Here is a 40,638-nt window from a genome sequence, read left to right as displayed (position 1 = left end):
TTATGGTTATTTCCCTGTTTGTTCTGATTGTGATGCCTGGGCCGGGTTTTACCCTGCTCGCGAGTTCAGACAATTTTCAGATACCATAACTGTAGGCGTTCGCCCTGCAAACATCATTGCTTTTAAGACAACTTAAATCTAACCTTCGTCTTTCTCCCTTCATTTCCCTTCGTCATACTTCGTCAGGCTCAGTATGACGCCTTTCACGTTTCAACTTTCACCTTTCACGATTCACGATTCACGCTTCACCCTTCACCCATCACCCTTCACCCATCACCCTTCACCCATCACCCTTCACCCTTCACCCGTCACCCTTCACGTTTCACTTTTATCCGTATTCCCCCCGGCGCATAGTGAAAGAGCCGTAGAATTGTCTGCATTTGTATTTTTAAACGCACCATTGCGAAAGCCTCGTAAAATGGCCCTATCGGATGAACAGAATGTGTATTCCGTATTTTTTCCGGCGCATAGCGAAGGAGCCTTAGAATTGTCAACGAATGCAGCGTAAGCCCGTCAGGACAGACGGGCTAAGGCAATCGAGGCAGGATGCCGAGTTTGCCTGTTAGCATAATGAGTTGCTACAATTCAAGGCTCTGAAGCATAGCGCCTAGCATTTTCTTTTCTCTCTTTTCTTTGTGGCGATGACAAAGAAAAGAGAATAGAGTTTTGAAAACTTTTCCCAAAAGTTTTTTAATTTGCATTCTTTTCCTAAAAGAATTTTATTTTATAGAATTATTGTGGTGGCGGCGGAGGGGGAGGGGGCCTGAAACCTCCGCGTTCCCTCAAGTGTATTTTGTTGAACCTTTCTTTTTGAGCCGGAGTCAAAACCAGATCAACTTCCTGCTGGATTTTTTTATTCAGGGCATCAAATTCCTGTCTGGTACGCTCCATATTCTCTTCCATTTCAGGTTTATATTTTTTAAAGATTTCATTTATTTGTTGCTGTTGTTGTTGCGACAGCCCCAGGTCCCGTGCCATTTTTTTGCGCAGGAAATCCTCGCCGCCATGGTGACGAGGCGGAGGCCCGCCTGGTCTGCCCTGGAAATGTTCCGGTGGAAAAAAATAAAAACTGTTCCGGCCTGAAACCAAACCTATAGCCAGTATCAAACAGGAATACAAAGCCAGATAGATATAAAATTTTTTAGTCATCATTTTAAAGCTCATACATCATTGTCATCATGGTAAACTCATCAGACATTTTACCCGATAAGATCAAATGTTCAAAATAAGATTTGGGTTGATAGAGATGATAAACATAACTTTCAGCGGTTAATTGCTTGTATGGAGAGGACAGAAGGGAAAATGAACACACCAGTAAAAAAACAGCAGTGGCCATAAATAAAGGTTTAAAAAGAATTTTTGTCTGTTGGTTTTCTGTGATCCTGTTCATAATCCTGTACTTCAGGTCTGCGGACGGAGTAGCGCTTCTGATGTGTTTAAAGTATTTTTCTATATTTTTGGTTTTATCTATCATTATATTTCACCTTGTCTTCTCAGTTTTACCCTGATTTTTTCTTTTGCTCTGGAGAGCCTGGATTTTACTGTCCCTATGGATAGTCCGGTAACACCGGCTATTTGCTGATAGTCCAATTCTTCTATTTCCCTCAATACCAGTACATCTTTATATTTGTCGGGAAGAACTGCCAGCGCCGAATAAAATTTGTCCAGGGTTTCCCGGTTTTCAACATCTTTTTCAAAACCGGCCGGCTCTACCGGAACTTTATGCTGCCTTGAATCGTAAAGCCAGTCCAGAGATATAAACCCGATTATTTTTCTGCGCTTGAGAAAACTTTTACAGGTATTGGCTGTGATCCGGTAAACCCAGGTGGAAAAGCTGGACTCCAGCATATAATTTTTAATGTTGTTATAAATTTTTATGAACACCTCCTGTGTAATATCCTCAGCGTCCGAGCTGTTGCCGGTATAACCCACGGCCAGTCTGTAAATTTTGTTTTCAAAACGATCTATCAATTCAGAAAAAGCCTCGATATTGCCTTCTTTAATTATTTTTACTAACTCTTCATCAGCCGCCATTTAAAATATTATACTACCAAAATTTTCTAAGTTGCCTGTGTAGCGCCGGACGTACTATTGTTCATATTTATATCTGTCAGCAGGACCTCTGGAGTAGGTGGCGGCGGCATAATGCCCACTGGTGGAAGGTGTCCGTGATGGTCCTTTTCATCTTTTCTGTGTGATTCCAGAAATTTAAGTAATTCGGTTTCATCTACGGTACCATCCTGATTGCTGTCTATTTTTTGGTAAAGCCTGGCAATAATATCTCCGAATTTTTTATGTTCCGGTGCAGTGGAATCGGTTCCATTCACAGCGGACAAAATACCCGGCTGATTAATTTTGATAATATCGGACGATTCGATCGGAGAAAGGTTTGCTGTACTGCTCATAATTTGCCTCCAACTTATAATATAATCTAAGTTTTAGACTCCTGAAAACGAATTTTGTTCCAATTATAAACTGCCTGTTCTTTCGATGAATACTTATATTGACAGATTTTTTTATATTCATATTATCTACATAAGAGTACAGGTAGTTTTTTGGGACAATAGCTCCCGCAAATTTCACGGAAGAAATTGGATTTAAACCACATAAGGCATATCTTTGTCTGTGTTGGAAATTGATAAAAAAAGCGGAAAGGGGGTGTGATTTTATTATTTTAATTACCAGGACAGGCAATTTAGCCATTCACGGAAGAAAAAATATTTAAGGGGGGGATTTTATGATAGGTTCAATCGGTTCTTCCGCGAACGATATGGCAACCAGAATGTGGAACAGATTGATCAAAAATGACAGCGATGGGGACGGCAAAATGAGCAAGGCGGAAATGCAGACAGCTTTTGCCAATATGCCGGCAGCTCCAGGTGGTGCTCCAAGCTTTGATGAAATATTTTCTCAAACGGATACAGATGGAGACGGCATGATTTCTCAAGACGAGTTTTCCACGTATCAGAAAACGCGCAAACCGCCAGGACCACAAGATGGAGGGGGAACATCCATTTCTGATATGCAGGAAAAAATCTGGCAGTCCATATTGTCACAGGCTGACAAAGATGGAGACAGCGCTATAAGTAAATCAGAGCTGGAAAGCGCGCTTTCTTCCACCTCTTCGTCTTCGGAAACAGCATCTAAAGCAGATGATCTTTTCGCCCGGATAGATACAGATCAGGATGGGAAAATGAGCGAAGCTGAATTCAGCACTTTCATGGAGGCCCATAAACCTTCCGGGGGAGAGGCTCCGCCGCCGCCACCTCCGGCTGCAGAGTCAGGCACTACTGACGACCCGCTGAGCAGCGGGACGTCTCTATCCGGATTGCAGCAGAAGCTTTGGGAAGCAATGCTGGCCCAGACCGATACGGACAGTACTTCCACTACAAGCGCATCCGCTGTTTCCGGAACCAAATCGGCTGATCTTTTTTCAGCTATTGATACCAGCGGAGACGGCAAGATCAGTGAGGACGAATTTGACAATTTTTCTAACTTGTTAATGCAACAACTGCAAGCTTATCTGAATACATATTCAGCTGGTATGTCCAATTACAGCAGTGCTTTGTATTCAGAATATACAGCTTGAAAGGAGGGTACAAATGGTAAATGATATCAGTTCTTCGGCCAGCGATATGGCAGCCAGGATGTGGAGCCAGATGCTGAAAAACGATACGGACGGAGACAGCAAACTGAGCCGGACGGAAATGGAGCAGATGGCCGCTAATATGCCGGCGTCCAAATCCGGTGAAGGTCCGGGTATGGACCAGATGTTTGCTGAAGCCGACACCGACGGAGATGGTTCTATTTCCAAAGATGAGTTTGCCAGCATGATGAAAAATCATAAACCGCCTGAGGGTGCAGGCGGCAAAGGTGGACCGGGAGGTGAGGGCGGAGTTCAGGGGGGGGCTTCCGCCGCTACTTCGTCTAAGTCGCTCAGCAAAGCTTTTTCCGCTATCGATACCAATCAGGACGGCAAAATCAGCCAGCAGGAACTGGAAGCCTACCTGCTGAAACAGCTTGAAAAAAGTCAAAACGACGGCACAAGTTCCGCTACTTCGTCTGCAAACCTGGACACTGAGTCCGATAACGACGATACAGGGTCTTCCACCCTTACGGTAACAGCCTGAGCATTCATTTCCCCGGCGCGTTTTTCGTGCCGGGGATTACTCAAAATATTCTTGATTTCCTTGCGTATCCTGTGAGATATTAGGTGTATGTTAAGTGAAGATCAATATGCTGATTCGGCTAAATACGAGGCCCGTCTTTATATAAACCGTAAATTCAAGACCAATCCCCAGTCCAAGTTTAAATGGATATTCGAGCATTTTCCTCAGAAGGAAAATCTGCGGGTGTTGGAATTAGGCTGCGGCACTGGATTGTTCTGGCTGGCTAACCGTAACGAGATACCGCCGGGCTGGCAAATAATACTTTCGGATTATTCCGCTGGAATGCTGGAAGTTACCCGCAAAACTTTATCCAACCTGCGTCAGAAATTTGAATACCGGGTAGTAAATGCCGAGGACATAGATTCGCCGGACAAAGAGTTTGATATCATCCTGGCCAACAATATGCTTTATCATCTAGACAATCGTTCCAAAGCCCTGGCCGATATTTACAGGGTACTAAAAGATGACGGGGTATTTGTGGCTTCCACCATGGGCAAAATGGACATGTGGGAACTGAACTTGCTCTTAAAAGATTTTCTGGCCAAACAAAACCGCGAGTACAGCTCCGGAGAATTCGCTTTTTCGCTGGAGAACGGTCAGGCCCAGTTGCAACCATTTTTTCCCAATGTAACGTTATACAGGTTCGAGGACAGGCTCAAAATAGACGAAGCCCAGGCTATAATTAATTATTATTTATCTTTTAACAACATGCGCGAAGGTCTTGTTGTATTAAAAACCGAAGAGGTGGAACCTTTTCGCGACTACCTGAATAAGATACTGGGAGAACGCAAAATAATTGAGGTAACCAAAGATTCCGGAATGTTTTTATGCAGGCGTTAGCAATTATTTTTGACTTGGACGGCACTTTGCTTGATACTCTTGATGACATTGCCGATTCCATGAACGCCGCTTTGAGTACTTGCGGTTTTCCGCTGCATCCGGTAGGGGCTTATCGCGATTTTATAGGTGAAGGGCTGGACACACTGGTCCGTCGCGCTTTGCCCGAACCGCACAGGGATCCGGAAACCGTGCAGCGGTGTCTGCAGCAAATGCGTCATGTTTATGGCAGCAATTATGCTGTTAAGACCAGGCCTTATCCGGGGATTGACCTTCTGCTCACAGAACTGCGGCAAAGAAACATAAAGCTGGCTGTGCTTTCCAACAAACTGGATGAGTTTACCAGAATAATGATCAACAAATATTTTCCGGCTCATCATTTTGAGTCCGTATGGGGAGCCAGAGTAGATGTACCTATCAAGCCCGACCCTGCAGCTGCTCTGAGCATTGCCGCGGATTTGCAGCTTGCGCCCGGCCAAATAATCTTTGCCGGAGACAGCCTTATTGATATCCAAACAGCCCGTAACGCCGGCAATATTCCTGCCGCGTGTCTTTGGGGCTATACATCTGCCGCCGTGCTGCGGGCCGCAGGTGTAAATATATTGTTAGAAAAACCGGTTGACCTGTTGAACTATATAAATATAGTGTGATTAAAGATAATTTACAGCATATTCATTTTTGATGTACCATAATTATCTAAATTTTTTGTCGGATTATTGAAAGATTTTGTTGTTATTTCTTTCATTAATTCTATTATTTTAGGATCTTTTGCAAAAGCTGCAATTGTTAACGAAAGTCCTATTGTTTCTTTTTGAGGCTTTGTCAGAACAGGATCTTTATCAACAGCAATTTGCGCTGCTTTAATTTCTGCTAAAGACATTCTTTCAACATCCTTTGCATCAAAAACACCATCTGGTTTACCTGCTTCACCGGTTTTATCAAAAGGTGTTAATCCCGGACTTTTTGCTGTGTTTACGCTCCAATTTGTATTAATGTCTGCCATTTTTTCCTCCATTTATAAAAAATATTCCAATAAGTTTAATCAGTAATTATTGTTCCCCGGGAAAACTATTTTTAAACATATTTTTTTAAATAACTATCAGGGGAGCTGTTGAAATTGAAAAGAGTTGGTAAATATTTTAGCCGGATTGATAATGTTATAAAGGCATAGAAAAACCAGTTTGAGTGGAGAGGAATTTAAGCTGTCCGTCAATTTTCATGAGGATGTATATGCGGCTTTCCCTTACTGATATGTTTGTGAATATGTACGAGATTGTTATTTTCCAGGAACTCCCGGTCGTGCAATATTTCTTCAACCGGACCGTTACGAATGATGGAGTTATTCCTTCCGAACACTATCACCTTATCAGCTATTTCATTTACAATCTGCATATCATGTGTCGCCGTAATAATTGTTTTGCCCTGTTCATTAGCTTTATGGATAAGGTCAATAATATGCCTGACAGTATGAGGATCAAGCCCTGCTGTCGGCTCATCCAGCAGCAACACATCCGGTTCAATAGCCAGGACAGAGGCAATGGACACTTTTCGTTTTTCTCCGATGCTCAGTTGAAATGGGACCCGATGAAGTAAATGTTCGATGTCCAGTATTTTTGCTAACAACCGAATACGTTCCTGAACAACCTTTTTATCAACACCCAGATTAAGCGGACCGAACGCAATATCTTCCTGAACAGTGGAGCAAAATAGTTGAATATCCGCATTTTGGAAAACCAGCCCCACTTTTTTACGAAATTCAAAAGGATTTTTATTAAGACTTTCTTCTGTTAATGAGCTCCCCAGGAAAGCGCAGCTGCCTTCATAAGGAAATATCAGACCATCCAGCAAACTGAGCAGCGTTGATTTCCCGGTCCCGTTAGCACCGATAACGGCCAGTTTTTCGCCCTGATGAATATTCAGATTGATATGGCTCAGCGCGATTTGTTTGCCTGGATATGCGTAACTTACATCCCTTAACTGAAACAGCGGTTGTTTTACCATTGATACTCCAATTTCATCAGGATCAGACCAAATATAATGACTCCCGGCAGCCAAAGCCAATCTGCAATCTTTGTCTGATGCTGTGTCAATATAACAGGGTTCCCGGTGTAGCCTCGGGACAGCATGGCGTTATATATTTCTTCGCTCATACGTACCGAACGTCTCCAGGTTGTAGCCATACTCCCGGTTACAAGCCGTTGACCTCGTTTGTGCTGAGTCACCTTGCCTACCCGGCTCTTAATAGCTGTGAAGCTATTTTCAACAATGGTTGCGTAAAGATAGATGTACCGGTAACACATGGATAATGTCATCACAAAGATTTGGGGTACCCTAAAAGTACGAAGTACCTTGAGCAGTTCAGTATGACGTGTTGTCAGAGAAAGTAAAACCACCAATGAAACAGTCGTCGCGATACGTGTGACAAACAATAATGCCCCCGCTAGTCCTGATTTGGTTATGGATAGAGTTACTCCCCCCAGGTTCATTGACCAGAGACTTGCTCCCGGTGTTATAAAACTGAAGAGAGAGGGAAATACCATGAACAGAGAAAATAAAGGAATAAACAGCCAGGTTCTTCCAAGAAAAAACAGCAGGGGAATATCCGCGATAAAGGTGAGCATGAGGCAAAAGCAGTAGATACATCCGATAAGAACATTGTTCTTCAAAAGAACAGCAAGCATAAGTAAAAACAAAAACGATACTACCTTAATACGCGGGTCAAGCGTCTGGAGAAAAGCAGGGCGAGCAGCATATTCCTCGTAAAGTGTGGCTTCTTTAATAAAAGAAATCGCGCCAAGGATAGACCCCTCCAGAAAATCATGTTTCCGGAGGGGGAGTTTTATACTGCGAAATACCATTAGAAGTTGTATGTTAAACCGAATGCTGTGCTTTTGTAAGTCGGATCACTATCCGGATCAAAGGTAAAAGACAGGTCCCATAAAATATTGCCCAGAAAATAACGGGATCCGGCAAGATAACTTTTTGCTCCTTCGTCGGAACGGTATTCAGCCACAATATCGAACAGACCTGGAATAATATGAGCATCAATAGCCAGTCCGCTGGACCAGCTTTGATTGCCGGCTTCATAACCCCAGTTCAAGTTGAACTGCAGATTATCCAGGGAGGCCGTGTTCAACCATATAAGTTGCGCGCTGGAGTCCCCGTCTTTGTCTTTGCCAAGATTCAACGCCAATCCCATATCTACCATTCCGCCGACCTTATCGGCAAAACGATATTTATTCAGCACAGACATGTCGCAGGGGAATTTACTGCCATCGGTTTTATGGGATATATTAAGGTCAATTTCCCAGATGTCGCTCATTCCTCTTTTAAAAGTAAAGGTATGCGTATCTATATTATTGTAATTATACTCAAAGCCATAAGTATCTCCGGGCTGAGTGCCCGGGTCATCTGTTGTTAGCGGTCTTGCTGCGAAGACAACGCCTAAAGTAAGTAATAAAATTAGCAGTTTTTTTGTCATCATAATTCTCCTTGGTTTTCTTTTCTTTTGAGAAATTTGCCTATTGCGTAAGTTATTACCGCTACCGCCGCTATGCCAACAACTGCCGACACAATATATGAAAAGCCAAGCAGTTGAAGAGGCTTCTCTTCCCATCCGATAAAGCTGTAATCCGGAAGCGGGGCCTTCCATAGTTCCGAGAGTTTCGCAAACCCGGAAGGTACATATCCTGCAAGCTTTTGTATGGTTTCAGGACCCCATTCACCCCAGGCGTCACCGGCTTTAAAATGAGCAGGTAAAATTAATCCTAAGGGACACAATGCAGCAAATATTCCCAGACCGATCCATAGTTTTTTAATTTGGTTCATGATGGTTCTCCTGTGAATACATCGTCATGTTTTTGAAGATAGTTAATTACCAGCGCGGTTACGATTGCCTCTACCCAGCCGAATAAAATCAGGTGTTCGCCTGCCATCGCAGTCACAGCAACCTTTATTCCATAAGGACTATATAACGCTTGACCGGAAGCTGTATGAAACAGCAGCGGTTGTATGCCGAACTCAAGGCCCGCTATAGCCGCTGCCAGACAAATACCCGCATAAGCGCCGATACCGGCAGAAAACACTCGTCGTTTTGAGCCGGGCGTAGACTTCCCGCTCAGCAGCTTGTAAACAAAATAGCCTGCGAACGGAAGTACGAACGCCATATTGAAACAATTCGCGCCAATAGCGGTTATTCCTCCGTCCCCGAACAAAAGGGCCTGAATGACCAGCGCGACAGTAATCGCGATACACGCAGCCCAGGGCCCTAACAAAATTGCCACCAAACTTCCGCCAACCGCATGACCGGTTGATCCTCCCGGTATCGGTATATTGAACATCATAATTACAAAGCTGAACGCGGCCCCGATTGCCAAATAGGGCACTTGTCTCGCTTTCAAGCTTTGTTTCACCTTGTAGGACGCGGTCATCCATACCGGGACCATGGCGCCATAAAATGCCGCGCAGGTTGATGGGCTCAGATAGCCATCAGGTATATGCATAGCTTTCCTCCTTTATTGATGTAGTAGTTTAAACTTGAACAACACGTGTTAAATAAATGATAACACGATTTATAAAATAGTAATACTGATATTTTAAAAGTTTTTTTATCGGATAATCAGTGCTAGTATATAGCTGATGGATAAGGTTATTCGTTATGGCATTTCAATAGATAAAGAGCTGCAGCAGCAGTTTGACGGTTATATTCATAACAAGGGATACAGTAATCGTTCGGAAGCAATAAGAGATTTAATACGAGAAAAAATTATTTCCGAAGAACACCGGGACTTGCAATCTCAGGCCAGGGGTTCAATCAGCCTGGTTTATGACCATCATGTGCCGGAATTGTCGAGCAAATTGACCGATATTCAACACAATTTTCAGGGTTCTATTATTTCTTCCATGCATGTTCATTTAGATCATCACAACTGTATGGAAGTAATTGTGGTAAAGGGATCGATCAAAGAACTCGAACAGTTATCCAATGCCCTGTCCATCATAAAAGGTGTTAAGACCGGCAAGTTAACCCTGATTTATTAAGCTTTCCGAACAATCCTTTCATTCCCGGCCTGTTATTCGTTAAGCCTATAAAAAGCTTGCAAATAGAAATCATTTCTGTTTAAATTGGATCCATGATTGTTTCTCTTGCTCTTGAATTACAGGTTTTTGCGCTCAATGTCCTGGCCGGATCAGTCATGATCCTGTATTACCAAAGATCACATTTTAATAGAAAACACAGTCAGACCTATGCTTGCCAGACTTTATAAATCCACACCCAAACGTCGGGCTATTCTTGACCTGTTAGAAAACTCTGAGACTTATCTTTCACCCGAGCAAATATGGATGAAGCTGAAAGAAAAGTTTATAAAAATCGGACTGCCCACAGTTTATCGGAATCTTGAGAGCCTTGCCGGCATGGGGAAAGCTCAGGTCATCTTAACTGAAAATCGTCAACTTCACTATTACCGATGCCACGACAGAGACCATCACCATCATTTTGTTTGTAACAGTTGTAAAAAAGTTTTTGAGCTACCCACATGTCCTGTACGGACAATAGAAGCTGCTTTTAACTATCAGGTGAAAATTGAGTCGCATATTTTTCAGGTAAACGGTTATTGCCGGGAATGTAATAAACAGGGGAGGAAAGCAGTTTGAAAAAGATTATTTTGATTCTGCTCGGTATCGGTTTATTCATGAGCGTTGCCCAGGGTGAGGTTAAACCCGTGCGGATATTAACCTCGTTTTATCCTGTCTATATTATGGCAATGAATGTGACCGATGGAGTGCCTGGTGTTATTCTTGAAAACCTTACCAGGCCCATGACCGGATGTTTGCACGACTACTCAGCGACTCCGGATGATATGAAACGTATTGCCCATGCTGATATTTTTATTGCCAATGGGCTGGGAATGGAAAGTTTTCTGGACCAGGCCGTAAAAACAAATTCCAGACTTGCGGTGGTTATTACAACCAAAGGGATTAAACCTTTTCAAGACAATGCTCATGTATGGGTAAATGTCGCGTTAGCGCAAACCCAGGTGCAGAACCTCGCGGATGGACTCGCAAAATATGACCCTGTGCATGCTGCTCTCTACCACAAAAACGCTGATCGATATGTTGCCAAACTTCAAAAACTGGAAACAAAAATGCAACAGGAGTTAGCTCCTTTTCATGGTACAGCCATCATTACGTTTCACGAAGCGTTCCCGTATTTCGCTCAGGAGTTTGGGCTAAAAATTGCCACTGTTATAGAGCGTGAACCTGGAAGTGAACCTTCGGCCAGGGAACTTGTGGATACTATCAAGATCATTCGTAATCACAAGGCCAGGGCTATTTTTACCGAGCCGCAGTATTCAGGCACAGCCGCCAATACAATTGCCGCTGAAACTCATATCCCGGTCTATGTACTGGATCCGGCTGTAACCGGCGCTTATGATAAAGATGCTTACCTGAACATAATGCGGGCTAATCTTCTAACTCTGAAAAAGGCTTTGAAATAATATGGAAAATATAGTTTGTAAACATTGTTGTACCAAAATAAAAAACCTGTCCGTATCCTTAGAGGGTAAATCTGTTTTGAACGACATTAATCTGCATATTCACTGCGGACAGCTTATGGCTATTGTAGGTCCTAACGGTGCCGGTAAAACTACACTGCTCAGAGCACTTTTGGGAGAAATTAAATATCAAGGCAAACTGGAGTTTGATTTTAAAGGAACAGGTAATCTGAAAACTCCGAAGTTCGGTTATGTTCCCCAAAAAATAAATCTGGACCCGGGCTCACCGATTAGTGTTTTAGATGTTTTGAGCGTTCTTCTGACACGCGCCCCGGTTTGGCTGCATACTTCCGGAAAAATCAGAGAACGTGCTGTCTATGTACTCTCTCGTGTAAAAGCTGAGAAACTTATTGATAAATGTATCAGTACTCTTTCAGGAGGCGAGCTTCAACGTGTATTGCTTGCCATGGCTATAACCCCCGAACCTGAACTGCTTCTTTTAGATGAGCCTGTTTCCGGAATTGACCTTAATGGACTGGGTTTATTTTACGAACTGGTTGATGAGTTAAGACATAAAATGGATATGGCCATTATTCTTGTTTCGCACGATATTAAGGGTGTGTCAGCTTTTGCCGATACGATGGTTTTTTTGAATCACCACATTTTAGCGCAAGGCAAACCCGCCGATGTTCTTGCTAATGCTGAGCTTATCAAGACCTTTGACATGGTTCAATGGGGTAATCCTCATCATCTTTATACCGAGGGGGATCTCCATGTTTGATTGGCTGAATTATGAGTTCATGAAACATGCCCTTATCGCTATAATTTTGGTCACGCCGATGTTTGCGCTTATGGGCACGTTGGTGGTTAGCAATCGGCTTTCCTTTTTTTCAGATGTAATTGGACATTCCGCGTTAACCGGAATAGCCATCGGGGTTATTTTAGGGTTAGCAAATCCCACACTCAGTATGCTGGTCCTGGCTGTGATCCTCGCGATTCTCATTAATATATTAAAAACAAAAACAAAAACATCTTCAGATACCGTACTGGGGGTTATCTTCGCTGTTATTGTGGCGACAGGTGTTGTTATACTCAGTCTTGGCGCGGGATTTAGCAAATATACTGTCTACCTTATCGGCGATATTCTTTCTGTAACACCTCATCAACTTTTTGAATTTGCGGTTGTTGAGATAGCAGTATTGGTATACTGGCTCTTTTGGGGCAACAAACTCTTCCTTTTATCATTCAGCCCGGTTATTGCCCGAAGTCGCGGACTTAAAGTATTCTGGATCGAAACAAGTTTCGCGGTGCTCCTGGCTGTTGTGGTCACGCTTTCTATTCGTCTGTTTGGAATTCTTATAATAAACTCGCTGCTTATCCTGCCGGCTGCGGCTGCGCGCAATTTTGCAAAGAATATAAAAAACTATGTTTTTATTGCCACTGCCATTAGCCTTCTGTCAGGAATATCAGGCCTTATTACTTCATATTATTTGGGTTCCGCGTCAGGAGCTACGGTGGTATTATTTTGCGGTGGTTTTTATTGCCTTTCACTTTTAATTTCATTACGGAAGTAAAGAAATATTGTATAAATAAAGGAGGTTCTTTACGGGTAGACATTTGGGGATCACAACCGCTACTATCATTATCTGTTTTATTTGGACAGTTAGCTTTTGCAGCAGTACCATATTACTTGAAGATATGTTCCGTGGGACAAGCGGAAAACTCGAAGCGACATTCACTTTACCGGATTCTCTTATTGTCCAAAACCCTGTACCGGGACTTAAAGTAAAATATCTCTCAGATACTGAGGAGGAATCTGTTGCGACAGAATTTAAGGCCCCCAAGAAACCGGGAATATATCAGATCCTCCTTGAAAATAATGGAGCATATAAAGTTCTGGAAAGACTGAGACTCATAACTATTTTACCTTTTTCATCCAAGAAAGATGGTCGTATCGGTAAATGTTTTATGGGGATCTGGCCCTACGAGAAGAATTCAGCAATGCCCGTTGCTTATGTCAATCCCGCCGGTTTTATCGAAGTAACGATGAAAAACATTAACCAAAGAATCTCCAGACATTTTAAACTTTGTGACTTTGTGGATAAAGACCAGGCAAATGTCTGGCCAAAGTATCTGGTGCTTGACCCTCGCCTTGTAGACAAGCTTGAACTCATTATTGATGAGTTAACAAGGCAAGGATATGCCATTAAGAATCTTGCGATTATGTGTGGCTTTCGAAGTCCCCATTCAAACGCGACATTTGGTGATCCCCGTGGACGTGGCAAGCTTAGCAGGCATATGTTTGGGGACGCTGCCGATATCTATGTGGATAACAATAACAAAGGCTGGATGAGCGATTTGAATCAGGATGGTTGTGTTGATATTAAAGATGCTCGTATTATAGCTCAGGCTGCTGAGCAAGTAGAAGCAAAATATCCAAAGCTATCAGGAGGTATCGGCATCTATCCCGGCAATGGCGCACATGGACCTTTTATACATGTAGATGTAAGAGGTCACACTGCCCGATGGTAATAATGTTTAAGATATAGTCGCTAGAAGAAAGAGTCCTGAAATGACTATAATTAATAACGCCCCTAAAACCGATAAAACTCTTTGAGCCTTCAAATAAACAGGTTTTTCCCGGAACATTTTTGTAAGCACTGAATCTTTTCCAAATGATACCACTATTCCCACCAATGATAAGGTTACTGCCATTCCTAAAGCCATAAATATTACCGAAGATATGCCGACCATCAGGCTTTCCAGGGCAATTGAAAAAGCCAGTATGACGAGGGCTCCCGGACAGGGGACCATTCCTGAGATCGCTGAAACCGATAATAATCTGGTCAAATTAAATTCCTGTTCATCATTTTGTTTCTTAAATGCTTTAACTAACATCAAAAACCCAATCAGTAAAAGCAAGCCATAACTGATAACCAGAGCCATATCCCCGGTAGATGAAAATGAAGACATCAGTGGCAGTTTTAAAATAAAATATATTACAAATGTTAAAATTATAGCTGATAGTGAATGAAGTAAGGCAAAGCTAATTCCATATATAAGCGGGTGATAAAACCTGCTTGTGGTATTAATAAAATAACTGGCGGCCACGATTTTCCCATGTCCAGGCCCCACTGCGTGAATAACCCCATATATAAAAGAAACGGCTAACAGGATAATCCAGAATTTAGGAGAGCTAACGGTTTTTATTTTTTTACTCAAAACAACCAGCTCTTCTTTTAAATGTTTTTGTGCCAGATTGATCATACTTAACATCTGATTATCGGATATAGCGGGAACATGGCTGGACTTAACAGGCTGCAGGGTCATAAAAGGATTGGCCATTAGCATGGTTGAACTAAAAGCTATTAATATGAACATATAAATTAATTTTTTCACTTTTTTACCTCCATAATAGAGATTAAATTGTCAGCAATTTTATATGTATACTTATTATCTTCAATAAAAGACACTCTTGTTACTTCCAATGCTGTGAAGTTAGATGCGTCAACTATCTTTAAACTCGCTCCTTTCGCTGGGAACATAAAGGGTAGAAAAAAAGAGTATTTAATTTTACTACCTGTATTAAAGGTTAAGTATTGTATAATATCCTCGGGTTGGCCTTTTATATTACTTCTAATCCAGGCGAATATTTTCTTTTTATCTTTTATAAAAGAATCTTGGAGGGTATATTTATTATCTATGTAGCTATTGCTAACAAGGAAAGTCTTAAGTTTGCCGACAGCATCCTGCCCAAAATACTCCTGTATATCTTTTAACTGTAAGGTGCTGACACCCTTGCCGACAGTAAAACTTTGAACCTCTTTGAATTTTAAACTGCTTATTTTAGTAAAATAATTAAATTCTTTAAGATTGTCAAAGGCTGCTGTTTTAAGTTTTTTTGTTTCATCAGCAGAAAACCGCTGGTCGCGATCGGTGTCATAATCCATATAAATCGTACTGCTGAACATTTCATCAAAGGTCCAGTCGTATTGTATACCTGTTATATTGTCATTCTTGGTATGGATAACAGCCTCAACATCAACAAATAAATGGGGATGACTAAACGCAATCGTGGGTACAAGTAGTATTATTATAGTGAGCCATTTTAGTGCATTACTTTGTCTAAAAATAGAAGACATCAACCAACCCTCACCTAAAGATATCTTGTCATTTTTTTTGCGGTTATATAATAAAAAAAATTATTATAGTCATAATCGGTTATTTTGGTGAAGCCAGCTTGAGGAATAATAAGCATCGCATCTGTTTTTGAAATACGGTCGTGCCTATTACGATCTTCTACTGTAGGTTGTCTAATCCACTCAATAATAGCTAGGGTTCCGCTTTTTTTTAAAGCGGCATGAGCCGCCTTTATAAATCGTAGTTTACCTTCTATTTCATGTAAAACCAGACTTATTAATACAAAATCAAAATAATTCTCGCTAACTCCAAAACTATATTCTTTTGAAATAATAGTTTCAATGTTATTTGTTGAAGCATTACTGATTCGTGCTTGTAACTCCTTTATCATTTCTGGGGAAGTATCGACAGCGGTTACCTTGCCTGATTCCCCAACAATTTCCGCAGCCGGAAAAGAAAAATAGCCGATTCCCGCGCCAACATCAAGCATTCGATCATTGGATTTTAGCCCCAATTCCTGTAATAACTTTTTTGGAGGCAATATTACCCGTCGTTCGGGGTTGTCTAACCTACTTATATTTTCACTCTTGAATTTGTGTGTCATATTTACCTTATTTCTTTAACTTGGTTTCTATGGTCGTAACGATCTTGCGAAATTCATCCGCGGCCGGGGTCTTCCCTTCTACTACAAATGATTTACCTTTTTCCGCTGATTCCATTATTAAGCTTTCAAAGGGTAGTACCCCGAGTACATCAATGTTCATTTCCTTGGCGATTCTTTGTCCGCCACCAATTTTAAACAAATCAATTAACTCACCACAGTGCGGGCACTTCAAGCCGGACATATTCTCAATGAGACCCAAAATGGGCACATTAATGGCATTAGCGAAATTAATCGCTTTTTTGCTGTCAATAATGGCCATTTCTTGAGGAGTAGTTACAATAACTATGCCATCCAGGCCAGGTATAAGCTGACCTATGGTTAAAGGCTCATCGCCTGTGCCGGGAGGTGAATCTATTAGTAAATAATCCAAATCCTCATCCCAGATTACATCTTTTATAAATCGTTTTATAATGCCTGTTTTTAAAGGACCTCGCCAGATAAGCGGCTGGCTGTCGTTTTCAAGTAGGCCGGCTACGGTAATTATGTTAATGCCACTCTTAGTTTTAAAAGGCATTATTTTGCCTTCTTTGTTAGAAGTATGTCGGACATTGTCTAGTCCGAATAACTTTGCCTGTGACGGCCCATGCAGGTCGATATCCATTACCCCTGTTTTATACCCCCTGGCTGTTAATAGGGCTGCTATATCGGCCGTTACGGTACTTTTACCAACCCCACCTTTATTGCTCATGATCATTATTTTATTTTTAATATTATCCATGATATTTCCTCCTATTATTTCATCGCCTTAATTCCAACGAAGCTGCCTTTTCCATAGCCCTGAACAATTTTATCAATTCCTGTCAGGTTGTCCGGCCCTGTAAAAAGAGTTTGTTTAACAAGGTATTCCTTAAAATTATTCTCTGTTAATAGCCGGATAACTTCATCCGTATCGAAGAATCTGGCATGTTTATAAAACTTGCTTTTTGTTTTTTCCCTTTGGTACTTTTTTCCCATATAGCTGTTTTTGTCAATGAAACCTATTATTATTACCCCGTCAGGTTTAAGAATGCGGTATATTTCCTTAAAAGATTTTTTAATGTCATCAACAAAACATATGGTGGTTACCAGTAGGGCATAATCAAAGAAATTGTCGTTAAATGGTATTTTTTCAGCTTTCGCCTGCACAACATTCAATCCTTTGCTTCTGCTAATTTCCGCCATTTTATTTGACAGTTCTATACCAACTTTGATCTTTAGAGGCACAGCAAATCTTCCGGTCCCTATGCCTATTTCCAGGCCAACGCCTTTTTTTGGTATTAAACTTTTTATTAATTCCAACTCTGATAAATAGATAAACTTATTTTTTTCAAACCAATGATCATATTCAATCGCATATTGTTCAAAAGGTTCGATCATACCTGCGGTTCTCCCGGGCCCCACAAAGGGTCATTGCCGTAATTATTCCTCCACCAGGCTGCATATTCAGCATCAGAAGTTTTATCAAAAGACCTTTGGTTTTGTTTCACATAATCTTCCTTCTTAAATGAGAATCTATAATTCTGGCAATATTTTGCGATTAACTCATATGCCTTCATTATCTCCACGGTTTTCCAGTGTGAATCAGGGTCTTTGCTGTTCGTGTCAGGGTGGGCTTGTTTGATCCTATCATGATAGTGTTCCTTTATTTCTTTAATAGTCGTAATTTCATTTAAGCCAAGAAGTTTCCTGGCATTATTTATTTTTTCAAATTCTTTGTCTGCCAACATATAATTAATAGTTCCTTATATTTATATTTCAAACTTATCCCCGGTATTAAAGTTAAAAGCTGTGCCGGGTGATAAGTATTTTAACAATTTATCACCGGTACAATGAGATATTCCTATATTAGCTATTTTGTAGCGGTTAAGCTTTCCCGCGATGCTTTTATTTTCTCCTTCAGACAGTTTCGAGAGATGCAGTCCGCCTAACAAGGTATAAATTTTATCCGTCTTATTAATCTCAATTGCTTTATTTATTATATTAATAATTCCGGAATGGGAGCAACCGGTTAAAATAACCAGTCCTTTTTTAGTGTTAAAGGTAACGATAATTTCATCATTAAAATAATCAGGCTGAAACCTGTCATTGATTTTAATATAAAAATCATTTTGATTATTTTGTTTTGAGAAATCACAAACAAGCCTTGTGCTATCATCTAATACAAAAAATGTACATAACTTCAAAAATTTAATTCTATTTCCAAGTTCATACTCGGTTTCATCAAGCTTTATGCCGATATACTCATGCCGGTCGTTTATCTTTTTGTACTTTTTATTAAAGAAATGCTGGTGTACAAAAACTGTTTTGTCATCTAACAATTCTAAACCGCCGGTATGATCATAGTGGCTATGTGATAGAATGACTTTATTAATGTTCGTTATATCTATCCCAAGTGTTTTAGCATTTTTTAAATATTTATCACTTGCCCCGGTATCGAAAAGATATTTTTTGTTATCCGCTTCGATAAATAAAGAAAAACCATGTTCCGCTTCCAGATCAGAACGCTGGGAATTGTTTTCACAAAGAACGGTTATTATTAAATTGTTAATCATTTTTTCTTTCTAAATATTGGGTTAAGACAACAGTTCCTTTATCTGCTTTTACATGACTTGCCACTACATCGCATTTCACCACAAAAAGGTAGTAAATCCTGGGGTCGCGACAATCAGATAAAGACTCAAGGTTCCCCTGGCCCTTACTAATGATTAAATCAGCTTGTTTAAACTTAGATAAGAACTCAGGTGAAGCATTCTTTAAAACGGTCCCAGGGGTATCACAACCACTTGATATTACGGTAACAATATCTGCAAGGCCTACTGCCTCAGCATCCTCATAAGTTGCATCATTTATAACCGGTTTGGCCCTGACAGTAAACGTAACCTTTTTTAGTGGATATTGCCTAATAATTTCTTCAATAAACAGTTTGTCAAAGACTATTTCCCCGCAGTTATCCCCGATATAAAGTATGTTTTCTGCTTTCGCAAAATCCTTATAAAAGCCCTTGTAGTCAAAGAACTGGCTATCTTCTAAAGAATACTTGTCACATCTCTGCAATATTTCTTTTATTTCATTTTCAAGGTTAATATCATGTTTGGCTCCATAATCAATAATGTTTCCGGCAATTGCCAATTCCAAAGATTTGAGAAGCTTGTCGCTAGAGAATTCGAGCAAAGCTTTAAGCTTACTATAAATTGCCAGTACTTCTGTGTTGCTTTCCTTTTTTAATTCGAAAAAAGGGTCAAGCACAGTTGTATGTTTTAAAATAATTTGTCTTAACTTATTAGCAATCTCCGGAGGGGACAATTTAAAAGAAATTATTTCAAGCTGTGCCTGTATCTCGTTGGATAAACTATTTTCAAGTTCCTTACTATAGCTCAATAGCTTCGAGTAGTTCTTTATTTGTCTTAAAAAACAGGGTATACAACCGGTCGATGTTTTCATGTTTTATTCCATTATTTCCATCAAATATAAAGCTATCGCTCTATAAAGAACACTTACGGCAAGAATATTGCAATGCGCATGGTCGGCAGGTGTGGCGCAGGTATCAAGTACATTTTTAGCTGAAATATCCATGGCTTCATAAATAGTTTTTTTACAAGCTAATTCGGCTAGGGCCAGCGCACATATTTTTGTATATCTGCAGCCCGTGGTAAATACTTTTATATCTGTAATAATATTATTTGTTATATCCATATATATTTCTATTTCATCACCGCAGGGCCCCCTTAAAACGGCTGATACATCACAGCAATTCATTCTGCCGTAATATTGACCCGGTTTGGTTTTTACCGTTATTTGATTTCCTCCCATATCTTTTTTATTATAGTGTTTATTTCATGGTCCGGAGCAAATTCGGTTATTACCTTTCCCGCAACAAGTGATTTTACCACTATTTCATCATAAGGAATTTTCGCTATGCATTTTAATCCCTGTTCATGACAGATATTTTCAATTTCCTCGGTATTTTTTAAATTTATGTCGTATTTATTGACAATTACCATTGATTTAACATTAAAATATTTCGCTATCTGTATAATTCGTTTCAGGTCATGGATACCTGATAATGTGGGTTCTGTAACAATAAGCGCCAGGTCAACTCCGACAATCGCGGCATTAACCGGGCAACCTATACCCGGTGGTCCGTCTATAAGAATATAGTTAGCGTTTGTTCCTTCCGCTTTTTTCTTCGCTTCTTTTCTTACCTGCGCTACCAGTTTCCCGGAGTTATCTTCGGCTGTGTGTAAGGAAGCGTGTATCATCGGTATACTGTTTTCGGTACTGGAAATATAATATACACCCGCACAATTTTCTGTTTCGGAGATAGCTGATACAGGACATACATAGTAACAGGCACCACAGCCATCACAGGGAATCCTGTTTATTGTAAAATTATCATTTATTGCATTAAACCTGCATAATTCCCGGCATTTATTACATTTGATACATTCATTAGTATCTATTTTGTATGCTTTACCTGAAAAAAAATTATATTTTTCTTTAATTTTAGGAAACAGCAGCAAATGCAAGTCCGCCGCGTCCACATCGCAATCAGCTACCACAATATTTTTAGCTATTTGTGAGAGACAGGCTGTTAAAGTTGTCTTGCCTGTACCACCTTTGCCGCTGATAACAGTAATTTGCTTCACTATATTGTTTCCATTCTTATATCTTTAAATAGTTTTTTAAATATGCCGGCAAATTTTTCGGTATCTGTTATTAATTCTCCCCTTGAATATGATTCGGCGATCCATATATCATGAGGTATCTCGAGAAGTAGCTTAATCTTTTCCTTTTTACAATACTTTTTTACAGTACTGTCCCCAAGGTCGCTTTTATTAATGACTATACCCAGAGGAAGTTTCAATTTTCTGACAACATTAACAGCCAGCTTCAGATCATTTAATCCAAATGGTGTGGGTTCGGTGACCAGGATAACATAATCAGCTCCCGAAATAGTTTCTATGACAGGACATGATGTCCCCGGAGGTGAATCAAGGATGATATCAGTATCTATGCCGGCAGCTTTTTCCTTAAGTTTTTTTATAACCGGCGGAGACATGGGCTCTCCTATATTTAAACGACCGGTATAAACCCATTTGCCTTTATAAATACCTGTTTCTATTCGGCCGACTTCTTTTGGTGTTTCAACAATAGCCTTTTTATTACAGAAATAAGCGCAGCTGCCGCAGCCGTGACACAGTTCAGGAAATACCAAGACCTTTCGCCTGGCAACAATGATGGCGTTAAAATTACATACCTGGGAACAACGACCGCAAAACACGCATTTGCTCTCATTTATCTCAGGGACCGGAATATAAACCGATTCTTTCCGTATTGTTTCGGTTTTCAGAAAGATATGTCCATTGGGCTCCTCCACATCACAATCCAGATAGATAGCGTCACTTAAAATATTAAAAATGTTCGTAGAAATAAGTGTTTTTCCGGTTCCTCCTTTACCGCTTGCTACAGCAATTTTCATCTCAATGATGGCCAGCCACAGTTGCGTTGGAAACAATATTTAACTTTTTGGCTTTATAATCTGCAATAACCATGTCAATTTTTTTGACCTCTGATTGAAACATTTTTATTCCAAAACCAGTAAGCCCTTTGGTAGCATTTGGGCCAAAGTTACCCGAGATAACAGCCTCCGCGCCTTTAGCAGCGATAATCTGCGCAGCGCTTGTTCCCGCACCTCCCGAAGCGTTCATATTATCATTATTGTTAATGATTTCCATGATCTCATCATGATCAATATCATAAATAATGTAATATTGCGCTCGTCCGAACCGTGGATCCATATCTGAGTTAAGCTCATTCCCAGTCGATGTAATAGCTATTTTCATAATATTTTCTCCTTTAATGACAGTCGCCATGTTCCTTGCAAGATGAAAGCTCACTGGTTGAATTAGTTAAAAATGCTTTAATAGCATCATCGACAGTCCCCGTAAAACCTGTAACGTTGACATTTGCCGCTGCAAATTTTTGTTTTGCTCCCATTCCCATTCCACCGGAAATTACATGTTGTATTTTGTGCTTTAAAATTTCATCAACTGCGATACAACCTCCACCGCCATGTTCAGCATTATTAGGCACTAGTTGTTTGTTCTTAACCTTGTTATCCTCGATATCGATTATAGTGAAAGCCGGACATTGTCCAAAATGCGCAGACACAAAATCTCCATCGGTTGTAATAGCTATTCGCATTGCTTCATCTCCTTAATATAAACGATTTATTAGTTTATCTCTCTGTTGTATCTTTGGTTTTGTTCGTTTCCCAATTCCACGGCATCATGCGGCCCAATCCCATTCCTCTGCTATGGCCCATACCGGCTCCTCGTCCTCGGCCAAATCCAAAAAAATTACGAATAGAACCAGTATTAGGAGCACATGCCCCCATACCTCTTCCGGTCATCGGCCCTTGTCCCATCGGCCCTGTTCCATCTCTTCTTGGCATATTAATCACCTCCTTTCTATTGAAGCCAAATATAAGTTAATCTTTTTTGGACAACTCTTCTTTAACTTCTTTTTTACCTGCTTCCAGTTCCTTTACTTGTTCTTTATCTCTTTCCAATAAAAGAGCTTGAAATTCTCCGACATGAGTCTTTTCTTCCTTGGCTATATCTAAAAGAATTTTTTTTATGCTCTTATCCTGAGTCATGTCCGCCATTTGCTCATAAAGATTTATAGCATCTAATTCAGCTATTAAACCTGCTCTTAATATTTCCAGATCAAGTTTTTCTTTTTTAACTTTTGAAATGTCCAGAGCTATTTTTGATAACATATTTTCACCACCTTTCAGCTATAAATATTATCTGCTCCAAGTCAGCAACTTTTTTTACCTTAAAGCCATAATTCTCTAAATACATTCCCACAATATTAAAGTCATTTGAGCCTTTATCATGTTTTCTGCCTTCCAGGTCATGAGACTTGTTGATTATAGCAAACCCCTTTTCATTGAAATCAGAAATAATAAGTTGTTTCCCCGTCAGGCGCATCATTTCATCAATTACCGTGAAAGGTTTGACAAGGTGATGAAAGGTAAAGGCAGAGATTACCACATCAAAAAAATTATCGGGGAATTTCAACTTTTCCCCATTATCTATAATAAATTCTATTCTATCCGATACATTCTCATACGCCGCATTCAGTGCCGCTATTCTCTGATCAACAGGGTCCAGGTCAATTGATACAACTGTTTTATATTTTTTTGCTATTTCTTTGGTCAGGTAACCTTTCCCTGTCCCGATCTCTAAAACTGTAAGGCAATCCTTGTTTAGTTGTTTAATTATATTCTGTCTGGCTCTAATTTGATCAAATCCCTGTTCTTTGTAAAAAGATAACCTGGACACATATTGAAGGTGGTTATTTTCGATCTCTTCTTGAGTAAAATTGGTTATCATATGTTTTTCCAGCATTGCCCTTTTCTTTTTCTGTTTGCCACAATCGGCATTTCTTTCTTTTCTGTTTTCATCGTAATATTATCTGATGTTTTTATCTCCAATGCTTTTGAAGAATAAAGAGCCTCAGCAATTTTTTTACGTCCTGAATACAATAATCTTTGTAAAGTACTGGCGGATATATTCATTCTTTCGGCTGCCTCCATCTGGCTCAATTCTTCATAATCACATAAATGAAACGCTTCCAGTTCATCTAATTCCAGTGAAATTATTTCCAGCTCAGACAACGGAATGCCGCGGGGTTTGAAAAATTCCGAACCGAAAAATGGCCTGCAATATCTTGGTTTTCTTGTAAAAGGGGACATCTTTAATTACTCCTTTATGTGGGTATATACCCACATAATAGCACTATACATATTCATAATCAATAATAATTATTCAGCAAATAAAACGAAATAATTGCTGGGTTAGAATGATTGTGTGAAACAGTTAAAAGTGATAACGTATTATTAACTTTTCACTTTATATCGGTGAACCGTGCAACATTCGCAGTTCACGCTACGACTTAATTAATGGCTGATTTATTGAAGTCCACTAAGGCAATATTATGAATATACCAGCAGTGCTTAAATGTACTGCTATCAAGAAACTTGCCAAAAAAAGAGAGTGTTCCTCTGGAATTCCGGCAGGTGGTGTTCAAAGATAAAACCCGTGAAGAACTGCTGGCGCAGATAAACACTGCCTCGCTGGTGAGCGGATATGTGGAACTGCCCGCAGATATGCAGCTCAAGTTTCCGGCAGTCGACATCAGACAAGGCAATTATAAAACCATGCAGCAGAATGGCAGCCGGCTGATACTTCGCTATGCAGGCAAAGCCGAACTGGAAAAGCTGGCCGAACGAGAGAATAAGATCGCTGAATATAGAAGTCAGCTGAGTGAAATAGATCTGAAAATTCAGACTATAACCCTGTGCATGAAAGAGCACGAGTTCTTTTATACGGGCGAAGTTAAGGTGAGGGAATGACTCAACCCTGGCCCCTTTCTTTTGATACGCAATAAAGAGGGGTAAAAATGGAGTTATTAAAAAATTAGAAGGCCCCCTCGTTACGCTTTAGCGGAGAGAGGGGTGGCCGAAGGCCGGGGTGAGGCGATAAAGAAAACAGATTGTTTTGCAATCTTTTCTGCAACTTATACCGATCTTCTACGATATTTATAACAGACCAAATAAACAGGGAGTTATATGAAATATAAAGTAATAGCCATGTCAAATAATGAAGCCGGTAATATAGCCAAACCTCTGCTGAAAGCTTTGCTTACCTTTGCCTATATCTATGGTACTACCATGCTTTGTACTGCGGATATAGATGTCACCACAAAACTGCTCTGCGGTATGATTATCGGAATACTCTTCGGGTTGATCATGGTCAGGTGGTAGTTTATTAATTCCCATCTTTGACGAATACTGCCTGTCTGTTATAATTATTTTCTATAAAGAGCCGAAGGGGTGAGCGAGTCCGTAGGACGAAGCGTAACCGAACGAACGCCGACCAGCGGGAGGAAGAGTAGACAGGATGTCTACGGAAGTGAGTGAGTGGGGCCCGATGGAGCGAAGCAGGAAGCGTAGCGACAGCGGGAAAGTCCCCTTGGAAACAGTAACTAGTTGTGTTAATCGGGGCTGTAGCGCAGTTGGTAGCGCATTTGCATGGCATGCAAAGGGTCAGGGGTTCGACTCCCCTCAGCTCCACCATAATTCGAGGACACGCATAATAGGTTTTAGGGTGCTGGGTTAGAGTAATAAATCGATATAGCCGTTAGGCTATATCGAACCCGCGAATGATAAATTTTCCGCTAAAAATGCTGATATTTTCGATATATGTCCTTTCCGTTGCTTAATACCCCAATCATTGATTCAGGGCAAAAATTTCATTGTCCGGCAACATTGTGAATTGAAATTCCAGAGTATCTTTGGAACACCTGATTTGTTCTATGATCTTGGCCAGAGCCAGCCGGTGAGCATAAATATTTTCAAACGGATAACCTGACCGATAGACGATAAACTGTTTTTTGACCTCAGCAATGGGAAGCAATTTGCTTTTGATTTGATTGTCAGTCAGCTGTTCTTTGGTTATTGCCGCTTTGAGTTGTTTTTCCTCGGTTTCCATTTCGTTAATTTTGGTATTGATAAGTTCTCGTTCCTTGCTCAGGAACTGGCTGGAAAGCAAGGTATCCAGATATTTATCCTTCTTGATCTTCAACTGACTGAACAGGCTTTCCATATGGCGCAGGGATTTATCGTGTTCGGCGATCTGCGTCATGATCTGTTCATTATGTTTGAGCAATTTATTTTCTATATACCTGAAATGCTTTTCCTCAGACAGGGAAAGGATAATTTCCGTTACTCTGGCTTCCAGCCGGGCAAGGCTGAAATACGACTGGGGGCAAGTTTTGCCTTTATCCTTTGAACCTGTGCAACGGTAATAGAAAAACTTTTTCTTGTGCCTGTTCACGGTGTGGCTGGGGGCTAGGGGGGAGCCACACCGTGAACAGAATACCTTTTTAGCGAGAATGGCGTTTGTAGTATTCTTGGTTTTGGTGTAGGTTTTTGCTTTAAAAATTTGCTGAACCTTTTCAAACGTGGTTGGGGTAATAATAGGTTGATGAATACCATTGTAGACGTGCCCGCCCCAGGTAATTTTCCCGATATAGGCTTCCTGCTGTAGCATTTTCTGGATTTGTCGTTCATCCCAGCGTTTCCCGTTTCTGTATGGAAAGCCGTTTTCATTCAGATAGTGCATGACTGCCACTGTGGAACGGGTTTCCAAAAATTTCTGGAAGATGGTTTCTACGATCTGTTTTTCTTTGGGGTACGGCACAAGTTCTTTTTCTACAATTGAATAACCATATAATCTGCGTCCGCCGTTAAAGTGCCCCATGCTGGCCCTGTGCCCCATGACATCCGCTATACGTTCGGAAGTTTGTTCCCGTTCCAGCTGGGCAAAGACCAGGGCCACCCGGAGCATGGCTTTGCCCATTGCGGTTGTGGTATCAAAACTTTCTTTCAGGGAAATGAATTCAATTTCTTTTTCCTGTAGTAGTTTCATGAACTGCTCAAAGTCCAGTAACGACCGGCTGAGCCGGTCCAGCTTCTTGACTACTACCGCCTTAATTTTCTTTTGCTCTACGTCTTTGATTAACTTCTGGTATTCCGGGCGGTTAGTATTGCCGCCGGACTTACCACGTTCAATATAGATATTATGTATCTGATAATTGCGGTAATCACAGAACTTTTTCAGCTCACTTTCCTGCTCTTCCAAAGAATCGCCTTCATTAGCCTGCCGTTCTGTGGAAACACGGATATATAATGATACTTTGAATTTCTCTTCCATGTTAATTATTCCTCCTGTCATACTGAGCCTGACGAAGTATGACTACTTCAAGTAGACTGCTTTGAAAGCGCCTTCCCAACAGCCGCCGCATTTGAGCGGCTTCCACTTGATGTTTTTGAACTCCGGTAACGGAGTATTGATACAAAAAATGACTACGGGTAAATGCTCGGCTAAAGCCTTGCGGATAGTGAACAGTGTGCCTCTGCTTTCGCCATAGAGAAAGGCAACTATGCCGGATACAGCTTCTATAAGCCGTAAATTGCGCTGTAGTAAACCTGTGCGGACAATGGCATATTCTTCCTTGCCCTGTAAACCGCCCCAGACAACAGAACCGCCATACTCCTTGAACTGGCGGGTAAGTGCTCGGACTTTGACAGGGAACCCCTCGTATGTGCTCCAGGGACTGTAAAGCGTGCCTTTGTCGGCTTCGCCGACATGTACCAAATAGGACAAACAATATTCATCAGTGCCAACAGCTCCGCCGCTGGCTATATGAAACCTGCGTTTGAGTAAATCATCTACCACCGCACCGACCAGCTCTGCTTTGCTCATGGGTAAAGACCGTGAACCTATAACTCCTATAACTTTCTTTTCTTGCATAATATGCCTCCTCTTGTCTCAGCTTTGGCTGAAACTGTTTCGATGGATAAGGCACACCAGAAAAAAAGAAGGATGTCAAAGAATTATTTTGAAAAGTTGTTTTACGGGGACTCGACCACAGAATAGATATACCTTTATTCCTTAAAAGCTGAGAAAATCAGTCTCGCAAAGATCATTTTAGCTATTTTAATACAGTATTATAAAAGATAATAATTTTTTATTATATATAATATATTTGCTAAATATAGTATATATAATTGACATATTAAAATTTATATAGTAATAATAGACAATACATTTTTATTTTTATGGAGCCAATAATGAATACCAAACGAGAACGTTTCGAAAAAGTTGCAGCAAAAAGAACACAAAAAATTATTGCTTTACTAGATCTATTAGGCAACTGTTCAAATAAAAATAATTACGAATACAATGAAAAAGATGTAGATAAGATGTTTAGGATCATAAGAAATAAAATAAAGCAAAATGAATTATTGTTTAAGCAACGAATAAAAAAAATGGAATTTAAGTTTTAATCTTGTTAGGATGATCTAAATGAATGAAAAAGAATTTGAGAAACTATTCAAGGATCTGTTTTTTTCAAAAACGGAAAATGATCTAGATATAACACTAAAAAAATACCCTCAACTTGATAATCCGAGAAATTGGAAGCCCTTAGGGAATGTAGAGCATAACATTGGTTTAATTGAAAACCAACAATCCTCTCCTATTGCCGCGCTTATCGAGAAAATAACAAACTCAATTGATGCAATATTGATGAAGAAATGCTATGAGTCAAAAATTGATCCCAAATCAACTCATGCCCCCAAAAACATGGAAGAAGCCATCTCAAAGTTTTTCAATGACTTTAAAAACTGGGACCTATCTTCATTTAGAAAGCAGCAAGCTGAAGAGATTCAAATCATTGCAGATGGCCCAAGAATGGAAACTTCATTAATTGTTTATGACAATGGTGAAGGCCAACATCCAGAAAAATTTGAAGAAACATTTTTATCTTTACTAGCGGGGAATAAAAGTGAAATCCATTTTGTTCAAGGTAAATATAATATGGGGGGAACAGGGGCAATTGCTTTTTGCGGGAGAAAAAGATATCAGTTAATTGGCTCAAAAAAATATGACAACTCAGGCAAATTTGGGTTTACGCTAATAAGAAAACACAAACGGAATGAAGTAGAACAAAAAACAAGAAAAGATACTTGGTATGAGTACTTATTAATAGATGGGAATATCCCTGCGTTTACAATTGCGGCCCTTGATTTAGGCTTACATAATCGCTCATTCAAAACAGGGACCGTTCTTAAACTATACTCATATGACCTGCCTGAAGGTTCTAGGTCTGTAATCTCAAGGGACTTAAATCAAAGTATTAATGAATTTCTTTTTGAACCTGCTTTGCCAATACTAACTATCGACAAGCCCGAAAGATATCCTAAAGATATAAATCTACAAAGAGATCTATACGGCCTAAAGAGGCGTTTAGAATCGGAGGAAAGCAAATATATTGAAGATTATTTTTCAATAGATGATTCGTTTGGAGAAATGGGAAGGGTGAAGATAACCTGTTATGTTTTCATGACAAAAATTGACCAGAAATCTGTGAAAGAAAGCAAAGAAACTATTCAGAGAGAGTTCTTTAAGAACAACATGTCAGTTATGTTTTCGCTAAACGGTCAGACACATGGGCATTATGGTTCAGAATTTATTACAAGGTCTCTAAAAATGCCACTACTGAAGGACTATTTGCTTATACATATTGATTGCACAAACATGAATCCCGATTATCGGAATGAACTTTTCATGGCTTCCAGGGATCGATTAAAAGGTGGTTTAGAGTCTAGGGACCTAAGAAATCATCTAGCTACCATATTAAAAAAAAGCAAATTAGAAGAAATAGATAAAAGAAGAAGAGCATCAATTTCAATTGAGAGTTCAGATACTAATGAAACACTCAAGGCCTTATCAAGAAATCTACCATTGAAGAGTGAACTCTATAAACTTCTAAATCAAACATTTAAACTGAATCAAAAAAAAGACACGCATGATACAAAAAAGAAAGAAAAAAAGCCACAAAAAGACTCGAAGGATTCTTTTCAACCTAAGAGATATCCATCATATTTCAAGCTATCGAAAAAAAATGACGGAAATACAGAAGTTGCTAAGATTCCAATTGGTGGAGAACGAATCATTGCCTTCTCGACTGATGTTGAAAACTCCTATTTCGATCGTATTGACGATCCTGGTGATCTAAAAATAGCATTGCTTAATCTCAAGCCTAATGACGTTAGAGGTGGGCTCAAGCCAGGTCTTCCAAAAGAAATTAGCGAAGTCTTGAATATTCGGAAGGCAAGTCCGGACGATGGAACAATAAAAATATCCATGAATCCGACAGAAAATGTTTCTGTTGGGGATGCAATACAAGTGAAAGTTGAGTTTGGTGATAAGGCTCAAAGCTTTGAGGAAATATTCTGGGTAAAAATATGTGCCCCCGAGGAGCCAAAGGAAAAAGCCCCTATAAAAGATGATAATGAACTTGAGGACTTAGGCCTACCAGAGGTTATATCAGTTTATAAAGAAAAAAAAGAAAATCATCCAGGTTGGGAAAATTGTGAGGAAGCAGGTATATCTATGGATGAATATACTGTTGTTTATCCACTTGTTGAAGGAGAACAATTAGTAAAAATCTATATTAACATGGATAGTCATGTGCTCATGACTTACAAGTCCAATAAAAAGGCACTTTCTCAGGATCAAATTATGTTGGCTGATAATAAATATTTATCCGCTGTTTATTTCCACGTATTGTTCCTATATACAATTTCAAAGCAGCGGAAATATGCGATCCAACATCTAGAAGGAGAAGAAACACCGAAGGACGTTGATCTTGCAGACTACCTCAGTGACTTATTCAAAAGCTACTATTCAGAATTTTTGTTAAATTTTGGAATGGATGATTTGTTACAAACTTTAGGGGACTAATTATGAAGGCATTTGAACTTGCGAAAGAAATTGATTTTCACAAACTTTCGTTCAGAATCTATCCGCCACTTTGGGAAATGTTAGATCTACAACATTTTGGCATTACGGAATCAGATTGTAGGGAAATAAAATACCTTAATGATACCGCTGATGCATTTCATGCAGATATAAATAATCTGCCTAGCAACTCAGGAGGAATATATTTCTTTATCGTTAAAAACCCAAAAATACCATTTGTTCATAGTTTCTTACTGTACATTGGGAGATCCCGTATAACAAGTAATGCGAATCTTAGGAAAAGATGCAAATCATATTTCCAGAAACATCAAAACGCCACAGAAGAAAGACCCTATATAACGCGGATATTTAATCAATGGGCCAAATTTCTCTATATTAAATACATTTGTATTAGTAATAATGATGCAACCGAATCACTTGAAAAAGTTCTCATTAACTCAATTTTACCCCCTTTTAACAATGAAATCCCTGATAAAAGGATTAGCGCAGCAGTGAGAGCATTTAGTTAATATATAAAAAGGAGAGAAATATGCGAATACCAGCTATAAGAGGGAAAATGGGTGATTGGCTATACTATGTATCCACCATGAGTTTTTTGCAAGTCAGCAATATGGTTAAAAAAGTAGATGACGAACTGCATAAGACAGAAGCCCTTTCTGATATGATTCAGAGAAGTATTACTGAAAATGTGAACAGTATAAAAGATTACCTTCTTAACCAACATGAAAGATTTTTTAATTCATTAGTTCTTGCAATATATGATGGCGAACCTGAATGGATTGAGGTTGAGTATACCTTTCCGAGCGAAAGCGATATTACGTATTTTGGGATGGGATTTCTTGAATTTAATGGTGAAGAGAAAATATTCCCAGTTGACGGACAACACCGCGTTGAGGCAATAAAACAAGCTGTTCATGAAAATCAGGACTTACGAGAAGAAAAAATATCTGTAATCTTTATAGGGCATAGCAATAATTCTCAAGGTATGGAGAGATCTAGGCGATTATTTAGCACCCTAAATCGATATGCTAAACCTGTAAAACTTTCTGAGATAATCTCTTTAGACGAAGATGATATCGCAGCCATAACAACAAGGTACTTAGTAGAAAATTATAGTTTATTTATGGGGAAAAGAACTGCTATCTCAAAGGGAACAAATATTCCTAATAATAATTACCAGAGTCTCACGACACTAGAAGCATTATATAAATGCACAATATATATTCTCCAGTCGCATACCAGGTTAAGAAACAAAAAGCTAAAAGATTATCTTAGATACCGTAAAGATGACGCAGTTATAGACGGCTTTAAGAATTATTGCCAAGAGTTCTGGAATGCATTCAGTAATAATCTTGATATTGTTAATCGATACCAACAAATGGATGTCGAAAATGTTCGGGATGATTTTAGAAATAAAAGAACAGGAGGGATAATTTTTTTTAGACCTATAGGACTAATGCCTTTTGTTGATGCAATAAATTCGATAAAACAGATACGTGATATCTCTTTTAATGAGATAATACGGGGCTTTAATCACATTCCATTAGACTTAAATGAATTGCCTTGGAAAAATATTCTCTGGGATCCTGCAAGCAAAACAATGAGAAGACCAGAACACAGTTTGATAAAATATATGCTGATATATTTTTTTGATAAATCCATCCTAAATCCGAATGAGATTGCTAAAATGAACTCGCTTTATATGAAGCGTATCGGTACTGAAACTACGGCCACTGAGGCCATAGATGGCCTAGATCAAGCTTAAATGGCGCAAGCAGCGCATGCTTTAACTTCATCATCTTCTTGTAAGATGTCCAATAGAAACGGTGAAGAATATTTCAGATTATTATTCTTTTTCAAATAATCATTCTTTATTTGTCTAATTCTCTCCGGCTTAATCAATTCTTCTAGACGCTCGTTATCCATCCAGGAATACCCTTCTTTCTCAAAAGACAAAGCTTTCTGAAAAAGACTTGGGTGTTGTTCATAAAGCCAAACCCATTCTATTTTTTGTTGAAAAAAGCAAAAATAACAGCCCGAACGACTTCTATTATAAACACCCTCTAAGCTACATGAGGATATTGGGATTTTTTTATAATATTCTGGCAACCCTATGCCGCTATCCTTTAGCGAATTAAATACATCTTGGATGCCAAACGTTTCTGTTTTACTCAATAATGGGAAGGATTCCAGCCGCCCTAATGGATAAGGTGTGTTTTTGAGTAATGCAAAAACAACGTTATTAAATTCAATAAGACCACATTCCAATAAAGTTAAAAGTTTTTTTTCAAAATTGAAGTCAAAGGACATGGGCCTTTTTATTATGTTCTCCACTTTTATAAATTGATTCATATTTAAATGATCTCTATAGAGCTCAAGCATGTAATTTTCTTGGCTTTCAGAAAGAACATGCCGAATTACATCAACACTCCATATGTTTTTTCTAAACGGGAAAATAGATTGAATATTTTTTTTCTTGGAAATGTATGCTTCACGATTTTCATCTTCCCTTATTCCAACGTAAGAAACAACAGGGTCATCAGCAACGAATTGTTCAAAAGGAATCAATTTTAAGTTTTTGGTGCACCACCTTGCATTTGCTGACGGCAGAAACCCATTATACATTTTAAGATAGTACTCAAATGGAGAATGGTGAGTATCGGCAGCAGCCTTCAATCGAATAATCTTTTTACCTAAATACACCTCTAAGTTTTCAATTATCTGATAAGTCTCGTTTAGTTCTTCACCTGTATCACAGAAATAATACTCAATATCTAACTCCGGAAATTTTTGTTTCAAGAAAATAGCCAAAGCAGTACTGTCTTTGCCGCCAGATATGCCTAAAACATGTCTAATCTTTTTCATGCTGTAATTCCTTTTTTAATATACTGATTAGAACTATGGCGTTCTTTTTGGAATCATTAGTTAATATTTTGGATATCCTATCCTGTAGTTTCTGGCTCTCAGCATCAGATTCCCATGGAAGACTTATAATATTTGAAGTCATTCCACTCCCACTGGATGTTAAATCTATTTTCAAAACGTTCTGTTCTAAATTCGTCGATAAAGTTTCAACTTTTCTAATATTTTCCAGTTCCTTTAATCGTTCAATTAATTTTTTTTGTACAAGATCTTCCTCGCTATCGTTAATAATATTAAGTGGTTTACCATAAATTGATGCTGCAAGCGAATTAAACCAATCGTTTTTCCCCATTGAAATATTTGTTAGCCGTTGATAAAGCGGTCTTAAGTATTGGGGAATAACTTTGTCCGATAATTGGATATACTCATTTTTTATTTTTAAGACATAGTCGTCATATTCCTCATTATCTAATCCTAATTGCTTAATGAAAATAGACTCCATTCGTTCAACAAGATTATCATAATTAGTTCGGAGTTCCAGGACAACATTTCGAAGCTTCAAAATGTATGCTTCAAGCTTTTCTTTAGATTCGTTCAACTCATTGATGTTGTATCCGAATGCATGGGGAAATAACTCAAAAAATGAATCTTCTGGGTCCGTTGAATTTCCTATTGCCTGCAGGAGATTTTTTGCCTCATCCGATATTTGATGGCTTTTAAGGGTATATTCAGGCAAACTCTTATATAAGGCTAAAAATGGTTTTATGGCGGTAATAAAGTTTGATTTTATTAATTTACTCTTTGTATGTTTCTCGGAAAGAATATTGCGATATTTGATTAGGAGTTCATCTCTAATCCCTTCAATATTAAATTTTTTAACAAAAAAAGACTGTGGTCTTTTCACTATTAACTCGAAATATGATTCGGTTAATTCGGGAATAAACTGAGAGCTCTCGAAAAGCGCATATTCTTCTCTACGAATAAACAAGAATATTGGTATCCAGAATGTTAAAAAACCATCTTTAATACCATATGGACTATTTTTTAAGATGTTGATTAGCTCTATCAAAGGCTTCTTGTTGTTTTTTGTGCCTTCTAAAAAATTTTCACATGCATCCCATAGTTCTCGAAATGATTTTTCTTGGGGTTCATCTAAAACATAATGGCGCTCCGATGTTATTTTCCTATGAATTCCAGTATCTTTTAATAAGCTCAAGTAAATTGTCTTTTCAGGAGGAAAGACTTTCCTGGGAAAATTCAAATCCTCCACCGTCCAATTGTTTACAAGAGATTTCCAGAACTTCTTTCGAGCTGTTGATATGGAAGAACTTAGCTTAAGTCGATTTATCAATTCATTCTTAAATACAGGGGTTTTGCTGTAGGTTTCATCGCAAATTGAAGACAAAAATTTATTCAGTTCAGTTTTGGATTTTATATTAACCTTCTTGCCCTTGAAAATCCAGATTACAATTCTTTCGTTAAATAGCTGGTCATATAAGTTGCTATTTAATTCATAAACTTGATTGTTCAAAATTTCATCCAACTCTCTGACGGCAACTCTATCTTCAGAATTTTTGCTTTTAACAAAGTTAATTTTATCAATTTCAAAAAGGATATCTTGTATATCGTTTATATTTTTATAAATAACAAATACAATTGGGGCGTTTGTTTTTTTGGATTCATTAATTAGGATATTTTCATCGAGATCTTCGGGAAAAATGAAATTTATCATGCCATCAAAGTTGCTGTCCTCTATTATCGTTACTGGATATTGAGAAATAATATTATAAAAATATCTTGGCGTACCTTTTTCAATAAAATGGGCTTTTGCCGTATATATTGGAAAATTAAAATATTGTTTCAAGGAAGGGATCAAATCAATCGTAGGCGTTATCTTCGAGGATGCTTTATCTAATTCCAGTTCTATATCGATATCGGTTCCCTCAAAAAGTATATAGCTTTCTCTATAGTTCAAAAACCTAATAATTTTTTTGTTTTCCAGAAGAATTAACACTTCTTTTATATCATCATCAGGTGTTTTAAAAATATATTTAAAATAATCGAGAAAGAATTCTCTATTTATTAATGCTGATTTTGGTGAAAATATGTTTAACAATCCAATTGTTTTTACTAGTTTAGTACCCAAACCCAAATAAACAGTTGGCAAGCTGTTCTCGACTCGTTCCAAGGCACCTTGAATTGAAAACCACATAGAAAAATGAGGATTATTTTTTGTAGCTAGTAAAGTATGGAAGTTGTACCAAAGATAATTATATACTTTATCAAGACTAAAATAGGCCCGATCCTGGGAATTAAAATCATTTAGTCCGAAATGTTCATCTGATTTCAGAAAAGAGAACAACGATCTTTCATTTTGCCCATAAAATTGTAAGGCTTTAGTAAGTATTGCGGCAGAAAGAATGTCTAATGGGAAAAGATTTTTTAGGATTTCATTATCAATATCCGTTCTAAAAGGGAGAACCCGAGCTTTACTCACTTTCTCTTTGAAATGTTCAAATTCTGAATCACTTATTTTTAATGTGTCTGAACCTTTTAAATGTTTGGCAGCCAAGCAAAGAAGTTGTTCTAATGGTTCAATAAATGGAATTTCCTTTAATCGTCCTCTCACTTTCTCCCATTCATTTTTTTGATGTTTTTTTAATTTCCATGCATATGCAGAAAAATTTTGATGTAAGGTTAAAATTAAAATAGAGTTTTTATTTGAATCGTTTATAAACTCTGCCAATAATTGGATAAAATATAGTTCTTTTTCTGGGTTATTTACAGCTGCATATTCCAGAAACTTTCCAAATTCATCAATTATTATAACTAAGCAAACGTTTTTTTTCTCATAGTCAGCATATAATTGACTTATTTTATTAAGAATTTCTTCCGAAGAGCTTTTTTCATCAATTGATAGAATGTTACAGAACGAACCGATTATTGATTCGTATTTGCCCACAATTTTAATAAAAGAAAACTGCTTATCTATTAATTTGCCGTTAGGCTTATCCCAGTATTTTTTGAAACTATTTAGATTTTGCTCTAGTGCCAAGAGGAACGACGATTTTCCTGTGCCGTATGAACCTATAATCGTAAAAGAGTGTACCCCGAAATTGTAATTATTCCATATCTGGTTGTATATACTGCCTGCATTTTGAGTCGGAATATACTGAATATCGCTCTTTTCATCCCTTAAAATATTTATCGACGGTAAAAATCTATTTGTCATAATAAATATCTAAGGCCTTAAACTTATTGACTATACTTTTAAGATGAAGATTCCGGATTCCAGCATGCTCCTCAAATGAAACGAACGAATATTTGTCAGCCAATGAATTAATTTTATTTAACAAGCCATCATGCGTAATCAATAATAAATCACCAAGAAAATCATACAGTTCTTTAAATTCTATTGAGACTTTGTTGAACTTATCGCAAATTGCAAACAGAATAAATTCGTCAGGGATATCACGACGCTCCGTTCTCACGACTCTATATATTGATTCCTTCCCATGTCTACTCTCAACTACTGTAATTAAATTTAAATCGGCAAGGATGTTGCTGTATATGTCATCTAATTTATTAATGTCATTTTCAGGGTTTACATAATTTTGGATAAACACATCTACATCCCTAATCAAGCTATTACTATTAACGACATAATCCATTTTCGAGCAATATAAATCGGTAAAACTAACAATATCAGATTTTGTGAATTCATTTTTCTGACTTACAAATTCTTTAAAGAAAATATTATAAAGGGAAGCACTATTATTAGTAATTATTAAATAATGAAGTAACCATATCGTAAAAATATCTTCTAAATATGGATCTCTCCCTTTCTTGCCAAAAAAATAATTCGCATATTCAGAAATTTCACCTTTATCATCTAACACGTAAAATGCTTGGAGCCAATATTTCATTGCTAAAACCATGTTTTTCCCAACGCCTAACTTGACTACGGCATCTTCATTAGAAAATTTTCCTCCGTTTATCAAGAAATCATAGCCTTTTTTTAGCCAGTGTTGCCTACAACTAAAAGTTTCATGACCTGAAAATGATAACTTACTGTTTGTCATTTAAGCATTCTCTTGTATTAAATAATCTACTGTTACTTCTAAAACATCGGCTATTTTCTTCAAGGTTTTAACAGTTGGATTTTCCGTTGTTCCAGATTCGATTTTAGTTAATGATGGAAATGAAATATCCGCCAATCTCGAGAGTTTTTCTTGCGACATTTTTTTTTCTTTTCTTAATATTTTAATATTTTTAGCAATATTCATATAAGATTAATTTTTGTTTGCATACTTTTATTAGTATAACTTTACTAGTTAAATATTATTTATAATTTAATAAACCTTTTATATAATGAGTAAATTTTAGCATTTGGTCAAGTTGAGGTTTAACTGATATTTTTTAATCTTTATTGATAGTTTTGCTGATTATTTTTATATGGCAAGCTTATTTAAGAAATTTAAAGCTTACCATTTTGTAGGGTTATCAAATTTTTATATGTATTTAATATAATCTATTCTGTGGTCTAGTCCCCGTAAAACAACTTTTCAAAATAATTCTTTGACATCCTTCTTTTTTTCTGGTTTTTTCGTACCCCATCGAAACAGTTTCAGCCAAAGCTGAGACAAAAGGAGGCACATTATGGAAGAAAAAAAGCAAATAGGGCTTGCCCCGCGAAGCCCAAAGGGCGTAGTGGGGGTCATAGGTTCAAGGAGCTTGCCTGTTGGCAACGCTGAGCAGGTAGGCGCAGTAGTGGAAGACCTGCTTAAACGCAAGTTCCACATAGCCAGCGGTGGAGCCGTTGGCACAGACGAATATTGTCTGGCCTATCTGGTGCATGTCGGCGAAGCCGACAAAGGCACGCTATACAGCCCGTGGAGTACTTACGAAGGTTTCCCCGTCAAAGTCCGTGCCCTTACTCGCCAGTTCAAGGAGTATGGCGGTTCTATTATATGGGGCGGGTTACAGGGCAAGGAAGAATATGCCATTGTGCGCACAGGTTTGCTACAGCGCAATCTGCGGCTTATAGAAGCTGTATCCGGCATAGTTGCCTTTCTCTACGGCGAAAGTCGAGGCACGCTTTTCACTATCCGCAAGGCTTTAGCCGAGCATTTACCCGTAGTTATCTTTTGTATCGATACTGCGTTACCGGAGTTCAAAAACATCAAGTGGAAGCCGCTCAAGTGCGGCGGCTGTTGGGAAAATGCGTATAAGGCGGTGTATTTAAAGTGAGTAAAAGTAAAAACAATAAACAGGTTTCCTCCCCTTATCAAGGGGAGGTGCCGCAGGCGGAGGGGTTTAAAGTATCATTATATATCCGTGTTTCCACAGAACGGCAGGCCAATGAAGGCGATTCGCTGGAAGAGCAGGAAAGTGAATTAAAGAAGTTTTGCGATTACCGCAATTATCAGATACATAATATCTATATTGAACGTGGTAAGTCTGGCGGCAATACCAACCGACCGGAATATCAGAAACTGATTAAAGATGTAGAGCAAAAGAAAATTAACGCAGTAGTAGTCAAGAAGCTGGACCGGCTCAGCCGGTCTTTGCTGGACTTTGAGCAGTTCATGAAGCTACTACAGGAAAAGGAAATTGAATTCATTTCCCTGAAGGAAAGTTTTGATACCACAACCGCTATGGGCAAAGCCATGCTACGGGTGGCTCTGGTCTTTGCCCAACTGGAACGGGAACAAACTTCCGAACGTATAGCGGATGTCATGGGGCACAGGGCCAGCATGGGGCACTTTAACGGCGGACGCAGATTATATGGCTATTCAATTGTAGAAAAAGAACTGGTTCCGTACCCCAAAGAAAAACAAATAGTAGAAACCATCTTTCAGAAGTTTCTGGAAACCCGTTCAACAGTGGCAGTTATGCACTATCTGAATGAAAACGGCTTTCCATACAGAAACGGGAAACGCTGGGATGAACGACAAATCCAGAAAATGCTTCAACAGGAAGCCTATATCGGAAAAATTACCTGGGGCGGGCATGTCTACAATGGTATTCATCAACCCATTATTACACCAACTACGTTTGAAAAGGTTCAGCAAATTTTTAAATCAAAGACCTACACCAAAGCCAAGAACACTACAAACGCCATTCTAGCTAAAAAGGTATTCTGTTCACGGTGTGGCTCCCCCCTAGCCCCCAGCCACACCGTGAACAGGCACAAGAAAAAGTTTTTCTATTACCGTTGTACAGGCTCAAAGGATAACGGCAAAACTTGCCCCCAGTCGTATTTCAGCCTTAACAGGCTGGAAGCCAGAGTAACGGAAATTATCCTTTCTCTATCAGAGGAAAAGAATTTCAGATATATAGAAAACAAATTGCTCAAACACAATGAACAGATCATGACGCAGATCGCCGAACACGATAAATCCTTGCGCCATCTGGAAAGCCTGTTCAGTCAGTTGAAAATCAAGAAGGACAAATATCTGGATACCTTGCTTTCCAGCCAGTTCCTGAGCAAGGAACGAGAACTTATCAATACCAAAATTAATGAAATGGAAACCGAAGAAAAACAACTTAAAGCGGCAATAACCAAAGAACAGCTGACCGGCAATCAAATCAAAAGTAAATTATTGCCTATTGCTGAGGTCAAAAAACAGTTTATCGTCTATCGGTCAGGTTATCCGTTTGAAAACATTCATACTCACAGGCTAGCCCTATCCAAGATCATAGAACAAATCAGGTGTTCCAAAGATACTCTGGAATTTCAATTCACAATGTTGCCGGACAATGAAATTTTTCCCTTCGGGAACCTCAGGGCAGGGATATAAATACATGATTGGGGTATTAAGCAACAGAAAGGACATATATCGAAAATATCAGCATTTTTAACGAAAAAACCATCATTCGCGGGTTCGATATAGCCTAACGGCTATATCGATTTATTACTCTAACCCAATACCCTAAAACCTATTATGCGTGTCCTCGAATTATGGTGGAGCGTTAATTTCCCACACTATACCAACTTGCCTATATTGCCCTATAACATTAGATTTAAGCAATATCCCTATAGGGAATGTAGGATATTAGATGTTTCAATTCAGCCTGAATATTTAATT

51 protein-coding genes and 1 tRNA gene are annotated in these 40,638 nt (G+C 38.8%); 19 read left to right on the top strand and 33 right to left on the bottom strand.

What is annotated here, in order from left to right; translation table 11 throughout:
- Positions 1–732: 732 nt before the first annotated feature.
- From PHV30_04620 to PHV30_04605, 4 genes are read right to left on the bottom strand one after another with little or no spacing between them, the layout of a single operon-like run.
- Positions 733–1,152, bottom strand: a complete 420-nt coding sequence (locus PHV30_04620; protein ID MDD5456299.1) for a hypothetical protein — start codon at positions 1,150–1,152, stop codon at positions 733–735.
- Position 1,153: 1 nt separating this feature from the next.
- Positions 1,154–1,474 (bottom strand): hypothetical protein, encoded by a 321-nt coding sequence (locus PHV30_04615; protein ID MDD5456298.1) that lies wholly within the window; start codon positions 1,472–1,474, stop codon positions 1,154–1,156.
- Entirely contained in the window at positions 1,474–2,034 is a 561-nt protein-coding gene (locus PHV30_04610; protein ID MDD5456297.1) for an RNA polymerase sigma factor, read from the bottom strand. Before PHV30_04610 ends, PHV30_04615 begins: the two co-directional genes overlap by 1 nt.
- A gap of 26 nt (positions 2,035–2,060) precedes the next feature.
- A complete protein-coding gene (locus PHV30_04605) occupies positions 2,061–2,405 on the bottom strand; it encodes an EF-hand domain-containing protein (GenBank protein ID MDD5456296.1) in 345 nt (114 codons plus the stop codon).
- A 332-nt stretch (positions 2,406–2,737) separates the two neighbouring features.
- On the opposite strand from PHV30_04605, the gene PHV30_04600 reads away from it, so the two are divergent.
- The 4 genes from PHV30_04600 (at position 2,738) to PHV30_04585 (ending at position 5,656) form a co-directional block, all read left to right on the top strand.
- Positions 2,738–3,589: an EF-hand domain-containing protein gene (locus tag PHV30_04600; protein ID MDD5456295.1), complete on the top strand. Its 852-nt coding sequence runs from the start codon at positions 2,738–2,740 to the stop codon at positions 3,587–3,589.
- A 13-nt stretch (positions 3,590–3,602) separates the two neighbouring features.
- Positions 3,603–4,130: an EF-hand domain-containing protein gene (locus PHV30_04595; GenBank protein ID MDD5456294.1), complete on the top strand. Its 528-nt coding sequence runs from the start codon at positions 3,603–3,605 to the stop codon at positions 4,128–4,130.
- Positions 4,131–4,217: 87 nt separating this feature from the next.
- On the top strand, positions 4,218–5,009 hold the full coding sequence (locus PHV30_04590) for a class I SAM-dependent methyltransferase (GenBank protein MDD5456293.1): 792 nt from the start codon (positions 4,218–4,220) through the stop codon (positions 5,007–5,009).
- Positions 4,997–5,656 carry an HAD family hydrolase gene (locus tag PHV30_04585; GenBank protein MDD5456292.1) on the top strand — a complete coding sequence of 220 codons (660 nt, stop codon included), beginning with the start codon at positions 4,997–4,999 and terminating at the stop codon, positions 5,654–5,656. The genes PHV30_04590 and PHV30_04585 overlap by 13 nt, the downstream gene beginning before the upstream one ends.
- Before the next feature lie 11 nt (positions 5,657–5,667).
- Here PHV30_04585 and PHV30_04580 read toward each other — a convergent pair whose 3' ends face one another.
- The 6 genes from PHV30_04580 to cbiM form a co-directional block, all read right to left on the bottom strand.
- Positions 5,668–6,009, bottom strand: coding sequence for a hypothetical protein (locus tag PHV30_04580; protein MDD5456291.1), 342 nt, complete (start codon positions 6,007–6,009; stop codon positions 5,668–5,670).
- 206 nt (positions 6,010–6,215) lie between these two features.
- A complete protein-coding gene (locus tag PHV30_04575) occupies positions 6,216–7,007 on the bottom strand; it encodes an ABC transporter ATP-binding protein (protein MDD5456290.1) in 792 nt (263 codons plus the stop codon).
- Positions 7,001–7,864 carry a cobalt ECF transporter T component CbiQ gene (gene cbiQ / locus PHV30_04570; GenBank protein ID MDD5456289.1) on the bottom strand — a complete coding sequence of 288 codons (864 nt, stop codon included), beginning with the start codon at positions 7,862–7,864 and terminating at the stop codon, positions 7,001–7,003. Before cbiQ ends, PHV30_04575 begins: the two co-directional genes overlap by 7 nt.
- Positions 7,864–8,490, bottom strand: a complete 627-nt coding sequence (locus PHV30_04565) for a hypothetical protein (GenBank protein MDD5456288.1) — start codon at positions 8,488–8,490, stop codon at positions 7,864–7,866. The genes cbiQ and PHV30_04565 overlap by 1 nt, the downstream gene beginning before the upstream one ends.
- Positions 8,487–8,834, bottom strand: a complete 348-nt coding sequence (locus PHV30_04560; protein MDD5456287.1) for a PDGLE domain-containing protein — start codon at positions 8,832–8,834, stop codon at positions 8,487–8,489. Before PHV30_04560 ends, PHV30_04565 begins: the two co-directional genes overlap by 4 nt.
- Positions 8,831–9,508 carry a cobalt transporter CbiM gene (gene cbiM / locus PHV30_04555; protein MDD5456286.1) on the bottom strand — a complete coding sequence of 226 codons (678 nt, stop codon included), beginning with the start codon at positions 9,506–9,508 and terminating at the stop codon, positions 8,831–8,833. Before cbiM ends, PHV30_04560 begins: the two co-directional genes overlap by 4 nt.
- Positions 9,509–9,644: 136 nt before the next feature.
- On the opposite strand from cbiM, the gene nikR reads away from it, so the two are divergent.
- The 6 genes from nikR to PHV30_04525 all read left to right on the top strand — a co-directional run bounded on the left by nikR (position 9,645) and on the right by PHV30_04525 (position 14,035).
- Entirely contained in the window at positions 9,645–10,046 is a 402-nt protein-coding gene (nikR, locus tag PHV30_04550; protein MDD5456285.1) for a nickel-responsive transcriptional regulator NikR, read from the top strand.
- Positions 10,047–10,253: 207 nt separating this feature from the next.
- Complete coding sequence (locus tag PHV30_04545) at positions 10,254–10,661, top strand: transcriptional repressor (protein MDD5456284.1); 408 nt, start codon at positions 10,254–10,256, stop codon at positions 10,659–10,661.
- On the top strand, positions 10,658–11,506 hold the full coding sequence (locus PHV30_04540) for a metal ABC transporter substrate-binding protein (GenBank protein ID MDD5456283.1): 849 nt from the start codon (positions 10,658–10,660) through the stop codon (positions 11,504–11,506). Before PHV30_04545 ends, PHV30_04540 begins: the two co-directional genes overlap by 4 nt.
- A 1-nt stretch (position 11,507) precedes the next feature.
- Positions 11,508–12,284 (top strand): metal ABC transporter ATP-binding protein, encoded by a 777-nt coding sequence (locus PHV30_04535; GenBank protein ID MDD5456282.1) that lies wholly within the window; start codon positions 11,508–11,510, stop codon positions 12,282–12,284.
- The gene (locus tag PHV30_04530; GenBank protein ID MDD5456281.1) at positions 12,277–13,077 is read left to right on the top strand and encodes a metal ABC transporter permease; all 801 of its coding nucleotides are present in this window, start codon (positions 12,277–12,279) and stop codon (positions 13,075–13,077) included. Before PHV30_04535 ends, PHV30_04530 begins: the two co-directional genes overlap by 8 nt.
- Positions 13,078–13,120: 43 nt before the next feature.
- The gene (locus PHV30_04525; protein ID MDD5456280.1) at positions 13,121–14,035 is read left to right on the top strand and encodes a DUF882 domain-containing protein; all 915 of its coding nucleotides are present in this window, start codon (positions 13,121–13,123) and stop codon (positions 14,033–14,035) included.
- Between the two features lie 6 nt (positions 14,036–14,041).
- Here PHV30_04525 and PHV30_04520 read toward each other — a convergent pair whose 3' ends face one another.
- Genes PHV30_04520 through PHV30_04440 form a run of 17 tightly spaced genes read right to left on the bottom strand, consistent with a single transcriptional unit; the run spans position 14,042 to position 24,048 of the window.
- Positions 14,042–14,902 carry a hypothetical protein gene (locus tag PHV30_04520; protein MDD5456279.1) on the bottom strand — a complete coding sequence of 287 codons (861 nt, stop codon included), beginning with the start codon at positions 14,900–14,902 and terminating at the stop codon, positions 14,042–14,044.
- On the bottom strand, positions 14,899–15,645 hold the full coding sequence (locus PHV30_04515) for a DUF1007 family protein (GenBank protein ID MDD5456278.1): 747 nt from the start codon (positions 15,643–15,645) through the stop codon (positions 14,899–14,901). Before PHV30_04515 ends, PHV30_04520 begins: the two co-directional genes overlap by 4 nt.
- Positions 15,646–15,659: 14 nt before the next feature.
- Entirely contained in the window at positions 15,660–16,247 is a 588-nt protein-coding gene (locus PHV30_04510) for a methyltransferase domain-containing protein (GenBank protein ID MDD5456277.1), read from the bottom strand.
- A 7-nt stretch (positions 16,248–16,254) separates the two neighbouring features.
- A complete protein-coding gene (locus PHV30_04505) occupies positions 16,255–17,025 on the bottom strand; it encodes an Mrp/NBP35 family ATP-binding protein (protein ID MDD5456276.1) in 771 nt (256 codons plus the stop codon).
- A 14-nt stretch (positions 17,026–17,039) separates the two neighbouring features.
- Positions 17,040–17,663: a class I SAM-dependent methyltransferase gene (locus tag PHV30_04500; GenBank protein MDD5456275.1), complete on the bottom strand. Its 624-nt coding sequence runs from the start codon at positions 17,661–17,663 to the stop codon at positions 17,040–17,042.
- Entirely contained in the window at positions 17,660–18,013 is a 354-nt protein-coding gene (locus PHV30_04495) for a DnaJ domain-containing protein (protein ID MDD5456274.1), read from the bottom strand. Before PHV30_04495 ends, PHV30_04500 begins: the two co-directional genes overlap by 4 nt.
- A gap of 21 nt (positions 18,014–18,034) precedes the next feature.
- On the bottom strand, positions 18,035–18,838 hold the full coding sequence (locus PHV30_04490) for an MBL fold metallo-hydrolase (protein ID MDD5456273.1): 804 nt from the start codon (positions 18,836–18,838) through the stop codon (positions 18,035–18,037).
- Entirely contained in the window at positions 18,831–19,727 is an 897-nt protein-coding gene (locus PHV30_04485) for an ARMT1-like domain-containing protein (protein MDD5456272.1), read from the bottom strand. The genes PHV30_04490 and PHV30_04485 overlap by 8 nt, the downstream gene beginning before the upstream one ends.
- Positions 19,728–19,730: 3 nt before the next feature.
- Entirely contained in the window at positions 19,731–20,096 is a 366-nt protein-coding gene (locus PHV30_04480) for an iron-sulfur cluster assembly scaffold protein (protein MDD5456271.1), read from the bottom strand.
- Positions 20,078–20,932 (bottom strand): P-loop NTPase, encoded by an 855-nt coding sequence (locus PHV30_04475; protein ID MDD5456270.1) that lies wholly within the window; start codon positions 20,930–20,932, stop codon positions 20,078–20,080. The genes PHV30_04480 and PHV30_04475 overlap by 19 nt, the downstream gene beginning before the upstream one ends.
- Entirely contained in the window at positions 20,932–21,765 is an 834-nt protein-coding gene (locus PHV30_04470; protein MDD5456269.1) for an ATP-binding protein, read from the bottom strand. Before PHV30_04470 ends, PHV30_04475 begins: the two co-directional genes overlap by 1 nt.
- Position 21,766: 1 nt before the next feature.
- Positions 21,767–22,129: a NifB/NifX family molybdenum-iron cluster-binding protein gene (locus PHV30_04465; GenBank protein ID MDD5456268.1), complete on the bottom strand. Its 363-nt coding sequence runs from the start codon at positions 22,127–22,129 to the stop codon at positions 21,767–21,769.
- Positions 22,130–22,142: 13 nt separating this feature from the next.
- Complete coding sequence (locus PHV30_04460; GenBank protein MDD5456267.1) at positions 22,143–22,490, bottom strand: NifB/NifX family molybdenum-iron cluster-binding protein; 348 nt, start codon at positions 22,488–22,490, stop codon at positions 22,143–22,145.
- Positions 22,491–22,524: 34 nt separating this feature from the next.
- Positions 22,525–22,740: a DUF5320 domain-containing protein gene (locus PHV30_04455; GenBank protein ID MDD5456266.1), complete on the bottom strand. Its 216-nt coding sequence runs from the start codon at positions 22,738–22,740 to the stop codon at positions 22,525–22,527.
- Positions 22,741–22,776: 36 nt separating this feature from the next.
- Complete coding sequence (locus PHV30_04450) at positions 22,777–23,067, bottom strand: ferritin family protein (protein MDD5456265.1); 291 nt, start codon at positions 23,065–23,067, stop codon at positions 22,777–22,779.
- A 4-nt stretch (positions 23,068–23,071) separates the two neighbouring features.
- On the bottom strand, positions 23,072–23,701 hold the full coding sequence (locus PHV30_04445) for a class I SAM-dependent methyltransferase (protein MDD5456264.1): 630 nt from the start codon (positions 23,699–23,701) through the stop codon (positions 23,072–23,074).
- Positions 23,683–24,048, bottom strand: coding sequence for a DUF134 domain-containing protein (locus tag PHV30_04440; GenBank protein ID MDD5456263.1), 366 nt, complete (start codon positions 24,046–24,048; stop codon positions 23,683–23,685). Before PHV30_04440 ends, PHV30_04445 begins: the two co-directional genes overlap by 19 nt.
- 285 nt (positions 24,049–24,333) lie before the next feature.
- Between PHV30_04440 and PHV30_04435 the strand changes: the two genes are divergently transcribed.
- The 3 genes from PHV30_04435 to PHV30_04425 all read left to right on the top strand — a co-directional run bounded on the left by PHV30_04435 (position 24,334) and on the right by PHV30_04425 (position 25,431).
- A complete protein-coding gene (locus tag PHV30_04435) occupies positions 24,334–24,708 on the top strand; it encodes a hypothetical protein (protein ID MDD5456262.1) in 375 nt (124 codons plus the stop codon).
- Positions 24,709–24,924: 216 nt separating this feature from the next.
- Complete coding sequence (locus tag PHV30_04430; protein ID MDD5456261.1) at positions 24,925–25,119, top strand: hypothetical protein; 195 nt, start codon at positions 24,925–24,927, stop codon at positions 25,117–25,119.
- A gap of 236 nt (positions 25,120–25,355) precedes the next feature.
- Positions 25,356–25,431: transfer RNA gene (locus tag PHV30_04425), tRNA-Ala, on the top strand.
- A gap of 154 nt (positions 25,432–25,585) precedes the next feature.
- Here PHV30_04425 and PHV30_04420 read toward each other — a convergent pair.
- Positions 25,586–27,070, bottom strand: a complete 1,485-nt coding sequence (locus PHV30_04420; protein MDD5456260.1) for a recombinase family protein — start codon at positions 27,068–27,070, stop codon at positions 25,586–25,588.
- 42 nt (positions 27,071–27,112) lie between these two features.
- Positions 27,113–27,670: a DNA-processing protein DprA gene (locus tag PHV30_04415; GenBank protein ID MDD5456259.1), complete on the bottom strand. Its 558-nt coding sequence runs from the start codon at positions 27,668–27,670 to the stop codon at positions 27,113–27,115.
- A gap of 320 nt (positions 27,671–27,990) precedes the next feature.
- On the opposite strand from PHV30_04415, the gene PHV30_04410 reads away from it, so the two are divergent.
- From PHV30_04410 to PHV30_04395, 4 genes are read left to right on the top strand one after another with little or no spacing between them, the layout of a single operon-like run.
- Positions 27,991–28,206, top strand: a complete 216-nt coding sequence (locus PHV30_04410; protein MDD5456258.1) for a hypothetical protein — start codon at positions 27,991–27,993, stop codon at positions 28,204–28,206.
- 19 nt (positions 28,207–28,225) lie between these two features.
- The gene (locus PHV30_04405; GenBank protein ID MDD5456257.1) at positions 28,226–30,667 is read left to right on the top strand and encodes a hypothetical protein; all 2,442 of its coding nucleotides are present in this window, start codon (positions 28,226–28,228) and stop codon (positions 30,665–30,667) included.
- Between the two features lie 2 nt (positions 30,668–30,669).
- On the top strand, positions 30,670–31,194 hold the full coding sequence (locus PHV30_04400; GenBank protein ID MDD5456256.1) for a hypothetical protein: 525 nt from the start codon (positions 30,670–30,672) through the stop codon (positions 31,192–31,194).
- A 20-nt stretch (positions 31,195–31,214) separates the two neighbouring features.
- Positions 31,215–32,450, top strand: a complete 1,236-nt coding sequence (locus PHV30_04395) for a DNA sulfur modification protein DndB (GenBank protein ID MDD5456255.1) — start codon at positions 31,215–31,217, stop codon at positions 32,448–32,450.
- On the opposite strand, the gene PHV30_04390 is transcribed toward PHV30_04395, so the two are convergent.
- From PHV30_04390 to PHV30_04375, 4 genes are read right to left on the bottom strand one after another with little or no spacing between them, the layout of a single operon-like run.
- Positions 32,447–33,550, bottom strand: coding sequence for a phosphoadenosine phosphosulfate reductase family protein (locus PHV30_04390; GenBank protein ID MDD5456254.1), 1,104 nt, complete (start codon positions 33,548–33,550; stop codon positions 32,447–32,449). The genes PHV30_04395 and PHV30_04390 overlap by 4 nt on opposite strands.
- Complete coding sequence (locus PHV30_04385) at positions 33,537–36,779, bottom strand: hypothetical protein (GenBank protein MDD5456253.1); 3,243 nt, start codon at positions 36,777–36,779, stop codon at positions 33,537–33,539. Before PHV30_04385 ends, PHV30_04390 begins: the two co-directional genes overlap by 14 nt.
- A complete protein-coding gene (locus PHV30_04380) occupies positions 36,769–37,629 on the bottom strand; it encodes a DUF4007 family protein (GenBank protein MDD5456252.1) in 861 nt (286 codons plus the stop codon). The genes PHV30_04385 and PHV30_04380 overlap by 11 nt, the downstream gene beginning before the upstream one ends.
- The gene (locus PHV30_04375) at positions 37,630–37,833 is read right to left on the bottom strand and encodes a helix-turn-helix transcriptional regulator (protein ID MDD5456251.1); all 204 of its coding nucleotides are present in this window, start codon (positions 37,831–37,833) and stop codon (positions 37,630–37,632) included.
- A gap of 373 nt (positions 37,834–38,206) precedes the next feature.
- Here PHV30_04375 and PHV30_04370 point away from each other — a divergent pair, with 373 nt between their 5' ends.
- Together PHV30_04370 and PHV30_04365 are read left to right on the top strand one after the other, a co-directional pair.
- On the top strand, positions 38,207–38,797 hold the full coding sequence (locus tag PHV30_04370; GenBank protein MDD5456250.1) for a DNA-processing protein DprA: 591 nt from the start codon (positions 38,207–38,209) through the stop codon (positions 38,795–38,797).
- Entirely contained in the window at positions 38,794–40,350 is a 1,557-nt protein-coding gene (locus PHV30_04365) for a recombinase family protein (protein MDD5456249.1), read from the top strand. Before PHV30_04370 ends, PHV30_04365 begins: the two co-directional genes overlap by 4 nt.
- The last annotated feature ends 288 nt before the right edge of the window (positions 40,351–40,638 follow it).

It is taken from the genome of Candidatus Margulisiibacteriota bacterium, assembly GCA_028715625.1.
GTDB lineage: Bacteria > Margulisbacteria > Riflemargulisbacteria > GWF2-35-9 > GWF2-35-9 > JAQURL01.
This window is presented reverse-complemented; position numbering and strand designations above follow the sequence as displayed.

What these genes read in the sequence shown, in the direction of transcription:
- PHV30_04620 (MDD5456299.1), bottom strand. Translation starts at nt 1,152, where the DNA reads ATGATGACTAAAAAATTTTATATCTATCTGGCTTTGTATTCCTGTTTG.
- PHV30_04615 (MDD5456298.1), bottom strand. Translation starts at nt 1,474, where the DNA reads ATGATAGATAAAACCAAAAATATAGAAAAATACTTTAAACACATCAGA.
- PHV30_04610 (MDD5456297.1), bottom strand. Translation starts at nt 2,034, where the DNA reads ATGGCGGCTGATGAAGAGTTAGTAAAAATAATTAAAGAAGGCAATATC.
- PHV30_04605 (MDD5456296.1), bottom strand. Translation starts at nt 2,405, where the DNA reads ATGAGCAGTACAGCAAACCTTTCTCCGATCGAATCGTCCGATATTATC.
- PHV30_04600 (MDD5456295.1), top strand. Translation starts at nt 2,738, where the DNA reads ATGATAGGTTCAATCGGTTCTTCCGCGAACGATATGGCAACCAGAATG.
- PHV30_04595 (MDD5456294.1), top strand. Translation starts at nt 3,603, where the DNA reads ATGGTAAATGATATCAGTTCTTCGGCCAGCGATATGGCAGCCAGGATG.
- PHV30_04590 (MDD5456293.1), top strand. Translation starts at nt 4,218, where the DNA reads ATGTTAAGTGAAGATCAATATGCTGATTCGGCTAAATACGAGGCCCGT.
- PHV30_04585 (MDD5456292.1), top strand. Translation starts at nt 4,997, where the DNA reads ATGCAGGCGTTAGCAATTATTTTTGACTTGGACGGCACTTTGCTTGAT.
- PHV30_04580 (MDD5456291.1), bottom strand. Translation starts at nt 6,009, where the DNA reads ATGGCAGACATTAATACAAATTGGAGCGTAAACACAGCAAAAAGTCCG.
- PHV30_04575 (MDD5456290.1), bottom strand. Translation starts at nt 7,007, where the DNA reads ATGGTAAAACAACCGCTGTTTCAGTTAAGGGATGTAAGTTACGCATAT.
- cbiQ (MDD5456289.1), bottom strand. Translation starts at nt 7,864, where the DNA reads ATGGTATTTCGCAGTATAAAACTCCCCCTCCGGAAACATGATTTTCTG.
- PHV30_04565 (MDD5456288.1), bottom strand. Translation starts at nt 8,490, where the DNA reads ATGATGACAAAAAAACTGCTAATTTTATTACTTACTTTAGGCGTTGTC.
- PHV30_04560 (MDD5456287.1), bottom strand. Translation starts at nt 8,834, where the DNA reads ATGAACCAAATTAAAAAACTATGGATCGGTCTGGGAATATTTGCTGCA.
- cbiM (MDD5456286.1), bottom strand. Translation starts at nt 9,508, where the DNA reads ATGCATATACCTGATGGCTATCTGAGCCCATCAACCTGCGCGGCATTT.
- nikR (MDD5456285.1), top strand. Translation starts at nt 9,645, where the DNA reads ATGGATAAGGTTATTCGTTATGGCATTTCAATAGATAAAGAGCTGCAG.
- PHV30_04545 (MDD5456284.1), top strand. Translation starts at nt 10,254, where the DNA reads ATGCTTGCCAGACTTTATAAATCCACACCCAAACGTCGGGCTATTCTT.
- PHV30_04535 (MDD5456282.1), top strand. Translation starts at nt 11,508, where the DNA reads ATGGAAAATATAGTTTGTAAACATTGTTGTACCAAAATAAAAAACCTG.
- PHV30_04530 (MDD5456281.1), top strand. Translation starts at nt 12,277, where the DNA reads ATGTTTGATTGGCTGAATTATGAGTTCATGAAACATGCCCTTATCGCT.
- PHV30_04515 (MDD5456278.1), bottom strand. Translation starts at nt 15,645, where the DNA reads ATGTCTTCTATTTTTAGACAAAGTAATGCACTAAAATGGCTCACTATA.
- PHV30_04510 (MDD5456277.1), bottom strand. Translation starts at nt 16,247, where the DNA reads ATGACACACAAATTCAAGAGTGAAAATATAAGTAGGTTAGACAACCCC.
- PHV30_04505 (MDD5456276.1), bottom strand. Translation starts at nt 17,025, where the DNA reads ATGGATAATATTAAAAATAAAATAATGATCATGAGCAATAAAGGTGGG.
- PHV30_04500 (MDD5456275.1), bottom strand. Translation starts at nt 17,663, where the DNA reads ATGATCGAACCTTTTGAACAATATGCGATTGAATATGATCATTGGTTT.
- PHV30_04495 (MDD5456274.1), bottom strand. Translation starts at nt 18,013, where the DNA reads ATGTTGGCAGACAAAGAATTTGAAAAAATAAATAATGCCAGGAAACTT.
- PHV30_04490 (MDD5456273.1), bottom strand. Translation starts at nt 18,838, where the DNA reads ATGATTAACAATTTAATAATAACCGTTCTTTGTGAAAACAATTCCCAG.
- PHV30_04485 (MDD5456272.1), bottom strand. Translation starts at nt 19,727, where the DNA reads ATGAAAACATCGACCGGTTGTATACCCTGTTTTTTAAGACAAATAAAG.
- PHV30_04480 (MDD5456271.1), bottom strand. Translation starts at nt 20,096, where the DNA reads ATGGGAGGAAATCAAATAACGGTAAAAACCAAACCGGGTCAATATTAC.
- PHV30_04470 (MDD5456269.1), bottom strand. Translation starts at nt 21,765, where the DNA reads ATGAAAATTGCTGTAGCAAGCGGTAAAGGAGGAACCGGAAAAACACTT.
- PHV30_04465 (MDD5456268.1), bottom strand. Translation starts at nt 22,129, where the DNA reads ATGAAAATAGCTATTACATCGACTGGGAATGAGCTTAACTCAGATATG.
- PHV30_04460 (MDD5456267.1), bottom strand. Translation starts at nt 22,490, where the DNA reads ATGCGAATAGCTATTACAACCGATGGAGATTTTGTGTCTGCGCATTTT.
- PHV30_04455 (MDD5456266.1), bottom strand. Translation starts at nt 22,740, where the DNA reads ATGCCAAGAAGAGATGGAACAGGGCCGATGGGACAAGGGCCGATGACC.
- PHV30_04450 (MDD5456265.1), bottom strand. Translation starts at nt 23,067, where the DNA reads ATGTTATCAAAAATAGCTCTGGACATTTCAAAAGTTAAAAAAGAAAAA.
- PHV30_04445 (MDD5456264.1), bottom strand. Translation starts at nt 23,701, where the DNA reads ATGCTGGAAAAACATATGATAACCAATTTTACTCAAGAAGAGATCGAA.
- PHV30_04440 (MDD5456263.1), bottom strand. Translation starts at nt 24,048, where the DNA reads ATGTCCCCTTTTACAAGAAAACCAAGATATTGCAGGCCATTTTTCGGT.
- PHV30_04430 (MDD5456261.1), top strand. Translation starts at nt 24,925, where the DNA reads ATGAAATATAAAGTAATAGCCATGTCAAATAATGAAGCCGGTAATATA.
- PHV30_04420 (MDD5456260.1), bottom strand. Translation starts at nt 27,070, where the DNA reads ATGGAAGAGAAATTCAAAGTATCATTATATATCCGTGTTTCCACAGAA.
- PHV30_04415 (MDD5456259.1), bottom strand. Translation starts at nt 27,670, where the DNA reads ATGCAAGAAAAGAAAGTTATAGGAGTTATAGGTTCACGGTCTTTACCC.
- PHV30_04410 (MDD5456258.1), top strand. Translation starts at nt 27,991, where the DNA reads ATGAATACCAAACGAGAACGTTTCGAAAAAGTTGCAGCAAAAAGAACA.
- PHV30_04405 (MDD5456257.1), top strand. Translation starts at nt 28,226, where the DNA reads ATGAATGAAAAAGAATTTGAGAAACTATTCAAGGATCTGTTTTTTTCA.
- PHV30_04400 (MDD5456256.1), top strand. Translation starts at nt 30,670, where the DNA reads ATGAAGGCATTTGAACTTGCGAAAGAAATTGATTTTCACAAACTTTCG.
- PHV30_04395 (MDD5456255.1), top strand. Translation starts at nt 31,215, where the DNA reads ATGCGAATACCAGCTATAAGAGGGAAAATGGGTGATTGGCTATACTAT.
- PHV30_04390 (MDD5456254.1), bottom strand. Translation starts at nt 33,550, where the DNA reads ATGAAAAAGATTAGACATGTTTTAGGCATATCTGGCGGCAAAGACAGT.
- PHV30_04385 (MDD5456253.1), bottom strand. Translation starts at nt 36,779, where the DNA reads ATGACAAATAGATTTTTACCGTCGATAAATATTTTAAGGGATGAAAAG.
- PHV30_04380 (MDD5456252.1), bottom strand. Translation starts at nt 37,629, where the DNA reads ATGACAAACAGTAAGTTATCATTTTCAGGTCATGAAACTTTTAGTTGT.
- PHV30_04375 (MDD5456251.1), bottom strand. Translation starts at nt 37,833, where the DNA reads ATGAATATTGCTAAAAATATTAAAATATTAAGAAAAGAAAAAAAAATG.
- PHV30_04370 (MDD5456250.1), top strand. Translation starts at nt 38,207, where the DNA reads ATGGAAGAAAAAAAGCAAATAGGGCTTGCCCCGCGAAGCCCAAAGGGC.